This is a genomic window from Kineococcus sp. G2, assembly GCF_037154035.1.
Taxonomy (GTDB): Bacteria; Actinomycetota; Actinomycetes; order Actinomycetales; family Kineococcaceae; genus Kineococcus.
In genome coordinates, this window is the sequence record NZ_JBBBEM010000068.1 from 57,672 (window position 1) to 100,881 (window position 43,210).

Annotated in this window: 39 protein-coding genes (1 of these 39 running past the window's edge); 17 read left to right on the top strand and 22 right to left on the bottom strand. The window is 77.3% G+C overall.

Going from position 1 to position 43,210, the window contains the following annotated elements:
- Positions 1-2,487, bottom strand: the 5' portion of a protein-coding gene (locus V9U69_RS11165; RefSeq protein ID WP_337061889.1) for a UPF0182 family membrane protein. Its footprint begins 546 nt before the window's first position; 2,487 of the gene's 3,033 nt are visible here — the first part of the coding sequence; the start codon lies at positions 2,485-2,487; its stop codon lies off the left edge, out of view.
- Between the two features lie 198 nt (positions 2,488-2,685).
- Between V9U69_RS11165 and V9U69_RS11170 the strand changes: the two genes are divergently transcribed.
- Positions 2,686-3,270, top strand: coding sequence for a PPA1309 family protein (locus tag V9U69_RS11170; RefSeq protein ID WP_337061890.1), 585 nt, complete (start codon positions 2,686-2,688; stop codon positions 3,268-3,270).
- 42 nt (positions 3,271-3,312) lie between these two features.
- Here the strand turns inward: V9U69_RS11170 and V9U69_RS11175 are convergent, their stop codons facing one another.
- Positions 3,313-4,494 carry a YlbL family protein gene (locus tag V9U69_RS11175; RefSeq protein WP_337061891.1) on the bottom strand — a complete coding sequence of 394 codons (1,182 nt, stop codon included), beginning with the start codon at positions 4,492-4,494 and terminating at the stop codon, positions 3,313-3,315.
- A 160-nt stretch (positions 4,495-4,654) separates the two neighbouring features.
- Here V9U69_RS11175 and V9U69_RS11180 point away from each other — a divergent pair, with 160 nt between their 5' ends.
- Complete coding sequence (locus V9U69_RS11180) at positions 4,655-6,229, top strand: zinc-dependent metalloprotease (RefSeq protein ID WP_337061892.1); 1,575 nt, start codon at positions 4,655-4,657, stop codon at positions 6,227-6,229.
- A gap of 26 nt (positions 6,230-6,255) precedes the next feature.
- Here the strand turns inward: V9U69_RS11180 and V9U69_RS11185 are convergent, their stop codons facing one another.
- The gene (locus V9U69_RS11185) at positions 6,256-6,933 is read right to left on the bottom strand and encodes a M48 metallopeptidase family protein (RefSeq protein WP_442907733.1); all 678 of its coding nucleotides are present in this window, start codon (positions 6,931-6,933) and stop codon (positions 6,256-6,258) included.
- Between the two features lie 219 nt (positions 6,934-7,152).
- On the opposite strand from V9U69_RS11185, the gene V9U69_RS11190 reads away from it, so the two are divergent.
- The gene (locus tag V9U69_RS11190) at positions 7,153-7,311 is read left to right on the top strand and encodes a DUF5679 domain-containing protein (protein WP_242127531.1); all 159 of its coding nucleotides are present in this window, start codon (positions 7,153-7,155) and stop codon (positions 7,309-7,311) included.
- Between the two features lie 145 nt (positions 7,312-7,456).
- Positions 7,457-8,518 (top strand): hypothetical protein, encoded by a 1,062-nt coding sequence (locus tag V9U69_RS11195; RefSeq protein WP_337061894.1) that lies wholly within the window; start codon positions 7,457-7,459, stop codon positions 8,516-8,518.
- A 47-nt stretch (positions 8,519-8,565) separates the two neighbouring features.
- Here V9U69_RS11195 and V9U69_RS11200 read toward each other — a convergent pair whose 3' ends face one another.
- The 4 genes from V9U69_RS11200 to V9U69_RS11215 form a co-directional block, all read right to left on the bottom strand.
- On the bottom strand, positions 8,566-8,793 hold the full coding sequence (locus V9U69_RS11200) for a hypothetical protein (protein ID WP_337061895.1): 228 nt from the start codon (positions 8,791-8,793) through the stop codon (positions 8,566-8,568).
- A 47-nt stretch (positions 8,794-8,840) separates the two neighbouring features.
- On the bottom strand, positions 8,841-9,221 hold the full coding sequence (locus V9U69_RS11205; RefSeq protein WP_337061896.1) for a WhiB family transcriptional regulator: 381 nt from the start codon (positions 9,219-9,221) through the stop codon (positions 8,841-8,843).
- Between the two features lie 114 nt (positions 9,222-9,335).
- On the bottom strand, positions 9,336-9,605 hold the full coding sequence (locus V9U69_RS11210) for a hypothetical protein (RefSeq protein ID WP_337061897.1): 270 nt from the start codon (positions 9,603-9,605) through the stop codon (positions 9,336-9,338).
- A 165-nt stretch (positions 9,606-9,770) separates the two neighbouring features.
- Positions 9,771-11,879, bottom strand: a complete 2,109-nt coding sequence (locus V9U69_RS11215) for an ATP-dependent DNA helicase UvrD2 (protein ID WP_337061898.1) — start codon at positions 11,877-11,879, stop codon at positions 9,771-9,773.
- A 182-nt stretch (positions 11,880-12,061) separates the two neighbouring features.
- Here V9U69_RS11215 and V9U69_RS11220 point away from each other — a divergent pair, with 182 nt between their 5' ends.
- Positions 12,062-12,286, top strand: a complete 225-nt coding sequence (locus V9U69_RS11220; protein ID WP_432506483.1) for a mycoredoxin — start codon at positions 12,062-12,064, stop codon at positions 12,284-12,286.
- Positions 12,287-12,288: 2 nt separating this feature from the next.
- On the top strand, positions 12,289-12,918 hold the full coding sequence (locus tag V9U69_RS11225) for a hypothetical protein (RefSeq protein WP_337061900.1): 630 nt from the start codon (positions 12,289-12,291) through the stop codon (positions 12,916-12,918).
- A gap of 22 nt (positions 12,919-12,940) precedes the next feature.
- Here V9U69_RS11225 and nudC read toward each other — a convergent pair whose 3' ends face one another.
- A complete protein-coding gene (nudC, locus tag V9U69_RS11230; protein WP_337061901.1) occupies positions 12,941-13,960 on the bottom strand; it encodes an NAD(+) diphosphatase in 1,020 nt (339 codons plus the stop codon).
- A 41-nt stretch (positions 13,961-14,001) separates the two neighbouring features.
- Between nudC and V9U69_RS11235 the strand changes: the two genes are divergently transcribed.
- Both V9U69_RS11235 and V9U69_RS11240 read left to right on the top strand, forming a co-directional pair.
- Positions 14,002-14,919, top strand: coding sequence for a phosphotransferase (locus V9U69_RS11235; RefSeq protein ID WP_337061902.1), 918 nt, complete (start codon positions 14,002-14,004; stop codon positions 14,917-14,919).
- 40 nt (positions 14,920-14,959) lie between these two features.
- Positions 14,960-15,745 (top strand): endonuclease/exonuclease/phosphatase family protein, encoded by a 786-nt coding sequence (locus V9U69_RS11240; RefSeq protein ID WP_337061903.1) that lies wholly within the window; start codon positions 14,960-14,962, stop codon positions 15,743-15,745.
- A gap of 25 nt (positions 15,746-15,770) precedes the next feature.
- Here the strand turns inward: V9U69_RS11240 and V9U69_RS11245 are convergent, their stop codons facing one another.
- From V9U69_RS11245 to V9U69_RS11260, 4 genes are read right to left on the bottom strand one after another with little or no spacing between them, the layout of a single operon-like run.
- Positions 15,771-19,163 (bottom strand): ATP-dependent helicase, encoded by a 3,393-nt coding sequence (locus V9U69_RS11245; protein ID WP_337061904.1) that lies wholly within the window; start codon positions 19,161-19,163, stop codon positions 15,771-15,773.
- Positions 19,160-22,600, bottom strand: a complete 3,441-nt coding sequence (locus tag V9U69_RS11250; protein WP_337061905.1) for an ATP-dependent helicase — start codon at positions 22,598-22,600, stop codon at positions 19,160-19,162. The genes V9U69_RS11245 and V9U69_RS11250 overlap by 4 nt, the downstream gene beginning before the upstream one ends.
- Positions 22,601-22,655: 55 nt before the next feature.
- Positions 22,656-23,075, bottom strand: coding sequence for an MGMT family protein (locus V9U69_RS11255; protein WP_337061906.1), 420 nt, complete (start codon positions 23,073-23,075; stop codon positions 22,656-22,658).
- Between the two features lie 8 nt (positions 23,076-23,083).
- Complete coding sequence (locus tag V9U69_RS11260) at positions 23,084-23,875, bottom strand: DUF3152 domain-containing protein (protein WP_337061907.1); 792 nt, start codon at positions 23,873-23,875, stop codon at positions 23,084-23,086.
- A gap of 157 nt (positions 23,876-24,032) precedes the next feature.
- On the opposite strand from V9U69_RS11260, the gene V9U69_RS11265 reads away from it, so the two are divergent.
- The 3 genes from V9U69_RS11265 (at position 24,033) to V9U69_RS11275 (ending at position 27,060) form a co-directional block, all read left to right on the top strand.
- A complete protein-coding gene (locus V9U69_RS11265; RefSeq protein ID WP_337061908.1) occupies positions 24,033-24,257 on the top strand; it encodes a DUF3107 domain-containing protein in 225 nt (74 codons plus the stop codon).
- A gap of 261 nt (positions 24,258-24,518) precedes the next feature.
- Positions 24,519-26,228, top strand: a complete 1,710-nt coding sequence (locus V9U69_RS11270; RefSeq protein ID WP_337061909.1) for a DEAD/DEAH box helicase — start codon at positions 24,519-24,521, stop codon at positions 26,226-26,228.
- Between the two features lie 43 nt (positions 26,229-26,271).
- Positions 26,272-27,060 (top strand): oxygenase MpaB family protein, encoded by a 789-nt coding sequence (locus V9U69_RS11275; RefSeq protein ID WP_337061910.1) that lies wholly within the window; start codon positions 26,272-26,274, stop codon positions 27,058-27,060.
- Here the strand turns inward: V9U69_RS11275 and V9U69_RS11280 are convergent.
- The 3 genes from V9U69_RS11280 to V9U69_RS11290 all read right to left on the bottom strand — a co-directional run bounded on the left by V9U69_RS11280 (position 27,044) and on the right by V9U69_RS11290 (position 29,240).
- Positions 27,044-27,649, bottom strand: a complete 606-nt coding sequence (locus V9U69_RS11280) for a MarC family protein (RefSeq protein ID WP_337061911.1) — start codon at positions 27,647-27,649, stop codon at positions 27,044-27,046. The genes V9U69_RS11275 and V9U69_RS11280 overlap by 17 nt on opposite strands.
- A complete protein-coding gene (locus V9U69_RS11285; protein ID WP_337061912.1) occupies positions 27,646-28,518 on the bottom strand; it encodes a PHP domain-containing protein in 873 nt (290 codons plus the stop codon). The genes V9U69_RS11280 and V9U69_RS11285 overlap by 4 nt, the downstream gene beginning before the upstream one ends.
- A 77-nt stretch (positions 28,519-28,595) precedes the next feature.
- Positions 28,596-29,240, bottom strand: a complete 645-nt coding sequence (locus V9U69_RS11290) for a DUF6758 family protein (RefSeq protein WP_337061913.1) — start codon at positions 29,238-29,240, stop codon at positions 28,596-28,598.
- 207 nt (positions 29,241-29,447) lie between these two features.
- Between V9U69_RS11290 and V9U69_RS11295 the strand changes: the two genes are divergently transcribed.
- On the top strand, positions 29,448-30,968 hold the full coding sequence (locus tag V9U69_RS11295) for an aminopeptidase P family protein (protein WP_442907734.1): 1,521 nt from the start codon (positions 29,448-29,450) through the stop codon (positions 30,966-30,968).
- 63 nt (positions 30,969-31,031) lie between these two features.
- Here the strand turns inward: V9U69_RS11295 and V9U69_RS11300 are convergent, their stop codons facing one another.
- Positions 31,032-31,856: a general stress protein gene (locus tag V9U69_RS11300; RefSeq protein WP_337061915.1), complete on the bottom strand. Its 825-nt coding sequence runs from the start codon at positions 31,854-31,856 to the stop codon at positions 31,032-31,034.
- Positions 31,857-32,003: 147 nt separating this feature from the next.
- Positions 32,004-32,609 carry a Dps family protein gene (locus V9U69_RS11305; protein WP_337061916.1) on the bottom strand — a complete coding sequence of 202 codons (606 nt, stop codon included), beginning with the start codon at positions 32,607-32,609 and terminating at the stop codon, positions 32,004-32,006.
- Between the two features lie 73 nt (positions 32,610-32,682).
- Between V9U69_RS11305 and V9U69_RS11310 the strand changes: the two genes are divergently transcribed.
- The 4 genes from V9U69_RS11310 to V9U69_RS11325 are packed head-to-tail and all read left to right on the top strand — an operon-like array spanning position 32,683 to position 37,570.
- Positions 32,683-33,960 (top strand): magnesium transporter MgtE N-terminal domain-containing protein, encoded by a 1,278-nt coding sequence (locus V9U69_RS11310; RefSeq protein WP_337061917.1) that lies wholly within the window; start codon positions 32,683-32,685, stop codon positions 33,958-33,960.
- The gene (locus V9U69_RS11315; protein ID WP_337061918.1) at positions 33,953-34,621 is read left to right on the top strand and encodes a DUF1003 domain-containing protein; all 669 of its coding nucleotides are present in this window, start codon (positions 33,953-33,955) and stop codon (positions 34,619-34,621) included. Before V9U69_RS11310 ends, V9U69_RS11315 begins: the two co-directional genes overlap by 8 nt.
- 26 nt (positions 34,622-34,647) lie before the next feature.
- Complete coding sequence (locus V9U69_RS11320; protein WP_337061919.1) at positions 34,648-36,390, top strand: GspE/PulE family protein; 1,743 nt, start codon at positions 34,648-34,650, stop codon at positions 36,388-36,390.
- A gap of 52 nt (positions 36,391-36,442) precedes the next feature.
- Positions 36,443-37,570 (top strand): Mrp/NBP35 family ATP-binding protein, encoded by a 1,128-nt coding sequence (locus V9U69_RS11325; RefSeq protein WP_337061920.1) that lies wholly within the window; start codon positions 36,443-36,445, stop codon positions 37,568-37,570.
- Between the two features lie 55 nt (positions 37,571-37,625).
- On the opposite strand, the gene V9U69_RS11330 is transcribed toward V9U69_RS11325, so the two are convergent.
- The 4 genes from V9U69_RS11330 to sigE are packed head-to-tail and all read right to left on the bottom strand — an operon-like array spanning position 37,626 to position 40,735.
- Positions 37,626-38,036 carry a twin-arginine translocase TatA/TatE family subunit gene (locus V9U69_RS11330; protein WP_337061921.1) on the bottom strand — a complete coding sequence of 137 codons (411 nt, stop codon included), beginning with the start codon at positions 38,034-38,036 and terminating at the stop codon, positions 37,626-37,628.
- A gap of 10 nt (positions 38,037-38,046) precedes the next feature.
- Positions 38,047-39,429: a S1C family serine protease gene (locus tag V9U69_RS11335; RefSeq protein WP_337061922.1), complete on the bottom strand. Its 1,383-nt coding sequence runs from the start codon at positions 39,427-39,429 to the stop codon at positions 38,047-38,049.
- Entirely contained in the window at positions 39,426-40,034 is a 609-nt protein-coding gene (locus V9U69_RS11340) for an anti-sigma factor family protein (RefSeq protein WP_337061923.1), read from the bottom strand. The genes V9U69_RS11335 and V9U69_RS11340 overlap by 4 nt, the downstream gene beginning before the upstream one ends.
- Positions 40,031-40,735 carry an RNA polymerase sigma factor SigE gene (gene sigE / locus V9U69_RS11345; RefSeq protein ID WP_442907728.1) on the bottom strand — a complete coding sequence of 235 codons (705 nt, stop codon included), beginning with the start codon at positions 40,733-40,735 and terminating at the stop codon, positions 40,031-40,033. The genes V9U69_RS11340 and sigE overlap by 4 nt, the downstream gene beginning before the upstream one ends.
- Positions 40,736-40,888: 153 nt before the next feature.
- Here sigE and V9U69_RS11350 point away from each other — a divergent pair, with 153 nt between their 5' ends.
- Positions 40,889-41,530, top strand: a complete 642-nt coding sequence (locus V9U69_RS11350) for an O-methyltransferase (protein ID WP_337061925.1) — start codon at positions 40,889-40,891, stop codon at positions 41,528-41,530.
- A 34-nt stretch (positions 41,531-41,564) separates the two neighbouring features.
- Here the strand turns inward: V9U69_RS11350 and V9U69_RS11355 are convergent, their stop codons facing one another.
- Positions 41,565-43,121, bottom strand: a complete 1,557-nt coding sequence (locus tag V9U69_RS11355; protein WP_337061926.1) for a leucyl aminopeptidase family protein — start codon at positions 43,119-43,121, stop codon at positions 41,565-41,567.
- Between the last annotated feature and the right edge of the window lie 89 nt (positions 43,122-43,210).

The following is a 43,210-nucleotide window of genomic DNA, read 5'->3' on the forward strand; positions in this document are numbered from 1 at the left end:
CAGCAGGCGCACCTGCTCGGCCACCGCGGCGTTCGACTGGATGTCGTTCTGCACCTGCACCGGGCCGGCGATCACCGACGACTGCGGCAGCTCCAGCAGGCGGATCGTGCCGTAGCCGTCGCTCTTCTCCCCCGGTGTGGTGCCGGCGTCGGAGTCCACGGCCGCGAAACCGGTGATGATCTGGCTGCTCGCCCCGCGGTCGTTGGACGCCGGCACGTACGTCGTCGTCAGGCTGAACGCGGGCTCCTCCTGGCCGGGCATCTCCAGCGTCAGGTAGTACGGCGGCTGCGCCGGGCGCTGCTGCCCCTGCACCACCTCGGACGTCGGGTCCGCCGGCACCTGCCAGAAGTCCTGGCCGGTGAGGAAGGAGCGCGGGTCGGTGACGTGGTAGCGGGCCAGCACCTCGCGCTGCACCTTGAACATGTCCTGCGGGTAGCGCAGGTGCCCCATCAGCTCCCCGCCGATCTCCGAGATCGGCTCCACCGCGTCGGGGAACGCCTTCATCCACGCCTGCAGCACCGGGTCGCTCTCGTCCCAGGCGTACAGCGTCACCTCGCCCGAGTAGGCGTCCACCGTGGCCTTCACCGAGTTGCGCACGTAGTTCACCGTGCGGTCCTGCAGCGCCTGCACGCTCTGCGTCTGCGTCAGGGAGTCCACCGTGACCTCACCCAGCCGGGTCGTCGAGGAGTACGGGTAGGACGCGGAGGTGGTGTAGGCGTCCAGGATCCACAGCACCCGGCCGTCCACGACCGCCGGGTAGGCGTCGCCGTCCAGGGTCAGCCAGGGCGCGACCTTCTCCACGCGCTCGCGCGGGGTGCGGTCGTACAGGATCTTGGAGTCGGCGTTGACCTGGTCGGACAGCAGGATGTTCTGGTCGGCGAACTTCAGGGCGTACACCGCCTTGCGCAGCAGCCCGCCGACCGGGACGCCGCCCTCGCCGGTGTAGGTGGTGCGGGCGTAGCCCTCCGGGGAGTTGTCCGGGTAGTCGATCTCCACCGCGTCGCCGCCGCCGACGATCGAGTACGTGTCGGTCTGCTCGCCGAAGTAGATGCGCGGCTCGTACTCGCCCAGCTGCCCCGTGGAGGGGATGTTGGACTCGAAGTACGACGGGCGCCCGTCCGGGGCGCGCTCGTTGCCGCGGGCGGCCACCACGCCGTAGCCGTGGGTGTAGACGGTGTGCAGGTTGACCCAGGTGCGCTGCGAGTCGCTCAGGCCCTCGAGGTTGAGCTCGCGGGCGGCGATCACGGTGTCCTGGGTGCCGCCGGCCAGCGGGTAGCGGTCCACGTCCAGCGGGTCGGGGAAGGCGTAGTAGTTGCGCTGCCCCTGCGTCTGGCGGAACGCGGCGGAGACCACGTTCGGGTCCAGCAGCCGGATGCCGGGGATCGTCTCGGCGTCCCGCTGCAGCTGGCCCGCCGTCACCGTGGTGTCCGGCTGGTAGTCGGTGACCTCCGTGTCGGCCAGGTCGTAGGCGTCCCGCGTCGCCTCGATGTTGTGCCCGACGTACTCGGCCTCCAGCGCCTGCCGGTTCGGGTTGACCTGGAAGCGCTGCACCGCCCACGGGTAGATGCCGCCCACGGCGACCGCGCTGACGACGAGCAGGCCCGTGCCGATCGCCGGCAGCCGCCAGGACGCGCCCGCGGCGGCCGCCACGAACAGCAGCGCCACGACCACCGCGACGATCGCCAGGATCGCCTTGGCCGGCAGGACCGCGTGCACGTCCGTGTAGGAGGGCCCGACCACGTCCGCGATGTTGATGCTGTCGGACTCGGCGACCATCACCTCGTAGCGGTCCATCCAGTAGCCCACGCCGCGCAGCAGCAGGAACAGCGCCGCCAGCACGGCGAGGTGGATCCGGGCCTCGCGCGTGGTGCGCGGCCCGGCGCCGGACAGGCGCAGCCCGCCGTACAGGTAGTGGGTCGCCAGCGCCGCCAGGCCGGCCAGCACCACGGCCGCCGACAGGAAGCTCACGACGAAGCTCAGCCACGGCAGCGTGAAGACGTAGAAGCCCTGGTCGAGGCCGAACTGGGGGTCCTCCTCGCCGAAGGGGGTGCGGTTCCACCACAGCAGCAGCGACTCCCAGCGGCTCATCGCCACGGAGCCGCCGAAGAGGGCCGCGGCCACCGAGAGCACCACCACGACGAGGCGCCGCAGCGGCTCCAGCGACTCGCGGTAGCGGTCCAGGCCCGCCTGCTCGGTGGAGATCGGCGCGTACACCGGGCGGGTGCGGTAGCCGATCGTCAGCGACGCGGCCACGGCTGCGCCGAGCAGCAGCGCGCCCACCGCGAAGAGCGCCAGCTGCACCCACAGCTTCGTGGTGAAGGTGGGCAGGAAGCCGAGCTGGCTGAACCACCAGACGTCGGTGACGACGCGGGAGGCGATGACGACGGCCACGACGAGGCCGGCCAGGACGAGCACCGTGGGCAGCGCTGCACCGCGACGTCGCCGTCGCAGCACCGGCCGCGCGGGGCGGCGAGGAGGAAAGCTCACGACCGCGCAACGCGCGGACGGCCGATCGGGTGCCCGCACGTGCGCAACGTCACCTGACCGTCACCGATCACGCCCTCCCGGCCCCTCGCACGGTGCCCCGCACGGCCCCGTGCGGGGCGCCCCCCGACCGGGGGACGACGCCTCCCGGACGCGCGCGCGGTGGCCGGGCGCGGTGGGGGGCGTGCCACCATCGGGGCCGTGAACGAGCCCGTCCCGCCCACCACCGCCCCCTCCCCGGCCTCCAGCTCCCTGTGGCGCACCGTCGCCGAGATCGAGCGCTACGTGGCCTCCGACGGGTGGGGTGCCCCGCTGCGGCTGTTCGCCCTCGTCCGCACCGCGGACGCGCTCGAGCGCGACCCGCAGCTCGCCCAGCGCCTGCCCGAGAACGTCGTGGCCGAGGCGCGCGCCGACGCCGGCCACCTGACGTCCGTGGAGCAGGACGGCCTGCCCGACGTCAGCGACCTCGACGAGCTCCTCGGCCAGCTCGCCTGGCCGCCCGGCGTCGACGGCGCCGCGCTGGTCGTCGAGCGCATCCTCGTGCCGCCGGACGCCGAGACCGAGGTGCGCGCCGCGACCCCGGCCGACGACGACGAGGCCCGCGCGGCCGCGCTGGCCGCGCACCCGCTGGCCGAGGACGTGCGCATCGCCGTCGGCGTGCTGCGCGACGGCAGCCACGAGTGCGCGGTGCGCTCGCGCTCGAAGGACTCCGACGGCGAGGTCGCCACCGGCGCCGACCTGGTGCCCGGGCTCGTCAGCGCCCTGCAGGCCACCCTGCAGGGCTGAGCCGGGGAACGGGCCGCGCCGCGGGCGGGGCTCCGAGGGGCCTCAGCCGGCGGCGGTCTGCGCGCAGGTGGCCACCTCGGCGCCCCGGCCCTCGCCGATGGCCTCCACCGCGGTGCGGGCCTCGTGCAGCGTGCGCACGCCCACCACGGTGATCCCCTCCGGCACGACGCCGGCGACCTCCCCGCACTCCTCGGCCGGCGCCAGGAACCACTCCGCCCCCGCGCGCCGGGCGCCGATCACCTTCTGGCGCAGGCCACCGATCGGCAGGACCGTGCCGTCCGCGCGGATCGCCCCCGTCCCGGCGACGTGCTCACCGCCCGTCAGGGCGCCCGGGGTGAGCAGGTCCACCACCGCCAGCGCGAACACCGTGCCCGCGCTGGGGCCGCCGATGTCCTCGATGGCGATGTCCACCTCGACCGGGGAGTCGTACTCGACGTCCGGCACGATCCCCAGCAGCGTCTCCCCCTGCGGTGCGTAGGTGCTGGTGGTGACCTCGCGGGCCTCGCCGCCGCGCGTGATCCCGAGGCGGACCTCGGCGCCCGCGGGCAGCGCGCCCACCGCCGCCTTCAGCGCCTCGAAGTCCGCCACCTCCGCACCGTCCACGGAGGTGATGACGTCGCCGGGGCGCAGCACGCCGGCGGCCGGGGCGGCCGGGGCGACCTCCTGCACGCGGCGGGTGGTGGTGGCGGTCACGTCGATGCCGAGCTCGGTGAGGGCGGCGACCTCCGCGGCCTCCTGCGACCCGGCCATCTCGGCGGCGCTGGCCGCGTCCGCCTCCTCCTGCGTCGTGCGCGGGGAGTAGTAGAGCGCGCGGGGCACCACGGACACGTCCGGGTCGCGCCAGGCCAGGAGCGCCTCCCACAGCGGCTGCTCCAGGCCCGGGCCCCCGCGCAGCGACACCGTCGTCAGGTCCAGGCTGCCGTCGGTCGGGTACGTCGGCGCACCGGAGACCTCGACGAGCACCTGCTCGTCGGCCCGCTCGTCCTCCGCGGGCAGCACGTCGCGCACCGGCCCGGGGCTGAGGCTGACGTACGGCACCTCGAGCACGCCCACCAGCGCCACCAGGGCCACCGCGCAGAAGGAGGACGCGGCCAGCAGCACCCCGCGCGGGGAGGAGCCGCGCGGTGCGGCGGGCGCCCCGCCGGGTTCGCCAGCGGGTTCGCGACCGGGCTCGCGGTCGGGCCCGCGCACGGGCTCCGGTTCGGGCGTCGTCGCGGGTGGCACCCGAGCACCCTACGGGCCCCGCCGGGCACCGGCTCGGACGCGCGTTCGCCGGGGGCGATCACGGGGGCGGGTGCGGAACCGCGCCGGGCGGCCGCTCGTCGCTGCCGTCGAGGGAGGGCCAGAATGGGTCCGCACCCGGCGGACGATGCGGAGGATCACCGTGGACCAGCGAGGCGACCAGGACCCCCAGGGGCCCGACGACGGCCGGGACGACGAGACCCGGGACGACGAGACCCGGGACCAGGAGCGCGGCGCGTCCGGCGGCGGTGAGCCCGAGCGGGGCGGCGGCGGTCAGCCCGGCTTCCGGCCCTCCGGCACGCCCGGCAAGGACCCCGGGCAGGGCGGCGGCAGCGGCAACCCCCTGGAGGACCTGCTCGGCCCGCTCCTGGGCGGCCTCGGCGGTCAGGGCGGCGCGGGCGCCGGCGGGTTCCCGGGACTGCCCGGCGGGTTCCCCGGCGGGATCCCCGGCCTGGGCGACGGCCCGCTGGACCCGGCGCTCATGGGCCAGGTGCTGGCGCAGCTGCAGAAGTTCCTGTCCACGCCGTCCGACGCGCCCGTGAACTGGGACGTCGCGCACGACCTGGCCCGGCAGGCCGCCGCGCAGGCCGGCGACCCCACCCCCGGCGACGCCGAGCGCCGCGCCGTCGAGGACGCCCTGCGGGTGGCGGACCTGTGGCTGGACGGCGTCACCGACCTCGAACAGGCCCCCACCACGCCCGAGGCGTGGAGCCGCGCCGACTGGGTGGAGCGGACCATGCCGGTGTGGCGCCAGCTCGTGGAACCCGTGGCCACGAACGTCGCGAACGCCATGGGCGAGGCGATGGCCTCGCAGGCCCCGCCGGAGATGGCGGCGGTGCTCGGCTCGGCGGGCGCGATGCTGCGCCAGGTCGGCGGCGGCGTCTTCGGCATGCAGGTCGGGCAGGCGATCGGCACCCTCGCCGGCGAGGTCCTCAGCACCACCGACATCGGGCTGCCGCTCGCCCCCGGCGGGCGCGCCGCGCTGCTGCCGGCGGGCGTCGGCGCCTTCGCCGAGGGGCTGGAGGTGCCGCTGGACGAGGTGCGCCGCTACCTGGCGCTGCGCGAGGCCGCCCACCAGCGGCTGTTCGCGCACGTGCCGTGGCTGCGCTCGCACCTGCTGGGCAGCGTGGAGTCCTTCGCCCGCGGCATCTCCGTGGACGCCGAGCGCATCGCGGAGGCGGCCCGCTCGGTGGACCCCGCGAACCCGGAGTCGCTGCAGGAGGCCCTCGGCTCGGGCATCTTCGAGCCGGAGAGCACCCCCGCGCAGAAGGCCGCCCTCGCGCGGCTGGAGACGGCGCTGGCCCTGGTGGAGGGCTGGGTGGACCACGTCACCGACGAGGCCGCCGGGCGCGTCCTGCCGCACGCGGCGGCGCTGCGCGAGACCGTGCGCCGGCGCCGCGCCACCGGCGGTCCCGCCGAGCACGCGTTCGCGGTGCTGGTCGGTCTGGAGCTGCGCCCGCGCCGCGCCCGGGAGGCGACCGCGCTGTGGGAGCAGCTGCTGGCGCGCGGCGACCGCGCGGCCCGCGACGCGGTGTGGGACCACCCCGACCTGCTGCCGACGGCCGAGGACCTCGACGACGTCACGGCCTTCGTCGAGCGCCGCCTCAGCGGCGGGCCGCGCCGGGACGAGGAGGACGAGATGGACGCCGCGCTGCGCGACCTGCTGGACGGGCCCCGCGACGAGCAGCCCGGCGACGAGCAGCCCGGCGAGGACTGAGCCGAGGCCCGGGGGCGTTCCGCCCGTCAGCCGGTGCTGCGGGCCGGCCCGGCTCCGGCCGGGCGGTGCACGCCCCGCCCCGGCCCGTCCGCGGAGGCACCGTCCACTGCGGCTCCGTCCACGGCGGATCCGTCCGCCGCGGGCGCGTCGTCGGCCTCGGCCTCCGGGTCGAGGCCGGCGGCGTGGTCGAGGCCGGCCAGGAAGCCCCGGGCGCGCTCGGTGCGGGGGTACGCCTCGAGGAGCCGCCAGAACGCGCGCGAGTGCGTCGGCACGATGAGGTGGGCGAGCTCGTGCAGGAGGACGTAGTCGAGGACCCAGCCGGGCACGCCCTGCAGGCGCGTGGACAGGCGGATGCTGGCGTCGGCGGGGGTGCACGAGCCCCAGCGGTGCTGCTGGTTGTCCACCCACGTCACCGACGCGGGCCGCGCCAGGTCGTCCAGGTGGCGGCGCGAGAGCTCCCGTGCCCGCTCCAGCAGGTCCCCCTCGTCGGGGTTGCGGCGGCGGTCGGCCGCGTCCAGGCGGGAGACCATCCGCTCGACCCACTCGCGCTCCTCCGCGCGCGTGAAGCGCGCCGGGATGAGGACCACCGTGCGGTCGCCGTCGCGGTAGGCGGACACGGTGCGCGAGCGTCGGCGGCTGCGGCGCACGTCGACGCCCGAGACCGGCTCGACGGCAGCCCGGGCCCCCCCGGCGACCGTGACCACGGCCCCGTCGGCTGCCCCCGGCTGGTCGGCCTCCACTCGCGCAAGGTACCGTGCGCGCCCCGTCCTGGGGAGGGGTCACGACCCGTCCCCGCGCTCTGCCGCGCCCCGGCGCGCCCCGGCGGGGTCGTCGCCGACGCGCCGCGCGGGCCCGCTGGGGGCACGATGCCTGGGGAGCCGCCGGAGAGCCCGGTGGCCACCGGGACACCGAGGAGGCGCACCGTGGCCGACACCTACCAGGGCGAGTTCTACTGCGTGAAGTGCAAGGAGAAGCGGCAGGCGGAGGGGCAGGTCGTGGAGACCAACGGCCGCCGCATGGCCAAGGGGCAGTGCCCCGTGTGCGGGACGAACCTCAACCGCATCCTCGGCAAGGCGTCCTGAGGCGCACCCCGCCCTGACCGCGCCCGGGCACGGGCACGGGCCGGTGGCCGGGTGCGGGCCGGTGGCCGGGTGCGGCGCAGCGCAGGTCCGGCCCGCCTGTGGACGGCGTCGCGGCCCGCTGCGCGCGCTGGGGCAGGGTGAGCGGGTGGCCCCAGCTCCCGTCAGCAGTCCGCACGGTCTCCCCCTCGCCCGCAGGCCCGGTGGGCGGCTGCAGGTCGGTTCCTCCCCGCGCAGCGGCAGCGTCGCCGGCCCGTTCGCGGAGGCCGACCTGGCGGCGCTGCTGGTGCCCGGCGGCACCGGTGCCGGTGTGCGACGCGCCCAGCGGGTGCTCGACGACCTCGTCGCCGTCGGCGCCGTCCCGGCGGGCCGGGTGCGTTCCGGTGCGCAGGCGGTGGCGACCGCGCCGGCGACCGCGGCGTGGGGCCCGGACGCCGCGGCGTGGGCCGCCTACGACCCGGCCGGGCCCGCCGCACCGGAACGGCTGGCGGGCCGGCGGGCGGCAGCGGTGGCCGTCGTCGGCTGCGGGCGCACCGGGGCGGCGCTGCTGTCCGCGCTGGCGGCCGCGGGCGTGGGCGGGCTGGTGGCCGAGGACCCTGCCCCCGTGGCGGCCGGGGACGCCTCCTGGGCGGGTGAGCGGCCCGGGGGCACGAGCGAGCCGCGGGGCGCCGCAGCGCAACGACGTGCCCGGCGGGTGGCGCAGCGGCTGCTGGGGCGGGGACCGGCCGGCGCAGGGGAACCCGGCGGCGCGGACCTCGTGGTGCTCGTGGACCACCACGCCGCCGACGCGGTGGCCGCGGACGGGCTGGTGGCCGAAGGGGTGCCGCACCTGTCGGTGGTGCTGCGCGACACCGACGCGCTCGTGGGCCCGCTCGTCCTGCCGGGCACCACGCCGTGCCTGCGCTGCCTCGACCTGCACCGCACCGACGCCGACCCGGGCTGGCCCGGTGTGCGCGACCGGTTCACGCGCGCCGACGCGGTCGCGGAGGAGACCGCGACCGCGTCGGCGCTGGCGGGCCTGGCCGCCCTGCAGGTGCTCACGCACCTCGACGGGGGCAGGCCCGCCGCGCTCGGCGCGACGCTGGAGCTGCTGCTGCCCGAGGGCGTGGTGCAGCAGCGGCGGTGGGCACCGCACCCGCAGTGCGGCTGCCTGGACCTGCCGGTCCCCGCGGCGCGCGGGGCGACGGGCCCGGCGCCCGCGGCCGGCTGAGGGCCGCGGACCGGGTGCCGGCCCGTCGCTCCCGCGGACCCGCGGCGTCAGGCGCGCGCGGTGCGCTCGGCCCCGGTGGCCAGGGCCACCAGGGCGCGGTCGGCGAGGTCGGCCGGCTGGGCCAGCTCGGCCAGTCGCGCGAGCCGCTCGGCGCGGCGGGCGGCGACCTCCGCCCGCCGGCGGGCCCGCAGCGCCCGCACGAGACGGACGCGCTCGGCGGTGCGGTGCGCCTCGGCGACGCGCTCCCGGAACAGGGCTTCTGCGACGTACGACATCTCGTCCCTCCTGGGGATCACGGATCGTCCTGCTGGTTGCGGTGCGTTCACGCGGCGACGGGGTGCTTGCGGGGACGGCCGCGCGGACGCTTGCGGGGCACCACCGCGCCGGCGAGGACGAGCTGACCGCCCCACACGCCCCACGGCTCGGCCCGCTCGAGCGCCCCGGCGAGGCAGGCGGACTGCAGCGGGCAGCCGGTGCACAGCGACTTGGCCAGCTCGACGTCGGCCGGCGACTCGGCGAACCAGAGCTCGGAGTCGTAGCGGCGGCAGGGCAGGGGGTCGGTCGCGTAGCGGCGCTGCACGCCGCTCACCTCCTTCTGCGGGGCGGGGGTCGTCACGGGCTGCTGGTGGTGCCGCGCGCCGCGGCACGGCGCGGTGCGGTCCTGGTGCTGGTGGTGCTGGTCCGGGGTGGTGCGCACGGTCATCTCTCTGGCTTCTCTGCGAGGCGGTGGTACTGCCGGGAGGGAGAGCCCGCAGACGCAGAAAGGCCGCGGACCCGAGGTGTCGGGATCCGCGGCCTGGAGAGCGCCGGTCTGTGGCTAGACCGGTGGACTCGTGGTCGGGGTCCCCGAGGACGGGACGGTGGAACGGGTGGCGATGGGCGCGAAGGACCCCTCGCCGCGCAGGAGGTAGGCCTCCACGGCGCCGCGCAGGCGGGCGGCGGGGGCATCCAGGCGCACTCCACCCTTGGCCGTGACCGGGGTGGAGGCGTGGCTGCGCTGCCAGGTGGCGGCGGAACGACGCGGGGCAGCGGGCATCGCGCCGAACGCGGTGCGCGTGGCGTCGTTCGCGATCGTGGTGCTGTCCATCGGTGCTGCCCTCCTCCCCGCTGTCCGCGGTGTGATGCGCTTCACGCGCTGTCGTGATTCGACTCTAGGGGCACGCGCAGGGGCGCCACAACGCCTTTTTCCGCCGAGAGCGGAAGACGTCTCACCGGAACGGTGGAGCTGTTGCGCTGCAACAGCTCTGACACCTCAACCGGCGGTCAGGACCTCCAGGACGTCCTCGCCGTACTTGTCCAGCTTCGCCGGGCCCACCCCCGGGATGCGCGCCAGCGCACCGGTGTCGGCCGGCATCGCCTCGGCGATGGCGGTGAGCGTGGCGTCGGTGAACACCACGTACGCCGGCACCGACGCCGCCCGGCTGGTGCTCGCCCGCCACTCGCGCAGCCGTTCGTACACCGCCTCGTCGTAGCTGGAGGGGCAGTCCGCGCAGCGGCCCAGCTTGCGCTCCACCGCGGCCGTCAGCGACGCGCCGCACACCCGGCACAGCACCGGCCCGGAGCGCTTCGCCGAGCGGGAGGACGCCGGGCGCCCGCGCGCGGGCGCACCCGCGGCACCCTCGGGCCGCAGGTTGTCCAGGAACCGCGAGGGCTTGCGGCTCGCCCGCCCGCCCGGGGTGCGGGCGTTCGCCCACGAGATGTGCACCGCCTCGCGGGCGCGGGTGACGCCCACGTACAGCAGCCGGCGCTCCTCCTCCACCTCGTCGGGGGTCTCGGCGAAGGAGATCGGCAGCAGGCCCTCGCTGACGCCGACGAGGTGCACGACGTCCCACTCCAGGCCCTTGGCGGCGTGGAAGGAGGCCAGCGTCACCCCGTCCACCGCGGGGGCGTGCTGCGCCGAGGCGCGCTCGGACAGCTCCTCGACCAGGTCGGCCAGCTGCGCGCCCGGGCGGGTCGCGGCCAGCTCGTCCGCCAGCACCACCAGGGCCTGCAGCGACTCCCACCGCTCGCGCACCGACCCCGCCGCGCTGGGGGCGCGCTCGGACCAGCCCGCCGACGTCAGCACCGCGCGCACCTCGGCGCCCAGGTCGTGCCCGGGCAGGGCCGCCCGCGTGGCGCCGCGCAGCAGCACCACCGCGTCGCGGACCTCCTTGCGGGAGAAGAAGCGCTCCCCGCCGCGCACCACGTAGCCCACGCCCGCGTCCGCCAGCGCCGACTCCAGCGCCTGCGACTGCCCGTTGGTGCGGAAGAGCACGGCGACGTCCTTCGCGCTGCGCCCGGCGCGCACCTCCGCGGCGATGCGGGCGGCGACCCCGGCGGCCTCGGCGACGTCGTCGTCGTAGGCGGTGAAGGTGGGCGGCGGGCCGGAGGGTCGCTGCGCGATGAGCTCCAGGCGGGCGCGGGCGTGCCGGCCGGTGGCCGTCGACAGCACCGAGTTGGCCAGGCCCACGACCTCGGGGGTGGAGCGGTAGTCGCGCACCAGCTTCACCACGGTGGCGCGGGGGTGGCGGCGCGGGAAGTCCAGCAGGTGGTCGGGGGTGGCGCCGGCGAAGGAGTAGATCGTCTGGCTGGCGTCGCCGACGACGCAGAGGTCCTCGCGCTCGCCGAGCCAGAGGTCCAGCAGGCGCTGCTGCAGCGGGGAGACGTCCTGGTACTCGTCGACGACGAAGTGCCGGTACTGCTGGCGCACCGTGGCCGCCACGTCCGGGCGCTCGTCGAGGATGCCCGCCGTCAGCAGCAGCACGTCCTCGAAGTCGATGACCGCGCGGTCGGTCTTGACCTCCTCGTAGGTGCGCACCAGGCGCGCCACCGTGGGCAGGTCCAGGCCGCCGGGCTCACCCCGGCCGGCGCGCGCGGCGGCCGCGACGTAGTCGTCGGGGTCCACGAGCATGACCTTCGTCCACTCCACCTCGGCGGCGAGGTCGCGCACGCGGGCGCGGTCGGCCTGCAGGCGCAGCCGGTTGCAGGCGTCCGCCACCAGCGGCGCCTTGTGCTCGACGAGGTTGGGCAGGCTGCCGCCGATGGACTGCGGCCAGAAGAACTGCAGCTGGCGCAGCGCCGCGGCGTGGAAGGTGCGCGCCTGCACGCCGGCCACCCCCAGGTCCCGCAGGCGGGTGCGCATCTCCCCCGCCGCGCGCGCCGTGAAGGTGACCGCCAGCACCCGGTTGGGCACGTAGGCCCCGGAGTGCACCCCGTAGGCGATGCGGTGCGTGATGGCCCGCGTCTTGCCGGTGCCGGCACCGGCGAGCACGCACACGGGACCGTCGAGGGTCGTCGCGACCTGGCGCTGCTCGGGGTCGAGACCCTCGAGCACGGAGTCGGCGGACGGGGCGGCGGGGCGGAGGTCGGGCGCGGTCGTCATGGCGGGGACATCCTCTCAAGCGCGGCGGACAGCCCGGTGCAGGCGCCGCCGCGCGTTGTGGACGGCCGGGCGGGAAGAGAGCCGGTGGACACGGGGTTGCAGCCCGCGGAGCGGGAAGCACCCGTGCACGGAGGAGGAGCGCAGTGTCGACGATCGAGGCGCCGGCCGCGGGCAGCGTGACCATGTTCACCACCACGTGGTGCGGGTACTGCCGCCGCCTGAAGTCCCAGATGGACCGCGAGGGCGTCAGCTACTCGGAGGTCAACATCGAGGAGGTCCCGGACGCGGCCGAGTTCGTCATGCAGGTCAACGGCGGCAACCAGACCGTGCCGACCCTGCTGTTCCCCGACGGCTCCGCCGCCACCAACCCCTCCCTCGCCGAGGTGAAGGCGCGCCTGGGCGCCTGAGCGTGAGCACCACCCACCGGCCCACCGGTCCCGCGGAGTTCGCGGGGCGGTGGGCCGCGTCGCTGCCCGCCGGGGCGCGCGTCGGCGTCGACGGCGCCGTGGACGCCGACACCGCCTGGTACGCGCGAGCCCTCGCCGACGCGCTGGAGCAGCGCGCCCGCCCGGTGCTGGTGGCCGCCTGGAGCGGGTTCTGGCGGCCGCGCTCGCTGCGCCTGGAGCACGGTCGCGACGACCCGGACGCCTTCCACGACGCCTGGCTGGACGTCGCCGGGCTGCACCGCGAGGTCCTGGGGCCCCTCGGTGCGCGCAGCGGGCGCTGGTGGGTGCCCTCGCTGTACGACCCGGCCACCGACCGCGCCTCCCGGGCGCCGCGCCGGGCCGTGCCCGACGACGCGGTGCTCGTCCTGGCCGGCCCCTTCCTGCTGCGCGACGACCTGCGGTGGGGCTTCGACGCGGTGGTGCACCTGAGCACCTCCGACGCCGCGGTGCGCCGGCGGGTGGACGCCGCCGACGCCGACCGGGTCCTCGGCGGCTGGCACCGCTACCTGGCGGAGTCCGGACCCGTGGAGCGGGCCGACGCGGTGCTGCGCTGCGAGGACCCCCGCCACCCCGCCGAGCTCGTGCGCGGCTGAACCACCCCGGGCCCGGGCGCCGTCAGGTCCAGGCGCCGTCGCCGGGCACCGGCAGCGGGCCGCCGAACCACGCCTCGATGAGGCGGTGGGCGATCGAGACCGCCGGCGGCGGCAGCACCCGGCCCGCGCGCACCTCCTGCGCGAGCTCGTCGCGGGAGAACCAGCGCGCCAGGGCGATCTCCTCGCCGTCGACCCGGATGTCCGTGGTGACCGCGCGGGCGACGAACCCCACCATGAGCGAGGCCGGGAACGGCCACGGCTGGCTGCCCAGGTAGCGCACGTCCTCCGGGTCCGCGCCGACGACGATCCCGGCCTCCTCCAGCACCTCCCGGCGCACGGTGTCCTCGAAGCACTCCCCCGGCTCGACGAACCCCGCCAGCACCGAGTAGCGGTTCGCCGGCCACACCGGCTGGTGGCCCAGCAGCAGCCGGTCGTCCGGGTCGACCACCGCCACGATCACGGCGGCGTCGGTGCGCGGGAAGTGCTCCTTGCCGCCCGGCTCGGTCTTCACCCAGCCCGCCGACGCCGGTGCCAGCGGTTCGCCGGTGCGCGGCGAGAAGCGCGTCACGGCGTGCCAGTTGCCCATCGCGACGGCCTCGGTGAGCAGGCCGGCGTCCCGGTCGCCGAGGACGTCACCGACCTCCCGCAGGCCCCGCCACTCCTCGTCGCCCGCCGAGCCGTCGGCGACCTCCGGCTCCGCCTCGGCGGAGACCACCGCCACGAACTCCGCCTCCCCGTCGGTGCCCAGGTACAGCACCAGGTCCTCGGGCCCCGGCGCCGGCACCTCGCCGGGCGCGCGCAGCACCAGCTCCAGCCCGCGCGCCGTGCGCACCACCGGGGCGCGGCCGGCGTGCACCCGCAGCACCCGCGTGCCCGGCGCGGACCACGCCCGCTCCAGCAGCGCGGGGTCGGACCGGCGCGCGCCGGCGCGGTCCAGGTGCTGGCGCGAGAGGGCCAGGTCGCGCAGCGGCGGCGCCGGCAGCGCCACCCCGCGGGACCCGCCGGACTCGGTCGAGGTGGCGTCGACGGCGTGGTTCGTCACCGCTCCACCCTACGGAGCGCACCGCGCTCTACCGTTGCCCCGTGCCCCACCGCTCGCCGCAGGTCCTCGCCGCCCTCGCCACCGCCGCCGTGCCCGGTCTCGAGGTCGTGGCCGCCGGGCCGGCGGACAGCGACGGCGCCGACTTCGACGTGGCCGCCGTGGTGGACGCCGCCCAGCGCCGCTTCACGGTGCGCGCGCCGCGCCGCCCGGCGGCCGCGGCCGCGCTGGACGCGGAGCTGGAGCTGCTGTCCGGCCTGCACGAGCCGCTGCCCTTCGCGGTGCCGCGCGCCGCCGGCACCGTCGTGCTCCCCGAGGGCGGGCGGTGCGTCGTCTCCCCCGAGCTGCCCGGCAGCCCCGTGCACCCGGAGGAGCTGCGCCCCGGCCCCGGGCTGGCCCGCTCGATCGGCACCGGGCTGGCGGCGCTGCACCAGATCGACGTCGCCGTCTTCGCCGACGCCGGCGTGCCCGTGTACGACGCGGAGGAGTACCGCCGCCGGCGGCTGTCGGAGCTGGACCGGGCCGCCGCCACCGGCCACGTCCCGCCCCGGCTGCTGACGCGCTGGGAGTTCCTCATGGAGGACGTGGCCCGCTGGCGCTTCGCCGCGACCCCCGTGCACGGCGACCTCGTCGGTGAGCACGTGCGCACCGACGGCGCCGAGCTGACCGGCATCACCGGCTGGGTGGACGCCAAGGTGGCCGACCCCGCCGACGACTTCGCCTGGCTGGCCGTGGGTGCCGACCCGGACGCCCTGGAGTCGGTGCTGGAGGCGTACGCCCACGCCCGCCACGACCCCCTGGACCCCGACCTGCTGCTGCGCGCGCGCCTGGCCGGGGAGCTGGCCCTGGCCCGCTGGCTGCTGCTGGGGCTGCGCACCGAGGACGAGGAGGTCGTCGAGGACGCCCGGCGGATGCTCGACGACCTCGACGCGCACGCCGACGCCGTGCCGCTGGGGGGCTGAGCTGGCCGGGAGCCCGGCGCGGGCCGTGCGGCTCGCGTCGGTGAACGCCGCCTCCGGGCGCGACCTGGCCACCGGGCGCGTGGACACCGACCGGCTCGCGGCCGCGGTGGCCGCGCTGGCCGCCGACGTCGTGGCCGTGCAGGAGGTCGACCACCTGCTGCCGCGCAGCGGCGGGGTGGACCAGACGGCGCTGCTGGCGCGCGCCTGCGGCGTCGTGCGCGGCGGGGCCCGCTTCGCCGCGACCGTGCACGGCACGCCCGGCTCACCCGACACCTTCCGCCCCGCCGAAGCCACCGTGCCCGGTGAGCCGTCGTACGGGGTGGCGCTGCTGTCGCGGCTGCCGGTGCTGGAGTGGCGGGAGCTGCGGCTGGCGGGCAGCGCCGCGCGGCTGCCGCTGGTGCTGCCGCCCGGCGCGGGCCGGCGGCTGCGCCTCGTGCCCGACGAGCCGCGCGCCGTCGTCGCCGCCGTCGTCGACGCCCGCGCGCCGGGGGCGGCCGGGTCCCGGCCGGTGAGCGTGCTGGGCACCCACCTGTCGTTCTCGCCGCTGCGCGCGGTGGCGCAGCTGCGCGAGCTGCGCCGGTGGGCGGCGGACCTGCCGAGACCGCTGGTGCTGCTGGGGGACCTGAACCTGCCGCCCGGCGTGGTGGGCCGCGCGCTGCCCTGGCGGCCGCTCGCGGCGGGGGCGACGTTCCCCTCCCCCGCACCCCGCGTGCAGCTGGACCACGCCCTGGCCGACGGGCTGCCCGCGGCGGTGGGCGCGGCGGGGCGGGTGGAACGCGTCGGCGGCAGCGACCACCGGGGCGTCGTGGTGGACCTGCGCCTGTGAGGCGCGCCGGTGGCCGGGGGCGGTCTCACACCTCCCGGTCCGTCGCCGGCACCGAGGTCACCAGCCGTTCCAGGTCCTCGGCGCCCAGCAGGTCCACCGGCCGCACCGTCTCGCCGGTGGAGGCGTGGAAGAACGCCGCGCTGACGTCCTCCAGCGGCACACCGCGCCAGCGCGACCACGCCAGCCGGTACACCGCCAGCTGCACGTCCCGGGCGCGCGCCGCCGGACCCACCGGGGGGCGGCCCGTCTTCCAGTCCACGACGTCCCAGCGCTCGCGCCCGTCGGGGCCGGTGGTGCGGAAGACGGCGTCGATGCGCCCGCGCACGGCGATGCCGGCCACCGGCGTCTCCACGGAGACCTCCACCGCCACCGGGTCCCGCCCGGCCCACTCGCTGGCCAGGTAGTTGCGCTGCAGGGCCTGGAGCTCGCGGTCGTCGGCGGCGTCCTCGTCGGCGGCCCCCGGCAGGTCCTCCAGGTCCAGCAGGGAGCCGGCGGTGAAGCGCTGCTCCAGCCAGGCGTGGAAGGCGGTGCCGCGGCGGGTGGCCGGGCGCGGCGGCTGCGGCACGGGGCGGCGCAGCTGCAGCGCCAGGGCGTCGCGGTCCTGCGCCAGCGCCACGAGCCGGGAGGCCGACAGGTGCACCGGCAGGAGCACACCGCCGGCGGTGCCCGCGGCGGCGCGCTCGGACAGCAGCAGCTCGGCCTGCTGCGCCCAGCTCGCCGCCTCCTCGTCGGGGGCGGGCACGGGGGCGGCCGGGCGCCCGGCGGCCTCGCGCACCGCCCGCGCTCCCGCGTCGACGTCGGCGCGGCGCGCCGCCAGCGGGTCCACGGGCCACACCACCCGCTGCGGCGTCGCGGTGCGGGGGTTCTCCTCGCCCTCGGCCGGCGGAGGCGACGGCGGCAGGCTCACCAGACCCGGCAGGTCCGGCTCCTGGAGCACCTCGAGCAGGAACCTGGACGGCTGCCGCGGCTTGGTCGCGTCGTCCCAGTGCGCACCGCTGAGCAGCAGCTCCTCCTTGGCGCGGGTGAACGCCACGTACGCCAGGCGCCGCTCCTCGTCCATCTCGTGCTGCCCGCAGGCCTCGCGGAAGCGCTCGCGCTCGGCGTTCAGCTCCTTCTGCGTGCCCACGCCGTCCAGGTCGAGGACCGGCAGGTGCGCGTGGTCGCCGCGCAGCGGGTACGGCAGCACGCCCAGCCCGCTCAGCCAGCCGGAGGAGGTCTCCCCACCGGCGGGGAAGACACCCTCCACCAGGCCGGGCACCGCCACCACGTCCCACTCCAGGCCCTTGCTGGCGTGCACGGTGAGCAGCTGCACCGCGTCGGAGGAGACGTCCACCGCACCCGGCTCCAGGCCCCGCTCGCGGGCCTCCGCGGCGTCCAGCCAGGACAGGAACCCGCCCAGGCCGGGGCGCTGCGCGCTCACGGAGAACGACGAGGCCGCGTCGGCGAGCGCGTCGAGGTTCGCCCGCTCGGAGGCCGGGGAGCTGCCGGGACGGGCGGCGACCTCCACGTCCAGCAGCAGGGCGCGCTCCACCTCGCCCACCAGCTCCGGCACGGGCACGTGGGTGCGGGCGCGCAGGTGGCGCAGCACCGCCGCCAGCCGGCTCAGCCGGGCGTGCGCGCGCGGGGACAGCCCCCGCCCGCCGGACCCGCGCCACGACGGCGGCGGCAGCTCGTCGAGGGCCTCGACGAGGCTGGCGTCCTCCACCTCGTCGGGCAGCACCACCGCCTGGTCACCGCCCTCCCCGGCCCCTGCCGGGGTGGGCTCGTCCTCGCCGGCGCGGCCGCTGCGCACCCGCTGCAGGTGCCGGGCCCACTCCCCCAGGGCCGCGAGGTCGCGCGGTCCCAGCCGCCAGCGGGCACCCGTCAGCAGCCGGGCGAGGTGGTCCCCCCGGCCGGGGTCGTGCAGCACGTGCAGGGTCGCGACGACGTCGACGACCTCCGGCGTGGACAGCAGCCCGCCCAGGCCGACGACCTGCACCGGCAGGCCGGCCTCGCGCAGCGCCCGCTGCAGCACGGTGAACTGGCTGCGCTTGCGGCACAGCACCGCGGCGGTGCGCCGTGGGCGCGGTGAGGCCCCCGGCACCCTCCGCTCGGCGGCGAGGCGCTCGGAGTCGGCGCGCCACACCTCCGCCAGCCGCGCGGCCACCTCGGCGGCCTCCTCCTCGACGGTGGCCGCGAACGCGGTGCGCACCCGGCCCGTGCCGGCCCCCGGGCGCGGGCGCAACCGCACGACGGACGCGCCCGGCCCGGTCCCGGCCGACAGCGGTGCCGCCACGACGTTCGCGGCGGCGAGCACCGCCCGGTCGTTGCGCCAGCTCGTCGCCAGCGGCGCCACCCGCGCCGGGGTGCCGTCGGCGCGGCGGAAGTGCGCCGGGAAGCTGGCGAGGTTGCCGGCGCTGGCGCCGCGCCAGCCGTAGATCGACTGGTGCGGGTCCCCCACGGCCGTCACCGGGTGGGCGTCGCCGTACAACGCCCGCAGCAGCGCCAGCTGGGCGTAGCTGGTGTCCTGGTACTCGTCGAGCAGCACCACGCGGTGCGCGGCGCGCTCGGTGGCCGCCACGGCCGGCACCTCGCGGGCCAGGCGGGCGGCCAGCAGCACCTGGTCGCCGAAGTCGAGCTGCTCGGCGTCGCGCTTGCGGCGGGCGTGCTCGCGCAGCAGCGGCACCAGCGAGCGCCGGGCCCGCTGCACCGCGAGGACCTTCCTCACCTCGGCGTACGGCTCCCCCGGCACGTGGGCGCCCAGCTTCGCGACCGCCTTGTCGTCCTTGGGCAGCGCGCGCACGCGCACCTCGAACTCCTCGACGAAGCGCTCCAGGGCGCCCGGGTCCACCAGGTGCTCGGCGCACTCCCCGGACAGCGCGACCAGCGCCTCGACGACGGTGGACGGCGCCACCTCCACGCCGGGCAGGTCGCCGCGCCAGGTCTCCACGACCTCCGCGGCCAGCTGCCAGGCGCCCGCCTCGGACAGCACCGTGGACTGCGGTTCGACGCCCAGGCGCAGGCCGTGGTCGGTCACCAGCGAGGCGGCGTAGGCGTGGTAGGTGGAGATCACCGGCTCGCCGTCGCCGAGGCCGTCGCCGGCGGCCGGGCCACCCAGGCCCCGCGCCCGCAGCGCCCGCAGGCGCTTGCGGACCCGCTCGGAGAGCTCCCCGGCGGCCTTGCGGGTGAAGGTCAGTCCCAGCACCTGCTCGGGCGCGACGAGGCCGTTGGCGACCAGCCACACCACCCGCGAGGACATCGTCTCGGTCTTGCCGGAGCCGGCGCCGGCCACCACGAGCAGCGGCTCGACGGGGGCCTCGATGACGGCGACCTGCTCGGGCGTGGGCCGCGGGCGGCCCAGCCGCTCGGCGATCTCCTCGGCGCTCAGCCGGGGTGCGGGGGCGCTCGCCGCGCCGGGTGCCGCGGTGGTGCTCGTCACCGTCCGTCCTCCTCGCACACGCTGCGACCGGCGTCCTGGGCGGGGCAGCTGCTGCGCACCGGGCACGACGAGCAGTGCGGCCCGACGACCGCCTCGAACACCGGTGCGGCCATCCCCTCGGCGGCGCGGGCCACGAGGTCGGCCGCCCAGCGCGGGTCCTCGTCGGCGCCCAGCGCCTCCTGACGCTGCACCGCGACCTTCTTGTGGCTGCTGCCCAGCTGCACGAGCACCGCCCCGCCGCTGCCGGCGGCGTGCGGGGCGAAGGCGCCCTCGTCGGCGACCAGCTGGTAGACGCCCAGCTGCGGGTGGCGGGCCAGCTCCGCCCCCGACGGCGGGGTGCGGCCCGTCTTCAGGTCGACCACGACCGCGCGGCCGTCGGCGTCGACCTCCAGGCGGTCCACGCGGCCACGCACCCGCGCCCGGCCCACCGCCACGTCGACGTCCTGCTCGACGGCGACGAGGACGCGCCCCTCGGCCCGCGCGAGGCGGTGGTACTCGGCGAGCTTGAGCAGCATCTCGTCGGCCCGGGCGCGCAGCCGGGAGGTGACCCAGCCGTCGGGCAGCCCCAGCGTCGGCCACAGCACCGCCAGGCGGTGCTGCAGCTCGGCGGCGTCGGCGTCCGGAGCCTCGGCGGCGATGCGGTGCACGAGGGTGCCCAGCGACTGCACGCCCGTGTCGCCGGGGCGGGCGCCGGAGCTGTCCAGCAGCCAGCGCAGGCCGCAGCGCTCGAACGACTCCACGCGCGAGGGCGAGACGGGCACCTCCTCGCCGTCCTCGCGCAGCGCGCCGTCGTCGGTCAGCTCCTCCGCGCCGTACCAGTCGGCCGGGTCGGCACCGGGCACGCCGGCGGCGGCCAGCTGCGCCAGGTGGGCGGCGGCGGCCTCCCGGCGGGCGGGCGGCTCGGCACCCCGGGGGGCGCACACGACCTGCCGCAGCCGCGCGACCAGCGCCGGCAGCGACACCGGCCGCGGCACCTGCGCCAGCGGGCGCTCGCCCTCCTCGTCCAGCTCCTCCTGCGCGCCCCCCGCGCCGTCGAGGGGGCGGGCGGCGGCCTCGACGAGGTCCACGAACGCCGAGGGGCGCTCGTCCTCGGCGCGCACCGCGGTGACGACCAGCTCGTCGCGGGCGCGGGAGACGGCGACGTGGAACAGGCGCAGCTCGTCCTCCAGCACGGCGCGCCGCGCCCCCGGCCCGTCGGCGTCGCGGCCCTCGACGACGTCCACGAGCGCCTGCGCGCCCAGCACGGACCCGCGCAGGCGCAGGTCCGGCCACACGCCCTCCTGCACGCCGGCGACGACGACGAGGTCCCACTCGCGGCCCACCGCCCCCTGCGGGGTGGTCAGCGTGACGGCGCCGGTGTCGGGGGCGCGATCGGCCAGGGTGTCCTCCGGGACCTCCGCGGAGCGCATCTGGTCGAGGAAGCGCCCGGCGCCGCCGGCACCGGGGAAGCGGTCGACGAAGCGGCCGGCGGCCTCGAACAGGGCGAGGACGGCGTCCAGGTCGCGGTCGGCGCGGGCGGCGTCGGAGCGCGAGGACGCCCCGCGGGCCAGCGCGGTGCGCTGCCAGCGCGGGCCCAGGCCGGACGCCTCCCACAGCGCCCACAGCACGCGCTCGGCGTCGGCGTCCTCCTCCAGGGCTGCGGCGCGACCGGCCTGGAGCACGGCGGCCAGCCGCTCGGCCGGGCGCAGGGCGTCGTCGTCGCCGGCCAGCAGCGCCACGTCGGCCGCGGCGGGGTCGTCGGCGCCGACCGCGCCGGCGAGCACCCCGGCGAGCGCCGAGGCGAGCACGGCGTCGCTGCTGCGGCCGCCGCCGGCGGCGAGCTCGGCGCGGCGCAGGCACTGCCGCAGCCGGCGCAGCGCCACCACGTCGGCCCCGCCCAGGGGGGAGGTGACGAGCTCGCGAGCCACCTCGGCGGTGAACGTCGCCGGGCGCAGCACCGCCTCCAGCGCCGTCAGCAGGGGGCGCACGGCCGGCTCGTCGCGCACCGGCACCTCCGCCTGCGGCACCGCCAGCGGCACCCCGGCGGCCACCAGGCCGCGGCGCAGGGTCGCGGTGTGCCCGGCCGAGCGCACGACCACGGCCATCGCCGACCACGGCACCCGCTCCAGCAGGTGCCGGCGGCGCAGCCGCTGGGCGATCCAGGCCGCCTCCTGGGTGGGCGAGCCCAGCACTGCCACCTCCACCCCGCCGGGCACGGGCCCGGCGCCGGGCTCGCGGCCCGCCGTCGCCGCCCGCTGGGGGGCGCGGCCCAGGGCGCCGACGCGCGCGGCGACGGCGGAGGTCACCGCGCGCACCACCGGCTGCTGCCGGTGCACGGTGCCGAGCACGACGGTGGGCGCCGGGCCGCCGTCGGCGGCGCGGAAGCGGTCCGCCAGGGACGAGGCCGAGCGGGCGTCGGCGCCGCGGAAGCCCTGCGTGACGGAGTCGGGGTCGGTGACCAGCAGCAGGTCGCGGCCGCCGCCGGCGACGGCCTCGACCAGGCGCAGGCCCGCCTCGGACAGCTCGTGGGCGTCGTCGACGGCGACCAGCTGCCACCGGTCGCGCTCGGCCGCCAGCGACGCGGGCGAGCTCAGCAGCTGCGCGACGGCCTCGTCCACCACCCCCGCGGGGTCGTAGGCGTTGGCGCGGGCGGGGTCGAAGGTGGTCACGCCCACGTACTCGTCGAGCACGGAGGCCGCCGCCACCCACTCCGGGCGCCCGTGCCGGGCGCCGAGGTCGGCGAGGTCCCGCGGGCCCAGGCCGCGCTCGACGGCGCGCATCAGCAGGTCGCGCAGCTCGTTGCGGAAGCTGCGCAGCCCCCACGCCTCGCGCGGCACGTCCGAGGGCCAGTCGGGGGCCCGCACCGCACCGCGGCCGGCGGCCAGCAGGGCGTGCTCGAACGTCTCGGCCACCTCGTCGCCTCCGGTGGCGGTGGCCTCGAGGTGCCCCTGGAGCAGCTCGGCGAGGATGGAGTCCTGCTCGGCGCCGGAGATCAGGCGCGGCGGCGGATCCCCGCGCAGCACGTGCACCGCGCGCAGCAGCCCGAACGCGTACGACTGCGGCGTGCGGGCCGCCGGCTGGCCCAGCGTGCGCCGCAGCGCCAGGGACAGCTCGTCGCGCAGGGCACCGGCCTCCCGGCGGCTGGGCGCCAGCACCAGCACCCGGTCGGGAGCCACGCCGTCGCGCTCGACGCGGGCGGCGACGAGGGCGCGCAGCGTGGTGCTGCGGCCCGTGCCGGGCGCGCCGCGCAGCACCACCGGGCCGCTGCCGGCCCGGGTGCCGACGACGGCGCGCTGCGTGGCGTCGAGCTCGGGGTGCAGCAGGCCCTCGCGCGGCTCGCGCCGCAGCAGCGGCACCACCGCGGGACGCCGCGCGCCCTGCCCGCCGGCCCCCTGCCCACCGGACCCGCCCCACCCGCCGGGCGAGACGCCCGCACCCTCCGTCAGCACGTCCGACATGCCACCACACGCCTCCGACACGCTCCCCCGGCTCGGGGCGGGCGAGGGGGTGCCGTCACGGCCCACCGGAGCCGGCCGCGTCCCAGCCGGCCGCGTCCCAGCCGGCCGCGTCCCAGCCGGCCGCGTCCCAGCCGGCCGCGTCCCAGCGGGCCGCGGCCAGGTCCACCCGCACCCGCACCGGGTCGGCGTCGTCGCGGCGCAGCGGTGTGCCCTCCGCGCGCCAGCGCTGCACCGCGCGCGGCGCCAGCGGCGGCGCCGCGCTCCCGTCGGCGCGCAGCACCCGCCACCACGGCACGTGCGAGCCGAACCGGCGCAGCACGTTCCCCGCGAAGCGCGGCCCCCGGTCGCCGACGAGCTCACCGACGTCCCCGTACGTGAGGACCCGCCCGGCCGGGATCGCCTCGACGACCTCCAGCACCTCCTCCGCGCGCTCGGGCAGGGCCAGCGGGTCGCGGCGCTCCGCGGGCGGTGTCACGGGCGCTGTCAGGGGTTCGGCCAGGGGTTGGGCAGGGCCCCGTCCAGGCCCTTGGTCTGCTGCATCATCACCGGCGCGAGGCGCCCGGGGCCGGGGTTGGGGTCGTGCCCGTGGCCCAGGAGGTGCCCCACCTCGTGGTTGACGAGGTACTGGCGGTAGCCGGTGCGGTCCTCGCCGTAGTCGGCGATGGCCTCCACCCACCGGTACCAGGTGAGCACGGCGGAGTCCCCGACGCGGCAGGACAGCGTGCCCATCGTCCGCAGCGGCCGGCACAGCGCGGCGGAGGTGTCCGGGGTGGCGAGCACCAGCCGCAGCTCCGCGTCGCCGTCGGTGCGCTCGAAGCTCGTCGCCCCGCCGGCGCCCCAGCCCCGCGGGTCGTTGAGGACCCCGAGGGCGAAGTCCGCGAAGCGCACCGGGTCGACCAGGCCGGCGGCCGCGAGGTCGTGCTCGACCTCCACGCGCAGGGTGCGCACGCGCGCCGACGGCGGCGCCGGCACCGCGCCGGGCACCACGTCCAGCACACCGCCGCCGCTCTGCGGCACCTGCCGCTGCAGCACACCGGCGGCGAGGTCGGCCTCCGTCAGGCCGGGTGGGAGCGTGGGCGTCGGGGTGGGCGTCGGCGTCGGGGTGGGCGTCGGGGCGGGAGCGGGCGGGGCCGGGGAGGTGGCCGCGCCGGCGGGGCCGCGGGCGGCGCCGCCGGGACCGCTGCACCCGGCCCCCGCGAGCGCGGCGGCCCCGGCCAGCAGCAGGCCCCGGCGGGTCGGGGGACGTCGGGCAGCGGGGAGGCGTCCGGCACTCACGCCCCCAGCGTGCCACCCGCGGGGGCGCGCCGTCCGCTGGCGGCGAACTCGGCCCGCCGACGCGGCCCCGTGCGCGCGGGCCGACTAGCCTCGCGGGACGACCGCACCCCCGAGCACGGGCGGTGCCGGCCCGATCGACGACCCGGGAGGGACAGCGGTGGAGGTTCGGATCGGCGTGCAGAACGTGGCGCGCGAGCTGGTGTTCGAGTCGGCCCAGAGCGCTGAGGAGATCTCGGCGGCGGTGTCCGCGGCCCTCGGCGGGGGCAGCGTCCTGCAGCTGAAGGACGAGAAGGGCCGCACGGTCGTGGTGCCCGCCGCGTCGCTCGGCTACGTGGACATCGGCGCCTCGGAGGTGCGCAAGGTCGGCTTCGGCCTGTCCTGACCACACCCGCGGGAGCACCCGCGGGGCCCGCGCGACGCGGCGGGCGCGCACGGTCGCGCGCCCGCCGCGTCGTCGTCGGTGGCCGACGGTTACCATGTCGGTGTTCAGGGTTGCCCGGTCGTCAGTCGCGATCGGCTGCCGACGACCGCGACGCGGCCGCGCACCGCAGGACGGGCCCGCGACGGGACGCCGACGAACCTCTCGGCCAGTCCTCCCGCGGAGCGCCCGGTGCCCGGGCCGCCGCCCCCGCACGGGAGACGCATGACCGACGCACCGGGGTCCACCACGACCCCCGAGACCACCACCGAGAGCACCACCGAGAGCACCGCGCCCGTCAAGGGCTTCGCCGACTTCGGCGTCGACGAGCGCATCGTGCGCGCCCTGACCGGCGCCGGCATCACCGCCCCGTTCCCCATCCAGGCGATGACGCTGCCCGTGGCGCTGTCCGGGCACGACATCATCGGCCAGGCCAAGACCGGCACGGGCAAGACCCTCGGCTTCGGCGTGCCGCTGCTGCAGCGCACCGCCGTGCCGGGCGACGCGGCCTACGACGCGCTGCCGGCCCCCGGCAAGCCGCAGGCCCTGGTCATCGTGCCCACGCGCGAGCTCGCCGGGCAGGTCGCCGGCGACCTCACCACCGCCAGCCGCGTGCGCGGGACCCGCATCCTGACCGTGTACGGCGGCCGCGCCTACGAACCGCAGATCGAGGCCCTCGCGAAGGGCGTCGACGTCGTCGTCGGCACCCCCGGCCGCCTGCTGGACCTGGCCCAGCAGAAGCACCTGGACCTCTCGCACGTGACGAGCGTGGTCCTCGACGAGGCCGACGAGATGCTCGACCTGGGCTTCCTGCCCGACGTGGAGCGCCTCCTGGCGCAGACCTCCCCGGCCCGGCAGACGATGCTCTTCTCCGCGACCATGCCCGGCGCGGTGGTGGCCCTGGCGCGCTCGTACATGCGCCAGCCCACGCACATCCGCGCGGTGGACCCCACCGACGACGGCGCGACCGTCGCCGCGATCACCCAGTTCGCGTACCGCACGCACGCCATGGACAAGGTCGAGGTCCTCGCGCGCATGCTGCAGGCGGAGGGCCGCGGGCTCACCATCGTCTTCAGCCGCACCAAGCGCACCGCCGCGTCGGTGGCGGAGCAGCTGACCGAGCGGGGCTTCGCCGCCGCCAGCATCCACGGCGACCTCGGCCAGGGCGCGCGCGAGCAGGCGCTGCGGGCGTTCCGCTCCGGCAAGGTGGACGTGCTGGTCGCCACCGACGTCGCCGCGCGCGGCATCGACGTCGAGGACGTCACGCACGTCGTGAACTACCAGTGCCCCGAGGACGAGAAGACCTACCTGCACCGCATCGGCCGCACCGGGCGCGCCGGCAACACCGGCATCGCGGTGACGTTCGTCGACTGGGACGACCTGCACCGCTGGGCGCTGGTGGACAAGGCCCTCGGCCTGGGCTTCGGGGAGCCGGTGGAGACGTACTCCACGTCCCCGCACCTGTTCGAGGACCTCGGCATCCCGGCGGGCACGACGGGGCGCCTGCCGCGCACCCAGCGCACCCGCGCGGGCCTGGAGGCCGAGCAGGTCGAGGACCTCGGCGAGGTCGGCGCGGCCAAGGGCCGCCGCCCGCGCCGGGGCGGGACCGACGGTGCGGACCGCGCGCGCCGCGACGCGGCGGACGAGGGCGCGGCCACGACCACGACCACGGCCACGACCACGACCGCGGAGGAGCCCCGCGGCGAGCGCTCCGGGCGCCAGCGCCGGCGCACCCGCCGGGGGGCGGACGCCGGCACGCCGGCCACGCAGGGCCCCGACGGGCAGAGCACCGGCGAGCGGGCCGAGGCGTCCGGTGAGGCGCCGCAGGCCTCCTCCACGGCCGCGGAGGGCGCCCCCCGCCGGCGGCGCCGCACGCGCAGCCGCTCGACCGCGACCGCCGAGCAGAGCGCGGCACCGGCCGCCGGCACCGACTGACGCTCGAGCTGCGATCACGGCCCCGGCCCCGCAGGGTGGGGTCGTGCCCGCACGCTCCACGACGTCCCACCCCGGGGCCGAGGCCCGGCCCGCGGGGGTGTCCGCGTCCCTGCACCGGGGCTCCGTCCTGGAGGTGGCGCTGCTGTCGGCGGGGCTGGTGGAGGAGCTGCACCCGCTGCTGCGGCAGCTGAGCGCCCGCGATCCGCGGCCGCGCTGGCAGCGCGCCGCCGCGGGTGCGGCGCTGCTGCGGGCGGCGGCCACGGACCCGTGCCGGGCGATGGCCCTGGCGGCGCGCGAGCGGGCCGTGGACGGCGACGTGCACGTGCGCGCGGACGGCGCGGACCCCGACACGCTCGCGCTGCGGCACGCGCTGCGGGTCTCCTCGGTGCTCACCGCGGCCGGGGCGGCCGGCCGGGCGCCGGGTGCTGCGGACGCCGAGCGGTACGTGCGCGAGCAGCTCGCCAGCGCCGTGCTGCTGGGGGCGGAACCGGACGACCTGCCGGGCGGGCGCGACGAGGTGGACGCCGACGTGGAGCGCGTGCGCCGCGACGCCACCGGCGGGGCGGGGGCGGCCGGGGGTCTGGCCGTCGTCCCGGGCGCGACCCCGCCCGCGAGCCGGCCGGTGCGGCGCGGGCGGGTGCCGCTGCCGGACGTGCTGGACGGCCCCGGGGCGTGGGCGCGCGCCGGTGAGCTGGCGGGTGCGCTGCTGCCCGGCTGGGCGCGCGAGCTGTTCACCCCCTCCCCCGCCGGCCCGGACGGCGAGGAGCTGCGCGAGGCGCTGCTGCGGCTGCCCCCGCTGGAGGCCGCCGAGGGGGTCAGGCCTCGCCGGTGACGAAGGCGCGCACGGCGTCGGCGACCAGCTGCACGGCGATGGCGGACAGCAGCAGACCGGCCACCCGGGTCACGAGCAGCACGCCGGAGTCGCCGAGGACGCGGTGCACCAGCCCGGCGAAGCGCATCGCCAGGTAGAGGGTGATGTGCACGGCGACCACGCCGGCGGCGATGGCGAGGTGGTCGTCCCAGCCGCGGGACTGCTGCACGTAGACCATGGTGGCGACGATGGCGCCGGGCCCGGCCAGCAGCGGCGTGCCCAGCGGCACGAGCGCCACGTTGACGCCGACCGTGGAGGTCGGCTCGTCGCCCTTGCCGGTGAGCAGCTCCAGCGCGATGAGCAGCAGCAGCAGGCCCCCGGCGGCCTGCAGCGCTGGCAGGCTGATGTGCAGGTAGTCGAGGATGCGCTGGCCGAAGAGCGCGAAGGCGACGATGACGCCGAAGGCCACGAGCACGGCCTGGCGCGCCGCGCGGGAGCGTTCCGCGACGGTGAACGGGGCGGTGAGGCCGAGGAAGATCGGCACGGTCCCGAGCGGGTCCATGATGACGAAGAGGGTGACGAAGGTCTCCCCGAACAGCTGCCAGTTCACGCGGGGCGGACCTCGCGCCCCGTGCTCGCAGGCGCACCGCCGCCGGTGCCGGCCCGGGTGCGCAGCTGCTCCAGCACCTCCGGGTCGGTGGTGTTCTCGCCGAGGAGGTTGCGCTTGCCGGTGCCGTGGTAGTCGCTGGAGCCGGTGACCAGCAGGTCCAGGGAGCGGGCGAGGTCGCGCAGGTGGCGGCGCTCGGCGTCGCTGTGGTCGCGGTGGTCGACCTCCAGCCCGGCCAGCCCCGACTCGGCCATCGCCTCGACCTCGGCGTCGCCGACGCAGCTGCCGCGCTTGGAGGCCGCCGGGTGCGCCAGGACGGGCACGCCGCCGGCGGCGCGCACGAGCGCGATCGCCTCGAGCGGGTCGGGGGCGGTGTGCGGGACGAAGTAGGGGCTGCGCCCGGACAGCAGCGTGGCGAAGGCCTCGTCGCGGTCGCCGACGACCCCGGCGGCGACCAGGGCGTCGGCGATGTGCGGCCGGCCGATGGTGGCCTGGCCGTGCACGTGCGCGAGCACGTCGTCCCAGTGCAGGCCGGTGTCGGCGCTCAGCCGCTCGACCATGCGGCGGGCGCGGGTGCGCCGGGAGGTGCGCGAGGCGTCGAGCATGCCCTCCAGGGCGGCGTCGGCGGGGTCGTGCCAGTACGAGAGCAGGTGCACGGAGACGCCGCGCAGGAGGCAGCTGACCTCCATGCCGGGGACGACACGCACGCCCAGCCGCTCACCGGCGGCCAGCGCGTCGGCCCAGCCGCTGGTGGTGTCGTGGTCGGTCAGGGCCACGACGTCCAGGCCGGCCCGGGCTGCGGACTCGACGACCCCGGAGGGTGGTTCGGTGCCGTCGGAGGCGGTGGAGTGCGTGTGCAGGTCGATGCGCACCCCGGGAGCTTAGCCGCCGGGAGCAGGTCACCTCTCCCCACGCTCAGCCACCGGAGGCGGCGGCGCGGGCCGGGTGCTCACACCCAGCACACCCGCGGCGACATCGCCCCGCAGGGCACGTCGGGGACCGGTTCGCGCTCGCGCAGGTCGATCAGCTCGAGGTCCTCCAGCAGGGTCGCGCCCGCGCTCGCCGGCCACAGCAGCGCCCACAGCCACACGCCGCCGGCCTCCCCCACCAGCACCGCGCGGTCGTCGGCGGTGGGCACCGGCCACAGCGGGGCGGTGGCGCCGCCGGCGTGCGGGCGGGCGGCGGGCGGCCCGCTCACCAGTCCCTCGCCGGGGTCGACGTCCTCGCGGCCGGCCAGGTGCGCGCCCAGGCCGGTGCCCGGCTGCTCGGCGACGAGCAGCAGCTCGGCCACGGGAGGCCCGCCGGGCGCGCCGCGGTGCGGGCCGCTGACGGCGACCACCACCGCCTGCGCGTCGCGCCGGTCGTCGCGCACGCACCGGGTGCCGGTCAGCAGCCACCCGTCCGGCAGGGGCCACGGCAGCCACACGGGCACCTCGGAGTGCCGGGCGACCCACTCCAGGTGGGCCGCGTCCGCCGGGCACGCCGGCTGCAGGGGGACGACCTCGCCGTGGACGGCGCAGGTCGCCGAGGAGTGCCAGATGCTGGGAGCCCGCACCGCGTCGTCGCAGCGGGGGCACCTCGCCGTGCCGCTCATGCCTCACCGTCCTACGCCCGTCGCACGCCGTCAACCCAGCCATCACTGCGGGTGACCGGACGTGCGGCTCCCGCCCGGGCGGCGGGAGGTGGGAACGGGACAGTCGCAGCGGTGGAGGGGGATGATGGGGGCGTGAGCGCCGCGACCCAGTCGACCACCACCCCGCCCACCGCCCCGGGGACGGCCCCCGACGACGCGGAGCAGCCCGTGGAGGCGCTGCTCGACGCGCAGCACCCCGAGGGCGCAGACCCCGCACCGGACTCCGAGGACGCGAAGTCCCACCGCACGCTGCCGCGCTCGGCCGCCTTCCGCCGGTTCATCGCCCAGGGCTGGGGCCCGCGCCCGGCCGAGGACACCGCTGCCGCCCCGTCCGCGCCCTTCGCCGCGCGCCGTCGCGAGGTGCTGTCCTCGCTGTTCCCCGGCGAGGTGCTCGTCGTGCCCGCCGGGCCGCTCGTGCGCCGCTCCAACGACTGCGACTACCGCTACCGGCCGCACTCGGCGTTCGCCCACCTCACCGGCCTGGGCACCGACCGCGAGGCCGACGCCGTCCTCGTGCTGCACCCGCGCGGCGAGGGCCACGAGGCCGTGCTGTACCTGCGCCCGCAGGGCAGCCGCGACTCCGAGGAGTTCTACGCGAACGCCCGCTACGGCGAGCTGTGGGTGGGCCCGCGCCCGAGCCTGGCCGCGCAGGAGGCCGTCACCGGCCTGACCTGCCGCGACGTCGCGGTGCTGGCCGAGGAGCTGGGCGCCTCCGTCGCCGACGGCGACACCCGCGGCCTGCGCGTGGTCGACGACGCCGACCCGGCCGTCACCGCCCTGGTGACCCCGCTGCGCACCGGGGAGGCGGAGCAGGTGCGCGCCGCCGACGACGAGCTGGTCACCGCCCTGTCGGAGCTGCGGCTCGTCAAGGACGAGTGGGAGGTGGGCCAGCTGCGCGAGGCGGTCGCCGCCACCGTGCGCGGCTTCGAGGAGGTCGTGCGCGCCCTGCCGCGCGCCGTGGGGCACCCGCGCGGCGAGCGCGTGGTGGAGGCCGCCTTCGACGGCACCGCCCGCGTGGAGGGCAACGGCGTCGGCTACGAGACGATCTCCGCGGCCGGCGACCACGCCTGCACGCTGCACTGGATCCGCAACGACGGTCCCGTGCGCTCCGGGGACCTGCTGCTGCTGGACGCCGGGGTGGAGGCCGACTCCCTCTACACCGCCGACGTGACCCGCACCCTGCCGGTGGACGGCCGCTTCACGGACGCGCAGCGGCGCGTCTACCAGGCCGTGCTGGACGCCGCCGACGCCGCCTTCGCCGTCGCGAGGCCGGGCGTGAGGTTCCGGGAGGTGCACGAGGCCGCCATGCGCGTGATCGCCGACCGGCTCTCCGCGTGGGGGGTGCTGCCGGTGGACGCGGCGACGTCGCTGGAGCCGGAGGGGCAGTACCACCGGCGCTGGATGGCGCACGGCACCAGCCACCACCTGGGCCTGGACGTGCACGACTGCGCCCAGGCGCGCCGGGAGATGTACCTGGACGCCGAGCTGCGCCCGGGCATGGTCTTCACCATCGAGCCGGGCCTGTACGTCAAGGCCGAGGACGAGCTGGCCCCGGCGGAGCTGCGCGGCATCGGAGTGCGCATCGAGGACGACGTCCTGGTCACCGAGGACGGCGTCGAGAACCTCTCGGCGGCGCTGCCGCGCACCCCGGACGAGGTCGAGGCGTGGATGGCCTCGCTGCGCGGCTGACGGCCGCCGCACGACGAGGGGCCCCGTCCGCGGTGCGGACGGGGCCCCTGCCGCTTCGGCGGGTCACTCCTCGGAGCCGGAGCGCTCCTGCTCGCGGGCGCGCTGCTCGGCCTCGCGGCGTGCGCGGCGCTGCTCCTCGACCTTCTGCGCGTAGGTGGGGCCGGACAGGTCCGGCTCGGCGGGCGCCTCCTCGCGCTGCGGCTCCGGCGGCGGGGGCGGCACGGCCGGGCCGGTGCCCGGCTGCGGCGGCGGCATCCAGCCCTGCGGCGCACCACCGCGGGCGGAGGGGTCCGGGGCGCCCCACGGGGCCGGTCCCCCCGCGGCGTGCGAGCCGCGCGAGGACGCCGGGTCCTGCGGCGCCCCCCACGGCCCCGCCTGCGGGCCGGCGCCGCGGCCGAAGCCGTTGGGCAGGCGGGAGAGCACCTGGCGGGCCTGCTCGGACATCTGCGGCATGCACAGCACCAGGTACTCGCCGGCGACGATCTGGCTGGCGGAGGTGAAGTCGCGCCGCCCACCGGTGAGCGCGTAGGAGATGACGGCGAACAGCATGCCGAAGCCGGCACCGATGAGCAGGCCGGTGAGCAGGCCGGCGGTGCCGCCGTTGCCGAAGACCGACAGCATCAGGCCGATGAGCAGGCCGAACCAGGCACCGGAGGCGGCACCGGCACCGGCCGCGCGCCCGTAGGTCAGCCGGCCCGTGACGCGCTCGACCATCTGCAGGTTGTTGCCCACGATCGTGACGTTCTGCACGGGGAAGTGCTCGTCGGAGAGGAAGTCCACCGCTCGCTGCGCCTCGGCGTACGTGGCGTAGCGGCCGATCGCCTCCCCCTGCGGTGGCGTGGGGGCGCCCAGGCGCTGCTGGCCACCCATGGGCCCGAGGTTGGACATGGCGACATCCTCACCGGCTCGACTCGTGCCGCCCGCACCGGGCGGGGGCGGGACCGCCCGGGCCCCTCACCCGGGGACAACGCGCCCGGCGCGGTGATCATGCCCGCGCCGGGCGCTCGTGCGGGGGTGCGGCTCAGGTGGTGCGGTTCAGGCGCTCTGGCGCTTGACGCCGGCGCGCTCGCCGGCCTTGCGGGTGGCCTGCACCTCGGTGTCGGCGCCCGCGGTGGACAGCTCGCCGCCGGCGGTCTCCAGGTGGGCGCGCACGAACCAGTGGTACTGCTCCAGCACACCGGTCTGGCTGGTGAGCAGGTCCTCGGTCACCGGGTCGATCTCGCCGGTCGCCTCGATGGCCGAGCGGTGGTCCTTGATGACGCCCGCGTACACGAGGTCCAGCGCGCCGAGGTGCTCGATGGCACCGGCGCGGCCGATGGAGTAGTCGTCCCAGTCGCGGTCGGCGACCAGCGCGGCGGGCGTGCCCACCGGCGAGGCGCCCAGGGTGGCGATGCGCTCGGCGACGGCGTCGGCCATCTCGCGCACGGCGTCCACCTGCGGGTCGAGCATCTGGTGCACGGCGATGAAGTGCGGCCCGACGACGTTCCAGTGCACGTGCTTGAGGGTCAGGTGCAGGTCGGTGAGGGCGTTGAGGCGGTTCTGCAGGATGGCCGCGACCTCGCCGCCCTGCTCGTTCGAGAGTCCGGGCACGGTGTAGAGGGGGTTCCCGGACGCCTTCAGCTTCTTGCTCTCCTTGGCCATGGCGCCACGGTAGGAGCCGGTGGTCCGCGGCGCCCGTCGAGATCCGCGAGCGCCGGGCATCTAGCCTGAGCGCGTGACCCGATCCCCCCAGCGCGTCTTCGCCGCCCGGCTGGCGGGCACGGCCGTGTTCGACCCGCAGGGCGACCAGGTGGGTCGGGTGCGCGACGTGGTGGCCGTGCTGCGCCCCCGCGGCCCGCACCGCGTCATCGGCGTGGTCGTGGAGGTCCCCGGCCGCCGCCGCGTCTTCGTGCCCATGACGCGCGTGACGAGCGTCGTCGACGGCCAGGTCCTGACCACGGGTCTGGTGAACATGCGCCGCTTCGAGCAGCGCGGCACCGAGACGCTGCTGCTGGCGGAGCTGCTGGACCGCACGGTGGAGCTGGCCGACGGCAGCGGGCAGGCCACCATCGAGGACCTCGGGCTGGAGCAGGTGCGCCCGCGCGACTGGCACCTGACGAAGCTGTTCGTGCGCCGCGGCGCCGCCCACCGGGGGCTGTCCGGCCGGCTGCGCCGGCGCGGGGAGACGATGACGGTGGGCGTGGGCGACGTGGTGGGCCTGACGGTCCCGGAGGCCGACCAGGGAGCGACGAACCTGCTGGCCGCCTTCGACGAGCTGCGCGCCACCGACCTGGCGGACGTCATCCACGAGCTGACGCCCAAGCGGCGCCGGGAGGTCGCCGCCGCCCTGGACGACGAGCGCCTGGCCGACGTGCTGGAGGAGCTGCCCGAGGACGACCGGGTGGAGATCCTCTCCGCGCTGGAGGGCGACCGCGCCGCGCACGTGCTGGAGGAGATGCAGCCGGACGACGCCGCGGACCTGCTCTCCGAGCTGCCCGCGGAGCAGGCCGAGCGGCTGCTGGCGCTGATGGAGCCGGACGACGCGGACCCGGTGCGCCGCCTGCTGGCCTACGACGAGCGCACCGCCGGCGGGCTGATGACCTCCGACCCGGTGGTGCTGGCGCCGGACGCGAGCGTGGCCGAGGCGCTGGCCATCGTGCGCCGGGTGGAGCTGTCCCCGCCGCTGGCGACGGCGGTGTACGTGTGCCGTCCGCCGCTGGAGACGCCCACGGGCCGCTACCTGGGCACCGCGCACCTGCAGCGGCTGCTGCGCGAGCCGCCGAACACCCCGCTGGGGCAGGTCATCGACAACGACGTGGTGCCGCTGGACCCGGAGGAGACGCTGCAGGGCGTCACCCGGCAGCTGGCCGCCTACAACCTCGTCTCGCTGCCGGTGGTGGACGAGGACGGGCACCTGCTGGGGGCGGTCACGGCCGACGACGTGCTGGACCACCTGCTGCCCGACGACTGGCGGGAGGCGGAGGAGGAGGTCTTCGAGGTGGGACGTGGCTGAGCGCTCCCCGCGCCGCGAGCGGCAGCGCGCCGAGGCCGTCGGCCTGGACACCCCCCGCGAGGCGCGCCGGCAGCTGCTGGTGCGCCCGCAGGTGGACCCGGACGCCTTCGGGCGGGCGAGCGAGGCGTTCGCCCGCTTCATGGGCACCGGCCGCTTCCTGGTGTACATGACGGCGTTCGTCGCGCTCTGGCTGGCGTGGAACACGTTCATGCCCGAGCAGGTGCAGTTCGACCCGCGCGAGCTGAACTACACGCTGCTGACGCTCATCCTGTCGCTGCAGGCGTCCTACGCGGCGCCGCTGATCCTGCTGGCGCAGAACCGCCAGGCCGACCGCGACCGCGTCCTGAACGAGCAGGACCGCGCGCGCGACGAGCGGGCCCTGGCGGACACGGAGTACCTCACCCGCGAGGTCGCGGCCCTGCGCATCGCGCTGCGGGACGTGGCCACCCGCGACTTCGTGCGCTCGGAGCTGCGCAGCGTCCTGGAGGAGCTGCGTGAGGAGGACGCCGAGCGCGAGGGCGGCGAGCAGCCCAAGCGCAAGGGCGGCAAGAAGCGCAAGCGAGCGGGCGAGGGCGGCTCCGGGGCGGCGAGCGCGCAGCCCGTCCCGGAGCCGGCTGCGGAGCCCGTCCCGGAGCAGGCGGTGGACACCCCCTCCAGCTGAGGCTCCGGCGTGCCGATGCACCACGCGTGACGACTCTCGACGACGCCCGCTCCGGTGCCGCCGCGCCCGTGGGGCAGACCCGCAGGCGCCTCGGCGACGTGCTCGTCGAGAAGGGCCTGCTGCTGCCGGAGGACCTCGACCACGCGCTGAACGAGCAGCGCAACGGCGAGGGACCGCGCCGGCGGCTGGGCCAGATCCTCGTGGACCTGGGCCTGGTCTCCGAGGCCGAGCTGGCGCTGTGCCTGGCGGACCTGCTGAGCCTGGAGCACGTGGACCTGTCGCGGGTGAACATCGCCCCCGACGTGGTGCGCCTGCTGCCGCGCGCGGTCGCCGAGCGCTGCCGCGTCCTGGTGCTGGACAAGACCCCCGACTACCTGCTGGTCGCGGCCGCGGACCCCACGAACGTGCTGGCGCTGGACGACGTCAAGCTGTACACGCGCACGCCCGAGCTGCACGTCGTCGTGGCGATGGACTCGCAGATCCGCGACCACCTGGCGCGCGCCTGGTCGCTGACCGAGGACACCTCGCAGGTGAACCGGATGGTCGAGGAGGCCTCCGACGACGACGAGGACGACTCCCTCGCCCAGCTCAGCGGCTCCGTCGACGACGACGCTCCCATCGTCAAGCTCGTCAACCGCATCCTGTCCGACGCGGTGCGGCTGCGCTGCTCCGACATCCACCTGGAGTCCCAGCGCGACCAGCTGCGGGTGCGCTTCCGCGTCGACGGCCTGCTGCGCGACGTGATGTCCGCGCCGAAGCGGGTGGCCCCGAGCGTCATCAGCCGCATCAAGATCATCTCCGGTCTGGACATCTCCGAGCGGCGCGTGCCGCAGGACGGCCGCACCCGCGTCACCGTCGACGGCGCCGCCATCGACTGCCGCGTCTCGACGCTGCCGTCCCTGCACGGGGAGAAGATCGTCATCCGCCTGCTCACCCGGGGCGACGACGTGCCCTCGCTGGAGTCGCTGGGCTTCGAGCCGGAGCAGCTGGAGGTGTTCACCAAGGCGCTGAGCGTGCCGCAGGGCCTGGTGCTCATCACCGGCCCCACCGGTTCCGGCAAGACGAACACCCTGTACGCGGCCATCCACGCGACGATGACGCCGGAGAAGAACATCATCACGCTGGAGGACCCCGTCGAGGTCCAGCTGCCCGGCATCACGCAGGTGCAGGTGAACGCGAAGGTCGGCATGACGTTCTCGGCCGGCCTGCGCTCGGTGCTGCGCCAGGACCCCGACATCGTCCTCATCGGTGAGGTCCGCGACGCCGAGACCGCGGAGCTGGCCCTGAAGGCGTCGATGACCGGTCACCTGGTGCTGACCACCCTGCACACCAACTCGGCCGTCGGCGCGCTGACCCGCCTGGTGGACATGGGGGCCGCGCCGTTCCTGGTGGCCAGCTCGCTGACCGCGGCGATCGCGCAGCGCCTGGTCCGCAGGCCCTGCGACTCCTGCGCCGACGGGTACATCCCCGAGGAGGACACGCTGGCGCTGCTGGGCTTGACGATCGAGGACATCCTCGACGCCACCCCGCTGCGCGGCACCGGCTGCCCCGACTGCGGCGGCACCGGTTACCGCGGGCGCACCGCCGTGTACGAGGTCCTCGACGTCACCCCCAGCGTGCGCAAGGTGCTCATGAGCACCCCCACGGAGTCGGCGCTGAGCGAGGAGGCGGCCCGCATCGGCATGAGCACGCTGCGGCAGTCGGCGCTGGTGAAGGCCATGCGCGGGGAGACCACGTTCGAGGAGGTCGTGCGCGTCACGGCCGGGTGAGCGCGGCGACCCGCGACGGGTGCCCGCGCGGGCGCGGACGTACCCTGACGGCGTGCTGCCCACCCCCGACGACGTCCGCACCGCGCTGTCCGCGGTGAACGACCCCGAGCTGCACCGGCCCATCACGGAGCTGGGCATGGTGGACCGCGTCGACGTCGGCGCCGACGCCGTCGTGGACGTGCGGGTGTTGCTGACCATCGCCGGCTGCCCGATGCGCGAGAAGCTGACCTCCGACGTCACCGCCGCCGTGCGCGGGGTGCCCGGGACCCGCGGGGTGCGGGTGCAGTTCGGGGAGATGACCCCCGAGCAGCGCTCCGCGCTCACGGTCAAGCTGCGCGGCACCACGCAGGCCGCCCCCACGATCCGCTTCAACGAGCCGGGCAGCCTCACCCGCGTGTACGCCGTGGCCTCCGGCAAGGGCGGGGTCGGCAAGTCCAGCGTCACCGTGAACCTGGCCGCGGCGATGGCCGCGGACGGCCTGCGGGTCGGGGTGGTGGACGCCGACGTGCACGGCTTCTCCGTGCCGCGCCTGCTGGGCGTCACCGGCCGCCCCACCAAGGTGGACTCGATGATCCTGCCGCCCACCGGGCACGGGGTGCGGGTCATCTCCATCGGCATGTTCGTGCCCGGCAACGAGCCGGTCGCCTGGCGCGGGCCCATGCTGCACCGCGCGCTGCAGCAGTTCGTCTCGGAGGTGTTCTGGGGCGACCTGGACGTGCTGCTGCTGGACCTGCCCCCGGGCACCGGCGACATCGCCATCAGCGTCGGCCAGCTGCTGCCGAGCGCGGAGGTGCTCGTGGTGACGACCCCGCAGGCCGCGGCCGCGGAGGTCGCCGAGCGCGCCGGCGCGGTGGCCGCGCAGACCTCCCAGCGGGTGGTGGGCGTGGTGGAGAACATGAGCTGGCTGCAGCTGCCGGACGGGCAGCGCGTGGAGGTGTTCGGCTCCGGCGGTGGGCAGCGGGTGGCGGCGTCCCTGACGGAGCGCCTGGGCGCGCCGGTGCCGCTGCTGGGGCAGGTGCCGATGGACGTGACGCTGCGCGAGGGCGGTGACGCGGGCCTGCCGGTGGTGCTGGGGGCCCCGGACTCCCCCGCCGCGCAGGTGCTGCGCGACCTGGCCCGCACCCTCGCCGCGCGCCCGCGCGGTCTGGCCGGCCGGCGCCTCGGCGTCAGCGTGGCCTGAGCGGCCGGTCCGCCCCGGTGCCCGGTCGGTGCCGGGGCGGCTCAGGGGCGGTGGATCAGGTGGCGTCCTCGTCGTAGGGCGCTGCCGCCGGGGCGGCGGTCCCCTTCTTCTGCAGGTCCACGCCGTTCGCGGTGGCGGCCCGCGGCGGGGTGGACCGGGGTGCGGAGGCCGCACGGGCACCGCTGTTCTTCTTCGGGGCCGGTTCGTCGTCCCACACGTCCGACAGGGCGTCGCGCACGATGCGCCGCGGGTCGTACTGGCGCGGGTCGAGCTTCTGCCAGTCGATGTCGTCGAACTCTGGCCCGAGCTCCTCGCGCATCTGCGCCTGAGCGCCCTTGGCGAAGCGGCGGACCGACTTCACCAGCTGGGCCAGCTGCTCCGCGTAGTGCGGCAGCCGTTCCGGGCCGAGGATGACCAGGGCCACGACGAGGAGGACGATCAGCTCGCCCCCGTTGATGCCGAACACGTGGGCGATCCTAACCGTCGGCTTCGAGCGTCACCGGCACCTCGAGGGTCTGCTCACCCCTGCGCACGGTGAGCGTCACCGTGTCGCCCGGCTGGCGGGCCCGGATGTCGACGATGAGCTCGGCGGGCTCGGTCACCGGGCGGCCGTCGACGGCCAGCACGACGTCGCCCGGCCGCAGCCCGGCCCGGTCGCCGGGGCCGCCGGCCTGCACGGCGCCGGGCTGGTCCAGGACGAGCACGCCTTCGCCGCGGTACTGGCTGTCCAGGGACACCCTGATCACCGGGTGGACCGCGCGCCCCGTGCGGATCAGCTGCTCGGCGGTGCGCCGGGCCTGCTCGGCGGGGATGGAGAAGCCCAGCCCGATGCTGCCGGCGGTGCCGCCGACCACGGGCACCGACGCGATGGCGGAGTTGACGCCGATCACCTCGCCGCGGGTGTTGAGCAGCGGGCCGCCGGAGTTGCCGGGGTTGATGGCGGCGTCGGTCTGGATCGCCTGGATGTACGAGGCCTCCGCGCCGTCCAGGCCGGCGGTGACCGGCCGGTTCAGCGCCGAGACGATGCCCTCGGTGACGGTGCCCTGCAGCCCCAGCGGTGCGCCGACGGCGACGACCCGGTCGCCGACGACGACGCTGCCGGAGTCGCCCATGGTCAGGGCGCGCAGGCCCGGGCGCTCCACCCGCACCACCGCCAGGTCGTAGGAGGTGTCGGAGCCGACGACCTCACCGGGCACCTGCACCCCGTCCTGGAAGACGACGGTGACGCCGCCGTCGGCGGCGCCGGCCACGACGTGGTCGTTGGTCAGCACGAACGCCGCGTCGCCGTCCACGCCGGTCCGCAGGACGAAGCCGGACCCGGTCCCGGCGCCGGCGCTGCTCTCCACCTGCAGGGCCACGACGCTGGGCAGGGCGGCGGCGGCGATGGCGGCCACGCTGCCCTCGGGCCGTTCCGCGCTGCCCGCGGCGGGCACCGGCAGGGTCACCGACGGGTAGGTGCGGGAGTCGTCCCAGCGCTCCTGCAGCAGCGACCCGGCGATGCCGCCGGCGACCGAGAGCAGCAGCACGGCGGACCCGGCGCCGAGCAGCCGGGCGGTGCGCCCGCGCTGCGGCGCCGCGGGGGGCGACCACGGCTGCCCCGCCTCGGGTGCGGGTGGCCACGCCGCCGGCCGCTCCGGGTCCCCGGACGGCGCCCCCCACGCGGAGGGGTGCGGCGAGGGGGCGGGCGGCGGAGCCGCCCACGGGTCGGCGGGCGGCGGGGCCGCCCACGGGTCGTGCAGCGCGTCGTGGGCAGCGCCGCCGGGGGCGTCGCGCGGGAGGTCGGGGGTGCCGTGCGGCGCGTCCCGGGGAGCGTCACCGCCGGGGTGACTCCAGCCCCCCGGCGCGGACGACCCGTTCACGGGGCCGTGACCTGCGGCGCCGCACCACCGGGGGCGGAGGACGGGGTGGCCGGCGCGCTCCCGGACGGTGCGACCGTGGGGGTCGGCGACGGGGGCGCGGGCGAGGTCGTGGGAGCGCTGGACGGCGTGGTGCGCAGCTCGGCCACCGGGGCGGGCGTGCTCGCGTGCGGCACGCCCAGCACGAGGAACCCGGCGATGCCCACGCCCAGCAGGGAGAAGGTGCCGGCCAGGGCCGCGGCCACGGGCCGCCTGCGCACCCGGCGGGCGCGGCGCGCGGCTGCGCGGGAGCCGGCGGGGCGGGCGGGCGCCGGGTGACCGGGGGGCGCCACGCCGACGGCGGGGCGCGCGGGCACGGCCATCGGGCGGTCCCGGGGCAGCAGGGGGCCGGCGGGGCCGCCGATGTCCAGCAGCCGCGCGATCAGGTCGTCCGAGGGCTCCGGCTCGGCCAGGGCGCGCAGCCGGGCGCGGACGAGGCGCTCGGCCTCCACGGCCTCGGCGCACTCGCAGCAGGAGCGCAGGTGCTCGTCGGCGCGCAGGGCCGCGTCGGGGGCGAGCCGCCCGTCGACGAGCGGGCTCACCCGCGCGCCGAGGTGCGGTCCGCTCACGGACGCTCCTCGCCGAGGCTCAGGCGGGGCGCCGTGGGCGCCGGGGGCCGCGGGGCGCGGTGCGCCAGCGCGGTGCGCAGCTGGGCGCGGCCGCGGTGGATGCGCGAGCGCACCGTGCCGAGCTTGACGCCCAGGGTGGCGGCGATCTCCTCGTAGGAGAGGCCCTCGATGTCGCACAGCACCACCACGGCGCGGAAGTCCGGCGGCAGCGAGTCCAGCGCGGCCTGCACGTCGTCGTCGAGGTTGCGGTGCTCGTAGGCGCGCTCGGGACCCACGTCGGTGCTGGGGAGCTTCTCCCCGGCGTCCTCGGCGAGCGCGTCGAAGCGGATGCGCTGCTTGCGCCGCACCTGGTCCAGGAAGAGGTTCGTGGTGATGCGGTGCAGCCACCCCTCGAACGTGCCGGGCTGGTAGCTGGACAGCGAGCGGAAGACCCGCACGAAGACCTCCTGGGTGAGGTCCTCGGCGTCGTGGCGGTTGCCGGTGAGCCGGTACGCCAGCCGGAAGACCCGGGCGGAGTGGTTGCGCACGACCTCGTCCCAGGTCGGCGGGACCCACGCCGAGACGGTGGCCGGTCCTGCGGCCGTCCGCTCGACGGCGGTGTCGCCGGGCGCCGCGGGGGCGCCACCTGGGTCGTCGGGCACGGGGTTCCTCCTGGCACGGGCGGGGAAGGGGACCGCGAACGGCACCGCCACTGCTCCCATCGTCCCCCACTCCCTCCGCCGGGGCCACTCCCGGACGTGTGATCCAGCCCATCGGGTCCACGAGGTCCAACGCCGGTCGCGGGCGGGCGGTTCCCGGGTCCCCCGATCGGCGGTCCCCGGGCCGTGAGCGGGTGGATGCACTAGGTTGCCGGAGTGCCTCCGCCCGCGAAGCAGCCAGCCAGCTGGGCCTACGCCGAGCAGTTCACCGTCGAGGACGAGGTGCTGCAGGACGCGCGCGCCCGGGCGGCCGAGCTGGGGTGCGAACCGGTCTCCCCGGGTGTCGCCGCGGCCCTGACCGTCCTGGCGGCCACGGCCCGCGCCCGCACGGCCGTCGAGGTCGGCACCGGCACGGGGGTCTCCACGGTGAGCCTGCTGCGCGGGATGGCCGCCGACGGCGTGCTGACCACCATCGACGTCGACGGGGAGCGGCAGCGCGCCGCGCGCGAGGCGGTGGCCGACGCGGACGTGCGCGGCAACCGCGCGCGCATGATCCCCGGCCGGGCGCTGGAGGTGCTGCCGCGGCTGACCGACGCCGCCTACGACCTCGTCCTGCTCGACGGCGACGAGCGCGAGTACTCCGCGTACCTGGAGCAGGCGCAGCGGCTGCTGCGCCCCGGCGGCCTGCTGGTGGTCGACGACGCGCTGTGGCACGGGCGGGTGGCCGACCCCGCCGCGCGCGACGCCTCCACCGTCGCGCTGCGCGAGGTGGGGCGCGCGATCGCGGAGGACGAGGGCTGGATCTCGGCGCTGCTGCCGGCGGGCGAGGGCCTGCTGCTCGCGGTCAAGCGCCCCTGACGCCAGGACGCCGCGCACACCGCCGGCACCGTCCTCAGCCGGCCAGCGACTCCAGCCACCGCAGCAGCAGCCGGGCGCCGAAGCCGGTGGCGCCGCGGCTCACCTCGTGCTCGGCGGCGTCCGCGCGACCGGGGCCGGCGATGTCCAGGTGGGCCCAGCGCCGTCCGCCCGTGAAGGGCTGCAGGAACTGCGCGGCGAGGATCGTGCCGGCCCCCGCACCGGGCGCGGAGGCGACCTGGCGGGCGTCGGCCACGTCCGAGCGCAGCAGCTCGGCGTACTCGGGCACCAGCGGCAGCCGCCACACCCGCTCCCCCGAGGCGTCCGCCGCGGCGCCGAGCTGCGCGGCGAGGTCGTCGTCGGTGGCGAAGAGGGCCGCGTGCCGCTTGCCGAGCGCCACGGAGGCGGCGCCGGTGAGGGTGGCCACGTCGACGAGCACGTCGGGGTCGAGGGCGGCGTGGGCGTGGGCGAGGGCGTCGCCGAGGACGAGGCGCCCCTCGGCGTCGGTGTTGTTGACCTCGGTGGTGCGACCGCCGTGGTGGCGCACCACGTCGCCGGGCCGGTAGGAGGCACCGCCGAACGCGTTCTCCGCCAGCGCCAGCAGCCCGGTGACGCGCACCGGCAGCTTCAGCCGGGCGGCAGCGGTGACGACGGCCAGCACGACGGCCGCACCGGTCATGTCGGTCTTCATCGAGACCATCGACTCGCGCGGCTTGAGCGCCAGGCCGCCGGTGTCGTAGGTGATGCCCTTGCCGGCGATCACCACGTGCGGGGCGCCGGCGGCGGCCCGGCCGCGCGGGCGGTGCCGCAGCTCCACCAGCGCCGGCGGGGACGGCGAGCCGGCGCCGACGGCGAGCAGGCCGCCGAAGCCCTCCCGGCGCAGCTGCGCCTCCTCGCGCACCTTCACGCTCACCCCGTGCTCGGCGGCGGCGGCGCGGGCCTGCGCCACCACCCAGGCGGGGTCCTTGAGGTTGGAGGGGGTGGCGGCGAGGTCGCGCGCCAGCGCGGTGGCCGCGGCCAGCGCCTCCCCGCGCGCCACCGCGGCGGCGGGCACGTCGCCGACGAGCAGGAGGCGCCGCGCGGCGGGCTCCTCGGCGGCCCGGCGCCCCGCGACCGGCGGGGTGTGCGAGGCGAGCAGGAAGCCCTCGACGACGGCGCGGACCCCGTCGGCGCCGGCGCCGTCGGCGAGCGTGGTGGCCACGTCGCCGCTGCCGCCGGCGGCGCGGGCGAGCGCCGCACCCGCGCGCCGCAGCGCGGACGGGGAGGAGTCGCCGACGCCGACGACGAGCAGGCGGCGCGGCGAGCCGTCGGGCGCGGGCACGGGCAGCCGGGCGGTGCGGCCGGCCTCGGTGGAGACGTCCTCGGCCGCGCACAGCGCCGCGAGGTCCACGCCGTAGCGCACCGCTGCGTCGGCGGCACCGGGGCGCGGCTCGACGGCCTCCTCACCCGGGGCCACGGGCACGGCCAGCACCTCGCAGCCGGTGAGGTCGGCGGCGGCCAGCGGGCCGGGCACCACGTGCACCGACGGCGGCGTCCAGCGCCGCAGCTCGGGCGGCGCGGAGCGCACGGTCTCGGGACGGGTGGGAGTGCTCACGGGGCGTCCTGCCTGCTGCTCGACGACGGAACCTGGGAGTGGCGCGGAGGTGGGGACGGCGCGGGGGGGGCACCGGCAGGTGCCCGCCC

Coding starts and splice junctions, on each gene's coding strand:
- V9U69_RS11210 (WP_337061897.1), bottom strand. CDS start 9,605: ATGGACAGCACCACGATCGCGAACGACGCCACGCGCACCGCGTTCGGC.
- V9U69_RS11290 (WP_337061913.1), bottom strand. CDS start 29,240: ATGAGCGGCACGGCGAGGTGCCCCCGCTGCGACGACGCGGTGCGGGCT.
- V9U69_RS11250 (WP_337061905.1), bottom strand. CDS start 22,600: ATGTCGGACGTGCTGACGGAGGGTGCGGGCGTCTCGCCCGGCGGGTGG.
- V9U69_RS11305 (WP_337061916.1), bottom strand. CDS start 32,609: ATGGCCAAGGAGAGCAAGAAGCTGAAGGCGTCCGGGAACCCCCTCTAC.
- sigE (WP_442907728.1), bottom strand. CDS start 40,735: ATGGGAGCAGTGGCGGTGCCGTTCGCGGTCCCCTTCCCCGCCCGTGCC.
- V9U69_RS11270 (WP_337061909.1), top strand. CDS start 24,519: ATGACCGACGCACCGGGGTCCACCACGACCCCCGAGACCACCACCGAG.
- V9U69_RS11215 (WP_337061898.1), bottom strand. CDS start 11,879: ATGACGACCGCGCCCGACCTCCGCCCCGCCGCCCCGTCCGCCGACTCC.
- V9U69_RS11205 (WP_337061896.1), bottom strand. CDS start 9,221: ATGACCGTGCGCACCACCCCGGACCAGCACCACCAGCACCAGGACCGC.
- V9U69_RS11220 (WP_432506483.1), top strand. CDS start 12,062: ATGTTCACCACCACGTGGTGCGGGTACTGCCGCCGCCTGAAGTCCCAG.
- V9U69_RS11200 (WP_337061895.1), bottom strand. CDS start 8,793: ATGTCGTACGTCGCAGAAGCCCTGTTCCGGGAGCGCGTCGCCGAGGCG.
- V9U69_RS11300 (WP_337061915.1), bottom strand. CDS start 31,856: ATGTCCAACCTCGGGCCCATGGGTGGCCAGCAGCGCCTGGGCGCCCCC.